The organism is Belliella calami, assembly GCF_022549695.1.
GTDB lineage: Bacteria > Bacteroidota > Bacteroidia > Cytophagales > Cyclobacteriaceae > Belliella > Belliella calami.
The window spans coordinates 1-54,624 of sequence record NZ_JAKZGS010000022.1; the positions used below are offsets into that span (position 1 = coordinate 1).

A 54,624-nucleotide genomic window follows, 5' to 3' on the forward strand; every position below is an offset into this window, starting at 1 on the left:
AAATCTTTAAAATTTAATTTGGCCACAAAGTTCGCAAAGGCTCGCAAAGGATTTTTTTGTTATGTTTCTCTGAGGATCAGACTACTTTCCTTGAAAGCCTTGTTTCTCCCCATTGCCAAAACCGCTATATTTTTTTTTTTAAGATAAAAACCTTTGCGTACCCCTGCGTCCATTGCGGCAAATCTTTAAAATTTAATTTGGCCACAAAGTTCGCAAAGGCTCGCAAAGGATTTTTTTTGTTATGTTTCTCTGAGGATCAGACTACTTTCCTTGAAAGCCTTGTTTCTCCCCATTGCCAAAACCGCTTTATTTTTTTTTAAAATAAAAACCTTCGCGCATCCTAGCGTCCATTGCGGTAAATCTTTAAAATTTAATTTGGCCACAAAGTTCGCAAAGGCTCGCAAAGGATTTTTTTGTTATGTTTCTCTGAGGAGCTGATTGCTTTCCTTGAAAGCTTTGTTTCTCCCCATTGCCAAAACCGCTTTATTTTTTTTAAAATAAAAACCTTCGCGCATCCTAGCGTCCATTGCGGCAAAGCTTTAAAATTTAATTTGGCCACAAAGTTTGAAAAGGATCGCAAAGGATTTTTTTTGTTAAGTTTCTCTGAGGAGCTGATTGCTTTCCTTGAAAGCTTTGTTTCTCCCCATTGCCAAAACCGCTTTACTTTTTTTAAAATAAAAACCTTCGCGCATCCTAGCGTCCATTTCGGCAAAGCTTTAAAATTTAATTTGGCCACAAAGTTCGCAAAGGCTCGCAAAGGATTTTTTTTGTTAAGTTTCTCTGAGGAGCTGATTGCTTTCCTTGAAAGCTTTGTTTCTCCCCATTGCCAAAACCGCTTTATTTTTTTTAAAATAAAAACCTTCGCGCATCCTAGCGTCCATTGCGGCTAAAACTATTTAAATCAATTATAGAAAATCCACGTCTACACTAAAAGGATACTTCATCAAATACTGCAATGCATCTTCGATCAATAAATCTTCAAACAATACTTTGTATAGATTCTCTGTTATTGGGGCTCGCATTCCTGTTCCTTCCACAAACGTTTTCATCAACCTGACCGTATTGATACCTTCGGCAACTTCAGACATGGTATTTTGGATTGTTTCAAGGCTTTCACCCTGGGCAAGTCTATAGCCCACTGTGTAGTTTCGCGACAAGGTGGAATTGCAAGTAGTCACAAGATCACCGATTCCGGCCAATCCGACAAAAGATTTTAAACTTCCCCCCAAGGCGTTGCCAAGATAGATCAATTCTACCATTCCTCGTGAGATCAACAGACCCTTGGCATTTTCACCCAAACCCAAACCAGCTAAGGCACCTGAAGCGATAGCAATGATGTTTTTCAAAACCCCACTTAGCTCCACCCCAATGATGTCAGAGTTTCCATAGACCTGGAATTTATCCGAACGGAGTAGATTTTGTCCTTGATGGATTACTTCATTGTATTTGCTAGCCACCACAGTAGCTGCTGGTTGGCCTTTCGAAAGTTCCTTTGCCAAATTTGGACCAGCAAGACAACCTACCCTAACCACTACTGTCTCTTTCAAAATCACTTCACTCATAGTCAAGATGTTTTCACGACTGATCACTTTCATATCTGAAAGTGATTTCCCGTTTGGCAGGTTGAGGCAAAGTCCCTTCGTACCATGGATGATGATATGGTAAGGATAAAGATATGGAGAAAAAGCTCTAACAACCTCCTGAAATGCACTAGAAGGAACCATGAAGAATAGAATTTCACATGATTTGCAAAGCATTTCTGGATCTTGGGTGGCAATTATATTTTCACTGACAGGCTGCCCATCAATACTATGGTTTTGGTTGATTTCATCCACAAGATCGGCCCTTCTCGCATAAGCAACTACAGGGTTTTTCTCTGCAAGCATTCTCGCTATCGCAGTTCCGAAACTACCTAAACCAACGACACCTACTGTTTTTTCTTCAGAAGAGTTTTTCAAGGTCATATCCGTCTAGTCTGTTATGGTAAAAATACAAAAGACTCATGTCTTCTGTGATGATATTTCCTTCGCTGTTTTTCACCAAAGGTCGTTTTGCATGATACATTCCTACATTGTCTAAGCCGTGGCTTATAATTTCATCAATTCCTCTTCTCAAATGGGGAGCTACATGGATTTTGTTGTTAGCTTTCAATTCAAATATCTGATCGAGTACACGCTGCACTTCCTGTTTGAATTCTTCGTAATCCAAAACGATATCTTCTTCAGGTAGTCTCAATAAATTGAAAAGGTCAAGTTTTTTGTTCTGCTTTTTGATCATCTGGAAGGCTGTGAAAGCAACCAAATGAGAGCTAAACACCCTATTGATGATGTGAAATTCCTCTACGATTCTATTTCCTAATCTGTTGGTGTACTCTTCCTCCCGCTGTGTATCTAGATTTACCTCACCATTGCTGATAAAATAATCTCGGGTTTCGATGGTCCTGCCATTCTTGTCCATGCTATTTCCATCTTTATCAACATAATGACCCAAGACATCCATTGCTTTTCCTACTGATACAGAAATATCAGATCCTTTTGTGAAGAATTTGAAGAGGAATTTTGAAATTTTGTAAGAAGTGGAAAACTCATCCGATTCGGCATAATATCTTTCTTGACCAGTTATGCTGAGGTATTCTTTGATCAGACTTGGTGCTTCCAGTACGAAATGATAGTTGATGGTCACAGGAACGATAAATACCTTTCCACTGATATCATTGATTCCTTTCTGATAATTGGCTCTTTGTGCTTCTATAGCTGTACTTAGAAGTCCTAGTTTGAGTTTGGATTCTATTTTTCCACTTCTGGATCTTGTACCTCCAGGAAAGAAAAGACTATGTACGCCAAACTGTATTGCTTCTGAAGAATATGTCTTCAAAGTTTCTAGGTAGGGAAGGTTCTTTTTTCGTCTATCAACTTTATAAGCACCAAGAGAATTCATGAAATAGGCAAAGATGTCGATATTGAAAAGGTTCAACCCTGCACCATATATAAATGGAGGAAGTCCCAAAACAGAAATGATCCAACCTATCAAGATACTGTCAAGATTGGAGAAATGTGTTGGAACCATAATAATCGTGCCTTTGGAAGCCAAGTCCCTAAGCTGCTCTGTTTCACCAATAGTTTGGATTTTGTCCTGAAGTGAATATTGATTGCTAAAGAGCCTTTTGATACCCTTTACCCGCGCTGCATTCAGCAACCTTGCAAAACCTGAAGTGATGATGCTTCGGGTAAACTTATAATGCGTGTGCTTGAAATTACTTGCTATTTCTTCTGCATAACGCATCGTAATTTCGTCCAAAATGGCGATATACTTCTTTTTTTTCTCAATTTTAGGAGTAGAAATATCGGCACTAAGCTGCAAAAGTGAACCTTTGACATTATTCCAGAACTCATAATCATCATCAGGATCTACAGCCCAAGGGTTTTGCTTGATTCGTAGTTTTTCCCTGTACAAGGTTGTTTCCAACTCTTCTTTGAGGACGGCAACATTTCCCCCGGTAAGTCCCAAAATTCTTTTCTTACTGGCCTCAGCCACACTTTTCACGAATTCTTTCCTGCTTTTGCTGAGTTTGACTACAGGCCATTCATCCTTTTGAGGGAGAATGGGGTCGTATTTATGTTTGATATAGTCGTCGGTCAAGGCTTTCAGGTTTTAGATTAAAAACAAAGATAACAAAAATAAGATTTGACAATTTGTCAATTTAGACAAAGTAAGTCGGTTTTTACCAAACGATTTTGCTTTTGAGTAGTTTCATTATGGAATTATTAAACCAACGGCTTTGTCGAACATGGAATCCGTCGTATTATTGCAGCACCAAAGCGCTATGAAGCCTGACCTCAAACAAATACAACAGCCCATTGCCACTGAAATGGTGGAGTTCGAGAAGAAGTTTAGAGACTTTATGAAAAGTAAGGTCAAACTTCTCGACCATATCACCAGTTACATTGTCAAAAGAAAAGGGAAGCAGATGCGTCCTATGTTTGTATTTCTGACTGCTGGAGTAAGCGGACAGATTACAGAAGCGTCTTATCGTGGAGCAGCCTTGATTGAATTGTTGCATACAGCCACGCTTGTGCATGATGATGTAGTGGATGATGCGAATTATCGTAGAGGATTTTTTTCGATCAATGCCCTTTGGAAAAATAAAATCGCTGTACTTGTTGGAGATTACCTCTTGTCTCGAGGGCTTTTATTGAGTGTTGATAATGGAGATTTTGAATTGCTTCGGATAGTATCACATGCAGTAAGGGAAATGTCGGAGGGAGAATTGCTCCAAATCGCAAAAGCCAGAAAACTTGATATTACAGAAGAAGTCTATTACAAAATCATCAGACAGAAAACCGCTAGTTTGATTGCTTCTTGCTGTGCTGTTGGCGCTGCTACTTCAGGGGCAAATCCTGAATTTGTGGAGAAAATGCGTGATTTTGGAGAGAAAGTGGGGATGGCCTTTCAGATCAAAGATGACCTTTTTGATTATGGTGAAGACGAAATCGGCAAACCTGTGGGGATTGATATCAAGGAGAAGAAAATGACACTTCCTCTGATCTATGCCTTAAATAATGCTTCATGGCTGGATAAGAAAAAAATTATCTACCTGATCCGCAACAAAAACGAAGACAAAAAAGCAGTCAATGAAGTTATAGACTTTGTAAAGAAATCAGGTGGGCTAGATTATGCCAATAAAGTGATGAATACTTATTTTGAAGAATCATTGGCATTACTAAATGAATTTCCTGATTCTGAATACAAGACTTCACTGGAAGGGTTGGTGAGATATACTATTGAGAGAAAGAAGTAATTTCGTTTTTTTTAGCTTTCTTTCAATATCAATTATTTCATTTTATTTCTAAATTGACAGCCAGTTTGGTGCTAGTTTTAAATGTCGATTTTAGTTTTGTTTCCTTAATCCGATTTTATGAAAGAGAATTCCGATGAGTTGGGCTGGTTTAGAAAGTTGCAGAAAAACAGCTGGAATCCAGAAGTCATTATTTCTGGCTTTGCCTTGGCTTTTATCCTTGTTTTCCCAAAAAGTCTATATGAATTTGCTGCAAAGATAATTCAAGATTGGGGAGTTAATTATCTCGGAGGACTTTTAGTGTTGATTTATTCTTCTTTTTTACTTAATGTATTCAAGATATTTTTGATAACTCACCTGGCGCTTAGGTTTGTCTGGACAGGAATGCTTGGTGTAAGTTATGCATTTCCTGAAGGAGTGATCAATGAAAGGCTGCCTTCTTATGTCAAAGGTTTTGAATTTGGAAATCTAAAGGATTACACTTTAAAGCTTGAAAGGATTTGCAGTTTGTTTTTTGGGATCCCTACCTATTTAGCATTTATTTTTATACCAATCACGTTGTATTTGGGTGTTCTGATTACAATTTATAAGCTCCTTGATCTAAGTTTTTTCATGTTTTATATCTTATTTATGGTGTCAATTTTACTTTTTGTAATTTATGGATTAGTCATAAGTAAGCTTAAAAAAAATGTCAAGGCCAAAAATCTCTTTAGTACTCTTGGGGCTGTATATCAGAGCAATTTGGGTAACCTAAGGTTTAATTTTGTTCAGTTGCTTATTTTCCTTGTTACAATCCCTTTTATAATCCATGATACCAGAGATTTTACACTTTTCTTTCATGAAGTTTCTCTTACCGAAGAACAAGTTGACTGGCCCGATAAATCTTGGTATGTAGAGGATCAAAGGGATGCCGATTCAAGGTTTGGAAGAATTTTGATTCCTTCTGAATCCATAGAAGGAGATTTCTTGAAATTGAATATTGCCTATTATGGGGAAGATTTGAATTACCTGAAAGAACTGAATGGGGATTTTAAAATGACCTTAGATACCCTTTCATGGCATAATCTTTCGGTACCAACAGATCTTTATAGAATCAGTATTGACGATTCGGTCTATAATGAACTTGTTTGGAAAAATGTCGTCAAAGCAGGATCTAACCAAAAAGCTTACGAATCATATGTCAACATTGGAGACCTTCAGCCTGGATTGCACACGATCAGACTAGAAAAATTGGCAATGAGAATGGAATTCTTTACTGATTCAGAGCCAAAACTAAGGAAAGATTGGGCAGTGTTTGATTTCTTTAAAAACTAATCTATTTAAAATTTAACTAAAAATTAATTTAAAATTATTTTTATTAGTTGATCTATCAAGATATCTTTAAGGGATATAATTAAGTTGATAAGATATGAAAAAGTATATTAAGATATTAGTGATTTTTATTCTGTTTATAGTTATTTCAAAAGAATCCAAAGCTCAGGTTTATCTAGGTGGGGGCGGAGTGATCAGTCAATTCAGTTCAGCTTCACTTGAAGAGTACAGAGGGATTGGGGCGATTGTTCAGCGGCAGATATATTTGAAAGATAGCAGGTTATCATTGACTCCGACATTGCAAGGGAGTTGGCTGACCGATAAGCAATACAATGAAAATTTTTCTGAGTTTTATACTTCAGTTTCTGCTGGGGTGCATTTGAATTATGACCTGTTATCATTCAATAAATTTAGATTTACCCCATTTGCAGGACCTTCATTTGTTTGGGTTACGGGAACTGATGCAGGCGTTTTGGCTCAGGTTCCGCAAGCAGTGAATTTTTACAGATTGGGTTTGGAGGTTGGTGCTTCCTTGACTTATATCCATTCAGAAAAATTCAGCATCAAATTGATTCCACTCACCTACACATTTAGCAACAAGGAATTTGTACAGGGGAATGTCTTGAGTTTACTCTTTCAGATCATGTAGTTGGGGTTGTCTAAGCGTAGATTGCATCTACGTTTTCATATCTCTAGAATTTGCAATTCCACTTAGAAATTAAATTACCCACATAGTCAAGATTTTTTAGGTGTAGTTGCAAACTACACCTAGTCGGTTAGTAGTTGGTTTTATAGGGGTTCTCAAAAAATAGGAGTGTGCCCTAAGCGTAGATTGCGTCTACGCTTTCATATCCAAGAAATTTGGAGTTCTATACTTTTGTGATTTTCAAAATCACTCATAATATATTATATCACGCTCTTTAATCACTTGTTGAAATATCTCGTCATTTTCTGAAGAAATGAGTTTAAGTTCATTTTTAATCCAATTGCCAACATCATCATAATCATATTTTTTTATTTCAATTGTTTTTTCTTGAGGTTTTTTTAAAATATGTTCTTTTACATTCCCATTGGTGTCAAAAACATAAGATTCGTCTATGCTACGGCTTCCATCGGATTCATAAACGACACGTTCTGTCATATTTGAATTTCTATCAAATTTCCTTGTGACTTTTGAGATCAAGTCTCCATTGGAATTGACTGACTTATAGAATATTTCATTTCCATTTTTGTCATATTCTATGGAGTTGAAAGTGCTTGGTTTTTTAGAATCATGTACGTTTTCTTGGGTCAGATTTTGGTTAGCGTCATAAGTGAGTTCATATGTTATTTCTTGTAATAACTCACCGTTATATTTTTCACCTTTTTTGGAAGTAAGACTTCCGTTTGCGTCATATTCAAAAGTGTTTATAAAGGATTGGTCTATTGCCAAATAATATCCGTTAATTAGTTCATTTAGGTGTCCATTTTCATTAATTGAAGAAGAGCTTTTGGGCATGTACCGCAAGTGTGTCTCTTTAATTATACTATTTTTTTCATCATATTCATACTCCCAAATGAATTCCAATCTTTCTTCAGGGCCCACGAATTTTTCAAACTTGATAAGGTTATTGTTTTTGTCACGCTTCCATGTTTTTTTATAACCAAATGCGTTTGAAAAAGGATACTTCACTTTGACTTCAACCAATTTTGAATCTAGGTAAGTCTCACTCTGCACATAATCAATTTCACCATTTTGTTTGTACACGGTTATTGTTTGATTTCCATCTTCATGGATTTCAAGTTTGTTTTGAAGATATAGTCCTTCATGAGGAAGATATGATTTTTTGGCTTCATGTTCTTCCCATTCTTCCATGGTAGCAAATGAATGATTTTTATAAGTTCGTTTTTCAATTTCTTTACCCTCACTGGAGTAGCTATATAGGATTTTCTTTTCTAGTCTATTTTGAAAATACTCTTTAGTCTCGTTGATTTGTCCTTCCGAATTATAAGTGCTCTCATGTGAGTATCCATCAGAACAAGAACTCATCTGCCCTCCTTGTATGTTAAAAGTATATTTTGAGGTACTAATTTTAGGTTCTTCATTGGGATATTTGACAGTTGAGGTTTCATTTATAGCTTTGACTTTTCCATTTAAATTCAATTTTTCCCAGTCAGTTTTTTCTTGAGTCGCAAAGCTGTCTGAATAAATTATTCCAAAAATCAATAATAGTATTATTTTAAAGATCGAAAACCTTTTAGTCATTGTTATATATTTAATTCCTAAAGTATAAAATTTTGACAATTTTCTGTAATTTTTATCCAAATTTACGAGAATAATTAAACTCAAGTTTAGAACTCCAAAAATTTATAATCTCAATAAATATCATTTTTTGATCGAAAAATTGATTAACCAAAATAAAGAATAAAAAAATTTGAATATTTACTTTGAAAAACAAAGCGCTTTGAATAAATCATGGAAAATCACCAATTATCTAAAGGGATAAAACCCAAAAACCTCCTACTGGCAGCACTATTAGGAGCTTTCTTGCCATTCGCAGTTTTGGTATTAATCATTCTTACCAAAGAAGATGTGTTTGAAACATGGATGCTGTTTCCACTCACCATTATCCCGGCAGGAGGAGCTTTCGGGGGCGTGTTTTTCTACCAAATGGGTTTTCAGTGGTTTTCTGTGGGTGCCAAGAAGTTGATTGCAGTTATCTTTAGCACAGTATTATATTTCGTTTTACTGTGGATGAGTGCTGTACTGGTTTTTGCAATTACCGGGCATTGGGATTAGGAATAGAGGATCTGATCAAAATATATGGAGTTTTGGACTAAAATTGATCATGTGCATCTGACTGTAAAGGAAAATAGATGGCACAAATATTTTTATGTTTTTTGCAGGGTCTCTTTGGCGATAGGTTTTTTTATTGCCGGGATGGTAAAAATTATGGGTGAACGATTTGCGAGTGGACTATCTGATGTACATCCCATGGGGTCATATTTGGAAGCACTTCATCACACAGGTTATTACTATACATTTATTGGAGTTGCCCAAGTGTTGGCAGCCCTGTTAATCTTGTATCATCGGACAGTATTAATAGGAGCACTTTTGTACTTTTCAATTATTGTGAACATTTGGATCCTATCTTGGGCTGTTAGGTTTGATGGGTCTTTGATGTCCTCAACTTTGATGGTTTTGGCAAACCTGTATTTGATTTGTTGGAATTATGATCGATTGAAATACTTGTTCTTACCACCTAAGACCACTGTTTTAGATTTGACAAAAAAGCACAATAAAAATAAGTTTCCTTTAAAGTTTTTTAGTGGAGTCCTACTTGCTATAATTTTGGTCTTTGTCATTACAATCAATGTTTTTGAAATAAGACCAAGAAATACCATTGAGCAATGCAAAAGACAATTTGAAAACACAGAAAATGAAAAAGAAGGCTTTGAGTTTTGTGAATGTGTTCATTCCAAAGGTGATCCTTTGAATTCCTGTCTTGATGCGTTTGAATTAGCTGTCAAATAGCATTTATTTCTAAGCAGTTTGAAATTTTTCGATTTAAATCATGTGATTTTGACAAAGAAAAGTGGTCTCAAAGCAAATTCTTTCTTTAATTGGGTTTTGAATATAAGGAAGATAAGGTTTTGATTATTAATGCGTATGGCCTTGATTTTTTTTGCAAAAAATTCAAACTAAAAATTTGCTTGTTTCCTTCTTTATTGTAAACAGCTTTATTAGTGGAGGCATTTTTAAAGTGATTAAAATCTTATTTTAACCAAAACAAAAATTGTTATGAAAAAAAGAATTTCTTTAATGTTTACAGGTCTATCTTTGATGATAATGATGGGAGTGCCTCTAAAAGCAGATGCTGGCTGGGATTATAAAAGTGATGTGTCTCTCGATAAAATGGACGGAAAATACTATTTAAGGACAGATTGTGGGACATTTATAGGTGATGATTGTACTACTCCAGGATCATCTTCTCGAGTTGATGTTTCCATTGTCATAGATGTAATCAATGCAATCAGTGTGATTAATCCATTTTAATAATCAAATTTATTAAATATGACTAAATTAAAGATGTATGGCTACTTTACAGTAGCCATATTTTTCGTTCTTTTTTCTTGTGAATCAAGCGATGAACTTGAGTACCATCAAAGACAAGAAACCTCCCCAATAGATAGCTTGGATGTGAAGCTCCCTGATAGTTACAATGATTTAAACAAATGGGGTTATTTTTATGAAAATGAAGATGTTTTTCTATATGAATATAGTGCTGGCAAGAATTTTGATTTAGTGATCAATATTTTAGATTTTCAAAAAGGTAAATATGAAGAGACTTTATTGTTCAATAGGGAGGGGCCAAATGGATTCAAATCAACAGGGGTTAACGTCAACATTGTGAATCGAGATTCGGTTTTTATTTTCCCGATGGCATCAGATAAGTTTTATTTATACAACTTTAGCGGTGATATCCTAAGTGAATATCCATATAATTCCGTAGATGGTAGTGTTTTTAATGGGGCAGGAGTTTTTACAGATATAGTTCTTGAGGATAGCAGAGTTATGTTACCCACTGTTAACAAAACAAGGTTTGATGATTGTAGTTTTTTTAAGAAAGTTATTCCAGTTCAATATTATTCACTTAGAAATAAACAGTTTGAAGAATCAATTGCCTACCCCCCCCCATATATGGAAGGGAAGTTTCTATGGAGTAACCTTGCTTCTGCTAAAATCAATAAAATGAGAGATTCTAACATAGTAATTGATTTTCGGTTTTCTGATAGTGTTAGAATTTATAATTCTAAAACCAAAGAATTAGATTTGATTTTTATGGGTTTGAATAATGAGCAAATTGTTCTTGATACACTTCCGTCAAAAAATCAAGAAATGAAATATTTACTTACAGAAAAGGAATATATGTACACATTTTATCACAATCAGAATTTATTTCGACTTTGCTCGCATCTCAAAAATATGAGACAAAAAGATATTCCATTATCGGATTTAATGGAAAATTATTCCAGAGAAATGACCTTAATCAAATTTGATCTTAAAAAGAAAGATTATGAATACTTGAAAATGCCTATTGCCAGATGTTTCTTCCCAATGAACAACAAGCTAATTGTAGGAGGTGTGAAATCTTGGGAAGATGAAAATCAAGATACATGGAGGAGGTTTTATTATTATGCGCTTGATTAGATCAATTAAATTTAAAAAACTTTAGTGGAGAAATATTTAAAAATTTTATTTGTTTCAATAATTTTCCTTAGTTCCTGTCAATCAACAAAGACGAGTATTAGGCAATATTGCAAAGTCTGCCTTGACAAGGAGGATGGTATTATCATCGATGATGTGGCTAGCCCTATGCTTTCCGTCATGCAGAATAATGAGATATGGGATATTATGAAGTTGGTCTTTCAAAAAGAGGGGTTTACCAATGTCTATGATAGATATGAGCTAGATTATGAATTTTTCAATAATAACATCAAAGGAATAGATAGTCTGGAAGACAGAGAACAATTGGCTCTTAAGTTGGGAATTAAGTATATTCTCAAGCCTGCTGTTTTAGATGTAAGGGAATCAGAGGGCTTCATGTATGATGCCATTGATCCTAATGAATCAAAATACCCATTCCCAAGAGAAATACACCCTATTCCCAACAAACCTGCAGAAAACAAATCGATATTACAGTATGAATTGATAGAGACTTCCTCGGGAGAGGTGGTTTACAGGGTAGATTTTATAAGTTCTGATTCAGGGTTTATAAATGATGATGGAGATGATTATAATATTAGTACAGTAATGAAAACTTTACGTTCTGGAACTAGAAAAGGCACTAAATTCACAATTGCAGATTGCAGTTGTCCAAAGAAAAAGTACACCAAGAGGAGGAAGTTTTGGGAGAAATTAGGGCACTGATGATTTTTTGGGGTTATTTGTCTTAGTTTAAAGATGCTCATCTAAGTGTAGATTGCATCTACACTTTCAAATAAAAGAACCCACGCAGTCAAGATATTTAAGGTGTAGTTTCAAACTACACCTAGTCGGTAGGTAGTTGATTTTTAAGTGTTTCTCAAAAAAACAAGGTGTGCCCTAAGTGTAGATTGCATCTACACTTTCATATCCAAGGAATTTGCAAATCCACTTTCAAATAAAAGAACCCACGCAGTCAAGATATTTAAGGTGTAGTTTCAAACTACACCTAGTCGGCTAGTAGTATTTTTTAAGGATGTTTCAAAAAATAGGGTATGCCCTAAGTGTAGATTGCATCTACACTTTCATATCCAAGGAATTTGCAAATCCACTTTCAAATAAAAGAACCCAAGCAGTCAAGATATTTAAGGTGTAGTTGCAAACTACACCTAGTCGGTAGGTAGTTGATTTTTAAGTGTTTCTCAAAAATCAGGAGTGTGCCCTAAGTGTAGATTGTATCTACACTTTCATATCCCTGGAATTTGCAAATCCAATCCAAGAGAATTATATTTAATAATGGGTGATGCTTTTCAAATTAGAGATCAGGAAATGCCTTATTTTTTGACATTCCAAGTTGTCGGATGGGCTGATGTATTTACCAGAAAGAGGTATAGGGATTTTATCTTAGAAAATTTAACGTATTGTAGAAAATCAAAAGGATTGTATCTATTTGGTTATGTAATTATGAGCAATCATATTCATTTGTTGGTTCAACAAAAAGATGGTAGGTTGTCAGATTGGGTTAGGGATTTCAAAAAGTTTACAAGTAAGAAATTGATAAAAATGATTTTAGAGAACCCTGATGAAAGGAGAAAGGAGTGGCTTCAAATGATTTTTGAATATCACGGGAAGTTTAATAAGAGGAATAATGATATTCAGTTCTGGACTCACGAAAACCATGCTGTTGAAATGTATAATGTCGCCATGATAGAAAGTAGAATGAAGTACATTCATGAAAACCCTGTTAGAGCAGCCATAGTTGAATACCCCGAGGATTATTTATACTCCAGCGCAAGGGATTATTCTGGGTTAAAGGGATTGATTGATTTAGATTATTGGTGATTTTGAATAACCCCGTGCCCCCTAAGCATAGATTGCATCTACACTTTCATATCCAAGGAATTTGCAAATCCACTTTCAAATAGAATAACCTACGCATTCAAGATATTTAAGGTGTAGTTGCAAACTACACCTAGTCGGTTAGTAGTTTTTTTAAGGATTTCTCAAAAATCAGGAGTGTGCCCCTAAGTGTAGATTGCATCTACACTTTCATATCCCTGGAATTTTCAATTCCACTTTCAAATAAAAGAACCCACGCAGTCAAAATATTTAAGGTGTAGTTGCAAACTACACCCAGTCGGCTAGTAATATTTTTTAAGGATGTTTCAAAAAATAGGGTATGTCCTAAGTGTAGATTGCATCTACACTTTCATATCCCTTGAATTTGTAATTCCACTTTCAAATAGTAATACTCTTGCCGTCAAAATATTTAAGGTGTAGTTTCAAACTACACCTAGATGGTTTGTTGTGTGTTTTATCACTCTTCCCTCAAAAGCCCACTCACCAATTCTTCATGCTCTTCAATCCATCTGTCGTAAAGTCCGCCTGTCCCAGGACCGTTGAAGCCGGTGTGGATGTGGCGTACTTTGCCATTTTTGCCTATATAGATCAAAGTGGGAAAAGCCACAACACTACTCAAGGCTGGTAATGCTTCGGCAGCTTTCTCTTTGTTGCTTACGCCTGCGATCAGGAATGTATATCCTGCTCCTAGCTTTTCAGCGGACTTCTTCACACGCTGACTTGCATAGTCAAAATCAGGCTTGCTCTCAAAGGCCAAGCCTATGATTTCTATCCCTCGATCCTTGTTCTTCTCATACCATGGAGCAAGAAACTTCGTCTCATCCATGCAGTTGGGGCACCAAGTGCCAAATAACTGGACAAGGACAACCTTGTTTTTGAATTTGTCATCCTTGATACTGACCATGTTCCCTTCTGTGTCAGGAAAGCTAAAATCCAATTCCTCGTACCCATCTTTCAGATAGGTGAGTTCATAGGCGTCTGGCAATTCAAAATCCTCATCTCTCACGGCGATAAATGTCTCTTGATATCTTGGCCCACTTCTGAATCTTCCTTGTATGGAGCCGTCTTCCAACAAATCTGCTGTGAAAAAAAACGCATGACTTCCATCAAATGCACTTAAAAAAAATGTCTCTCCACTGACATTGCCTGCAAGAAATCTATAATCTCCCAGAGCTGTCAAAAAAGTCCCTCGGATCTGAATTCCATTCTGCACAAATTCCCCGATAGCTTCATAGGTCTTTCCATTTGTATCTTGGAATATGGTCTTCCATTTACCCGAAAAGTCAGTCTTTGGTTTTTCGGTAACTTCAAATCTTTCAAATGCTCCTTTTTTCGCTTCAAAAGGAATACCATAATCAGAAGAGGTGTTTTTTACAAATACTCCTTGGAGTAAGCTGTCATTCTTTATTGATGCTTTTATTTCCGAATCGAAAATACCCATTGGAATAAAAATCGAATCATTTTTGACCAAAACTTCATCAAGTTTGAGTTTTTCTTCTCCATTGATGAGATATGCCTCCCACTTTTCCCCACTTTTTTCAAGCTCCAATTCCACGGGAATTACGTCGGGATTGATGTCTAATTCGGCGTGCCACATTCCCTGAAGCTCATGTTTTGAATTTTGACTTTGACTACAGGCAGCTAATAAAAAAATGGAAAATGAAGCTAATAAAACTCTTGTTTTCATGGGTAGATGTGTATTTAAGCTGCAAATATAGATTAAATAATGAATTAAGTCTATCTATTTAATAGGGAAATGTTTTGTGTTTTTTTTCAAATTTTTCAAGGTAGTGGGGAATTCTCCCACTTTTTTCCTTTCTCATTTTCTACATTTGCTCGTCCAAACATGTTCGGTTGAAAGATTTTAAATAAAACCCTCATATTTTACATAATTAAAGCGTTTTTGCCCCAGTCTTCCTGATACTCAAATCCTTGATCCTCAATTAAAAAAAGATTCATTTTTTATAAAATCATTGTGATAGTAGAAACTTTTAGATACTTTTAAGAAAAAGTGGTGAAAAGTGGGGTGAAGTGGTGGATTGTGTAAAAGCTTTTCTTACTTTTGTATTTAAAGTAAACTCAAGATAAGTTCATGGGGATGTTCAATGGTCAATTTGTATGTAAGATCGATGCCAAGGGTCGACTCGCATTGCCTGCCAAACTGAAGGCGGCAATTCCGAGCTCCAATGGCAATGAGCTATATCTGCGTTTTGGCGATGAGGGTTGCCTTGCTCTTTATACAGATCAGGAGTTCAAAAGTTTGTATAACCAAATCAACGGGCTATCAGATAGAAATGAACTTCACAGAAAGATCAAAAGGGCGTTTTTCAATAGCTTGGCCGTTTTGGAAATGGATAGTGCCGGTAGGATTTTGATTCCAAAAAACTTCTTAGAGTATGCAAATATCGACTCAGAAGTCTATATACAAGGCATAGGTAAATTCATTGAGCTTTGGAATCCGAATACTTTCAAAAATGAGATTGAAATGGATCCAAAAGAGTTGTCGGCTTTGTTGGATTCAACTTTAGGAGAATTATGACAAATCAAATCTACCATATTCCTGTAATGCTTCATGAATGTATTGAAGGCTTGGCTATCAATCCAAATGGGGTCTATGTAGATCTGACTTTTGGTGGTGGTGGACATTCGCGGGAGATTTTGAAGAAATTAGATAAGGGTCATTTGTATGGCTTTGATCAGGATTCAGATGCAGAAGCCAATATTCCTGAAAGTGGAAATTTCACTTTTGTGTCGGCAAATTTTAGGGACTTGAAAAAATACCTCCGTCTTTATGGAGTGACGCAAGTAGATGGAATTATCGCTGATTTGGGGATTTCCTCGCATCAGATTGATGAGCCTAGTAGAGGTTTTTCCACAAGGTTTGAAGGTGATTTGGACATGAGGATGAGTTCTTCCATGAGCATGTCAGCCAAAGATGTTCTTAATACCTATGAGGAAGGAAAGCTTCATAAGATTTTCGGAATCTATGGAGAGATAAAAAACGCAAAAACACTTGCTCAAGCGATCGTCTCGCATCGTGCGGCAGAGCCATTTGTGACCATAGAAGGTTTCAAAGCTTTGCTTCAGAAGTTTGCACCAAGAGGCAGGGAATTCAAATATTTTGCACAGGTATTTCAGGCATTGCGAATTGAAGTGAATGATGAGCTGGGGGCTTTGGAAGAAATGCTTCTTCAGACCATAGAGGTGTTGAAGCCAGAAGGAAGGTTGGTTGTGATGAGTTACCATTCATTGGAAGATAGATTGGTGAAGAATTTCATCGCAAAAGGGAAATTTCAAGGTGAGGTAGAAAAGGATTTCTATGGCAACTTAATAAGACCTCTTGAACCAGTTACCAGAAAGGCAGTGACTGCTTCAGCAGAAGAATTAGAATTGAACAATAGGTCTAGAAGTGCCAAGCTAAGGATTGCAAAAAAAGTATAAAAAATGGGTCAGAATACTTTCAAAAAGAAAATCAAGGAAAGTGCTTCTCCGGGAGGTAAAAAGAAAACGCTTTTTACTCTGATCGAAGAGAAGCTCAACGTGACTGGATTTTTGGGGGATGGTATTCCAGTGAAGTTTGGGCCTCCATTTTTCTTTGCCGCATTTTTGGCTATGATATACATCTGGAGTAATCACCGCGCTGACAATATGATCCGAAAGATCGAAAGGATGCAGCAGGAAGTAGAAGATCTTCGTGCAGATGTGACGACTCTGGAAGCTGAATATATGCTAAGCAGCAAGCAATCCGAAGTGGCAAAAAAAATACAGCCATTGGGCATATATGAAATTGACGAACCACCTATTAAGATAAAATATAAAAAGTGAATATAAAACGTTCCATAGTACTGAGAGTAAGAATAGCCTTTATTTTGGTGTTCTTATTTGCTGGGCTGATCTTTTACAGGATCGCCCATTTGCAGTTTGTGGAGGGTGAGAAATGGCAGGCAAAATCCGAGAGTCTTAACTTTCAATTTAGGCAAGTAAGTGCCACACGAGGAAATATCTATGCCACAGATGGAAGCTTGCTATCCACTAGCTTGCCATTTTACAGAGTTGTAATGGATCCTGCTGTAGCCAAAGAGGATGTATTTTCTCAAGGGATAGACTCGTTGTCATATTTGCTTTCATCATATTACAAAGACAGATCTTCTGATTCTTACAAAAGAGCCATCAAGGATGCTAGGGCCAATGGGAAAAGATATTTGATTCTCAATAGAAAACAGATTGGCTATCAAGATATGCAGGCTATGAGCAAATGGCCGATTTTCAGAAATGGAAGGAACCGAGGTGGGGTTATTTTCGAAAAAGTAGAGAAAAGATACCGCCCATTCAATGATTTGGCAAATAGGACTGTAGGATACATTAATGAAGACAAATATGGTGCTGGGATAGAATACAGCTTCAATGAGTTTTTGGAAGGGAAAAATGGAAAAGCCTTATTCCAAAGAATAGCTGGAGGTAGTTGGAAGCCGGTTTTTGATGCTGAAGATATCAAGCCAGATGATGGTTTTGATATTTGGACCACTTTGGATGTAAACATTCAAGATGTAGCAGAATCTGCTTTGCTGAGACAATTGATCAGTAAGGACGCTCAGTTTGGTTCGGTGATAGTGATGGAAGTTGCCACAGGCAAAATCAAAGCAATCTCAAATCTTCAGAAAAACAGTAGCGGAAGAGGGTATGGAGAGAATTACAATTTTGCTATTGGAGATCAAGGTTTGACAGAGCCAGGGTCTACTTTCAAGCTTTTGTCTATGTTGGCACTTTTGGAAGAGGGGAAGATAAATCTTGATGAAGCGATAGATACAGGAAATGGTACTTTCAGATTCTATGACCGGATCATGCGCGATGCCAAGAATGGTGGCTATGGTGTCATTTCTATAAGAGAAGCTTTTGAGAAATCATCCAATGTGGCGATTTCAAAGTTGGTAGAACAGAATTTTGGACATCAACCAAAGAAATTTGTCAGCTATATAGAAAAAGCAGGTTTGGATAAGCCCATCGGTTTTCAGCTCAAAGGTGAAGGCGCTCCTTATTTCAAAACTCCGGGAGATAAATATTGGTACGGAACTACCCTTCCTTGGATGTCCATTGGGTATGAATCTAAGCTTACGCCTATGCATACATTGATGCTTTACAATGCGATAGCGAATGGTGGAAAAATGGTCAAACCAATGATTGTCCAGGCAATTGCAAGGGGAAATCAAATTGAGAAGAACTTCGAGACTGAGGTGGTGAGAAAAAGTATCGCTTCGGAAAAGACCATCAAACAGCTTCAGGGCTTGCTTCAAGGAGTGGTGGATAATGGTACAGCGAAGAACATTCACAACAATGACTATAAAATTGCAGGAAAAACAGGGACTGCTCAAAAATTAATAGACGGAAGGTATACCCAACGGTATTACACATCATTTGCGGGATATTTCCCGGCAGACAATCCTAAGTATTCTGCAATTGTGATTATTGACAGTCCAAAAGGCTTCAATGCTTATGGTGGTGATGTATCTGCACCTGTTTTTAAAGAAATAGCAGATAAGATTTATGCCCAAGATTTGCAGATCAATGTGAAAAATCAACCTAAATTCCAGTTTGCTGATTTTAAAAACGATGAGTTTCCATTTATACAAGCTGGAAAATTCGAAGAGCTGCAGATGCTTTGCAACAAGTTTGGTATCTCCAATCACTATAACAATGAAGGTGGTGAAAATTGGGTGAAGTCCACCGTCAGCAACAAGTCTATTCAGTGGAAATCGAATAAAGTAGAAGCTCCAACCGTACCTGATGTAAGTGGATTGTCTTTAAGAGATGCATTGTATGTTTTGGAAAACAAAGGACTTAGAGTGGTGTACGAAGGGAAAGGAAGAGTAAAAAATCAATCTGTCACTCCGGGCAGCTCACTTCAGCAAAATGCTGTGATAAAATTAGTATTAGGTTAAATGAGGGTTTTAAAAGACATACTGTACAAAGTTTCATTGAACTCCACCATTGGGAATATGGATAAGGAGATCAGTGAGATTGTGTTTGATAGCCGGAAAGTAGTAAAGGACAGTGTCTTTGTTGCCATATCGGGTACAATCGTCGATGGACATGATTTCATTGATACAGCTTTGGAAAAAGGTGCAAGCGTCATTGTCTGCGAAGTATTGCCTGAAAAAGTCGATGCTAACACTACTTATGTTCAGGTGATTAATTCTGCAAGTGCCTTGGGAATCATGGCTGCAAATTACTATGAAAATCCTTCTAGTAAATTGAAGATTGTGGCAGTCACTGGAACCAATGGCAAAACTACCACTGCTACATTGCTTTATCAGCTTTTTGTAGAAATGGGCTATGTAGTCGGGCTTTTGTCAACAGTAGAGAATAAGATTAACGATGAAATTATTCCTGCTACGCATACTACGCCGGACGCATTAAGTATCCAAGCTTTGCTAAGAAAGATGGTGGATGCAGGATGTACTCACTGTTTTATGGAGGCAAGTTCTCATGCAATAGTCCAAGAAAGAACTTCAGGAGTAAGGTTGACAGGTGCGATTTTCACGAATATTTCTCATGATCACTTAGATTATCATGGGACATTTGATGAGTATATCAAAGCCAAGAAAAAGCTTTTTGATGAATTGCCAAAAGATTCATTTGCATTGATCAATGCAGATGACAAAAGAGGGATGGTGATGCTTCAGAATACCAAAGCTACTCGTCAATCTTTTGGATTGAAATATCCAGCTGATTTTAAAGCAAAAATCCTCACCAACGCTTTGGAAGGTTTGGAGCTTGATATCAACGGAAAGCAAGTTTGGTTCAGGATGATTGGTGAATTCAATGCTTATAATATACTTGGTGTGATGGCCACAGCTGTATTGTTGGGAGAAGATGAGGATGAAGTCTTGGTCCAGCTATCCAAAGTACAGGGGGCACAAGGAAGGTTTGATAAAATTTCAATCGCGGGGATCACAGCTATTGTGGATTATGCCCATACACCTGATGCCTTGGAAAATGTGCTGAAGACGATTCAAGGTGTAAGGTCTGGAGGTGAGCAAGTCATTACTGTTGTGGGTTGTGGAGGTAATAGGGATAAAACCAAACGCCCTATCATGGCAAAGATCGCGACACAACTGAGTGACAAAGTCATTTTGACTTCTGACAATCCGAGAAATGAAGAGCCGATGGCAATCTTAAGGGAAATGGAAGCAGGAGTGAATCCTGTAGATTTCAAAAAGACCATGATTATCGAAGATAGAAGAGAGGCTATCAAAACTGCCGGTATCATGGCCAATAAAGGTGATATTATCCTGATAGCAGGCAAAGGACACGAAACTTACCAAGAAATCAAAGGAGTGAAATACCCCTTTGATGATCGTGAAATAGTAAAGGAATTGATAACCCTATTGAATAAGTAAAAGATGTTATACCCGATTTTTGAATATTTCGACCAAGTATTGGATATCCCAGGGACGGGAGTGTTCCGCTATATCTCTTTCAGAGCAGGTATGGCAGCGCTTGTTTCCTTGATTATCACCATCACTTTTGGTCAGAATATCATCAGTTGGATCAGGAATAAGCAGATAGGTGAGGCTGTAAGGGATTTGGGACTCGAAGGTCAAGCTGAGAAAAAAGGTACACCAACTATGGGGGGCTTGATGATCATGGCTGGAATTATTATTCCTACCCTTCTTTTTGCGAATATCAACAACATTTACATTATCCTTTTATTGGCAACCACAGTATGGTTGGGTGGAATTGGGTTTCTGGATGACTATATCAAGGTTTTTAGAAAAAATAAGGACGGTCTTGCGGGTAGATTTAAGATAATTGGTCAAGTGGGAATCGGGATTGTGGTTGGAGCTACGCTTTACTTTCATGAAGGAGTAGTCGTACGAGAGTTCACCAATCCTGTTTCGATAGAAGAAGGGGTAGTTGAAACGCCTGCATTTAGAGATGTGAAGACCATGAAGACAACCATTCCTTTTTTGAAGGACAACGAGTTGAATTATGAAAGGGTATTTGGTTTTCTTGGAGAAGCGGCTACACCGATTTTCTATATTCTTATCGTGATCTTCATCGTGACTGCAGTCTCCAATGGAGCAAACATTACTGATGGTATTGATGGGCTAGCAGCGGGGACCTCGGCTATTATCGGCTTGACGATAGCGATTTTCGCCTACATTTCCGGCAACGCCATATTTTCCCAATACCTGAATGTATTCTTTATTCCAAATTCAGGTGAGCTTGTGATTTTCTGTGCCGCTTTTGTTGGTGCTTGTGTGGGATTCTTATGGTACAATGCCTATCCGGCACAAGTATTTATGGGAGATACAGGAAGTCTGATGCTCGGTGGGGTTATTGCAGTTTTGTCTTTGACTTTGAGAAAAGAACTATTGATACCTATTCTTTGCGGGATTTTCGTGATCGAAAATGCTTCTGTGATCATTCAGGTGTCCTATTTCAAATATACCAAAAAGAAATATGGTGAAGGAAGGAGAGTCTTTTTGATGTCTCCATTGCATCATCATTATCAAAAGAAAAATATTCATGAGGCGAAGATTGTAACAAGGTTTTGGATTCTTGGAATCCTCCTTGCCATCATCACTTTAGCAACATTGAAATTGAGATAAAATGAAGAAGATAGTCATACTTGGAGCCGGAGAAAGTGGTTTGGGAGCAGCATTGCTCGCAAAGCAAAAGGGCTATGCCGTATGGGTATCTGATATGGCGGCAATAAGTGCAGCCAGAAAAACTGCTTTGACTGATGCAGGAATTCCTTTTGAGGAGGGGAAGCATACGGAATCAGAAATCCTGAGTGCTGACGAAATCATCAAAAGCCCAGGTATTCCACCAAAAGCTCCAATCATGAAATTGGTGGCTGAAAAAGGAATCCCGGTAATCGATGAACTGGAGTTTGCTTTTAGATTTTCTGAAGGGAAAGTGATAGCAATCACAGGAACGAATGGGAAAACAACGACTACACTTTTGACTTACCATTTGCTGAAAAGTGCGGGGATCAATGTAGGACTTGCAGGTAATGTGGGCCAGAGTTGGGCAGGACAATTGGTGAATGGAGATAAAGATTGGTGGGTAATTGAAGTGAGCAGCTTTCAGATTGATGGATTTGTGGATTTCAAGCCAGCTGTTGCGGTATTGACAAACATCACACCTGACCATTTGGACAGGTATGATTATAAGTTGGAGAATTATATCGCGTCTAAGATTTCTTTGTTCAGGAATATGGACTCAGATCAATTGGCTATATACCATGCAGATGATTTGAATATTCATAATGGCTTGGTAAAGGATCCTATTAAAGCAACAATAGCTACTATTTCTACTGCGAAACGCCAGAAAAGTGGAGGGTATTTTGATGGAGAAATTATTTTCATCAACTCAAGTGGGACATCGATGGAAATTGCTGCGTGTGAAACTTCATTAAATGGAGTGCATAATATGCAAAATGTAATGTCAGCGACTTTGGCAGCACTTGAAGTGGGTGTAAGTGAGAAAAAAATAAAGTCCGCGCTTAAGGACTTTCAAAACGCACCACATAGAATGGAGCTGGTGGAAGTGATCAAAGGAGTGACTTTTATCAATGACAGCAAAGGCACCAATGTAGATGCTACAGCTTTCGCTCTGGAGAGTTTTGAAGAGCCTTTGGTTTGGATAGCAGGGGGAGTTGATAAGGGAAATGATTATTCGTTATTGTTTCCAGTTGTAGAAGATCAGGTTAAAGTACTGATTTGCCTTGGTGTGGACAATGAAAAATTGAAGTCGGCTTTTGCTGGCAAAGTCCAAAGGATTAAAGAAACAGAAGATATTGCTCAAGCTGTGGCTTGGGGATTGGAATATGGTGAAAGGGGAGATGTGGTATTGCTGTCGCCAGCATGCGCAAGTTTTGACCTATTCAAAAATTATGAAGACAGAGGAGATCAATTCAAATCTGCGGTAAAAGCATTGAAAAAATAAGGGTGTTATGATGAACGCAGCGAAAAAGTTTGTAGATGATAATTTGAAGGGCGACCCAATCATTTGGGGGATCGTGATCATTTTGTCCATCATCAGTATGCTGGTAGTATATTCTGCTACAGGCTCGCTTGCTTATAAATATAGAGGAGGAGATACTGAAAGCTACATCATCAAGCATGGATTTTTGGTTGTAGTCAGCTTTGCAGTGATGTGGGCAGTCCACAAAATTCCTTATAAGACATTTGGGTTGATAGGCCGATTGTTATTGGTTGCTTCTATTCCCTTGTTGATATTCACTTATTTCTTTGGATCCAATATCAACGAGGCAAATAGATGGTTGACAATCCCTTTGATCGATCAGGCATTTCAGCCTTCAGATGTTGCAAAACTTGCTTTGATAGCTACACTTGCGAGTCTTTTGGCAAGAAAACAACAGAATATAAGGGATTTTCAAAATACATTCTTGCCAATCATGATAGCCATAGCGATTGTATGTGGTTTGATTGGAATGGCAAATATGTCCACCGCTGTCTTGCTTTTGATGACATGTCTTTTGCTCATGTTTATAGGCAGGGTTCCGATGAGATTTATAGTCATGGTGGTTTTGATAGGAGGATTGGCATTGACTACATCCCTTTTGTTGGGACAGAGAGGTGGTACTTTCTTTTCTAGAATAGAAAATTTCGTTTCTGGAGAAGAAATTCCTTATCAGGCAGAGCAATCATATATAGCAATTTCCACAGGTGGAATTACAGGAAAAGGACCAGGGAATTCAGAACAAAGAAATTCACTTCCACACCCTTATTCTGATTTCATCTTTGCGATAATCATCGAAGAGTATGGACTTGTAGGAGGGGCGACAGTTTTGTTTCTCTATTTGGCTTTACTCTACCGAGGCATGCGAATAGTAGCATCCTCGACCAAACCTTTTGGAGGATTGCTTTCTGCAGGTTTGAGTTTTGCTCTAGTCCTTCAAGCGATGGTCAATATGGCTGTAGCGGTTGGGCTTGGGCCAATTACAGGTTTGCCACTTCCTCTTTTGAGTATGGGTGGTACTTCATTGATTTTCACAGGATTTTCTTTGGGTATTATCCTCAGCGTTAGCCGTGGAGATCATGAAGATTCTGTAGAACCTATTTCGGAAGGGAAAAATATTCCTAGAAAATCATTACAGGCAGCATAAATAAGACAGCATATCAAAAAGTCAACTACATATAGAATCATGATCAGCGGTGGTGGTACCGGAGGGCATATTTACCCTGCGATAGCGATTGCCAATGCTTGGAAGGAAAAACATCCTGACACAGAATTTCTATTTGTTGGAGCTGAAGGTAAGATGGAAATGCAAAAAGTCCCTGAAGCAGGTTACAAAATCGAAGGCCTCAAAGTAGCTGGCTTGCAAAGGAGTTTGACACTTTCAAATTTGAGCTTTCCATTCAAACTGTTGACAAGTTTAAAAAAAGCTAAAAGTCTAATCAGAGATTTCAAACCAAACGCAGTAGTGGGAGTGGGTGGATATGCAAGTGGGCCATTGCTTTATGCTGCGCAAAATAAAGGAATTCCAACATTGATTCAGGAGCAAAACTCTTATGCAGGCTTGACTAATAAACTGCTTTCAAAGAGGGCTCAAAAAATATGTGTTGCATACCCAAATATGGGTGCTTTTTTTTCGGAAGATAGATTGACTTATACGGGGAATCCAGTGAGAAAAGACATCATGGAGTTGAGTGGAAAAAGAAAAGCAGCAGAAGCACGGTTTGGGTTAAAAGCGGACAAAAAAACGCTTTTGGTTTTAGGCGGCAGCTTGGGGGCAAGAACTATCAATCTTGCAGTCTTGCAGGATATGAAAGCTTTAGAGGAGTCAGGTTATCAGGTTTTGTGGCAAAGTGGTCGCTTTTATTTCGAAGAAATGAATGCAAAAGTTAAAGAATCTGGACTCAATGAAATTCATGTGAATGAATTTATCAGAGAGATGGATTTAGCTTATGCTGCTGCAGATATTGTGGTTTCGAGAGCTGGTGCATTGTCGGTTTCGGAATTGAGCTTGGTAGGAAAACCGGTGATATTTATCCCATCACCAAATGTGGCAGAAGACCATCAGACCAAAAATGCAATGGCCTATGTCAGCCAAGAAGCTGCGATACTTTTGAAAGACTCAGAGGCTATCGGAAGGTTGAAATCCACTGTAGACTCAGTGATGAATGATGAAAATAGAGCTGAGAAATTGGCTTCAAATATAAAAAAACTGGCAAAGCCAAATGCAGCAATTGAAATCATTGAAGCTTTGGAAGGAATAATAAAATGAATGTAAGAAATCTACATAGCGTCCATTTTCTAGGTATCGGTGGTATCGGCATGAGTGCTTTGGCTCGATGGTTCAACCATCTTGGGATCAGAGTGTCAGGCTATGACAAGACACCTTCTCCTTTGACCGAAAAGTTGGAAGAGGAAGGCATGGAGATTTCTTTTGAAGATGCTATTGAAAATGTCCCTTCACAAGTGAAGGACTTCAAAGAAAAGACATTGATCGTATGGACTCCTGCTATGCCAAAAGATTCTGAGCAATTGAATTTCTTCATCAATGAAGGGTTTGAATTGAGAAAAAGAGCGGCAGTGCTAGGGATGATCACAGCAGATCTTCCGACGGTGGCTGTGGCGGGTACTCATGGCAAAACTACAACATCTTCCATGGTTGCGCATTTGCTGAAGCATGGTGGGAAAAATATTGCAGCATTTTTGGGTGGGATTACACAAAACTATCAAAGTAATCTAATTCTCCATGATGAGTCGGGGCAGGACGTAACTGTCGTGGTCGAAGCAGATGAGTTTGACCGTTCGTTTCTCCATTTGCATCCAAATGTAGCTATTTTGACAAGCGTTGACCCGGATCATTTAGATATCTATGGTGACGATCAGGTAATGAAAGCAGGTTTTAGTGATTTCATTGATCTCATAGCTCCAAATGGAAAGCTTTATATCCAATCTAAGGCTTTTGAAAACTTAGCCAAAGGAGATTACAAAGCACTATCTGTGACAAAATATGGAATCGACAAAGGAGCAATTCATGCCTCAAATGTAAAAGCTTTGCCAGGTTACTTCAGCTTTGATTTTGTGAATGAAGCAGAGGAAATAAGAAACTTGGAATTGAGAATGCCTGGATATCACAATGTAGAAAATGTGCTTCCGGCAATAGCCATCGCACTTGATCTTGGAATAGATAAAGAGGCTATTAGAGAAGGATTGAAGACATTCAGAGGAGTCAAAAGGAGATTTGAAACCCACGTTCAAAAGGAAGATAGGGTTTATATAGATGATTATGCGCACCATCCTGAGGAGATCAGGGCTTTTTTGAATTCAGTAAAAGCCATGTATCCTACAAAAAGATTGACAGCTGTATTTCAGCCACATCTTTTTACAAGGACTAGGGATTTTGCGGAAGGTTTTTCCGATAGTTTGTCGCTTGCCGATGAGGTTGTCTTGTTGGATATCTATCCTGCGAGAGAGCAGCCGATAGAAGGTGTGACTGCGGGAATGCTCTTGGCAAATATCAGGTCTGGAATGAAATCCTTGCAAACAAAGGAAAGCTTGTTGACTTATCTCAATGTAAGCAAGCCTGAGGTACTTGTGACGATCGGTGCAGGTGATATTGATAGGTTAGTTGGGCCATTAGCTAAATGGATGCAAGATGAAGTCTAACATGAAAAAATCTATCAGCTTTACCATCATTCTAATAGTATTGGTGGTATTTATCGGGTTCGTTGAGAAGAAGAATTCTGAGAAGACAATGACAAATATTCAGGTGAAAGTTAATGCTATTGCTGATGTTTATTTTGTCGATGAAAAGGAAATATTGGAAAAGCTAAAAACGGAGTTTCCGATCCTGAATGCTGGGATTTTGATGGATGAACTGAATTTCAGCAGGATTGAAAATAAAGTTGAAGACCATCCATTTGTCAAGAATGCGGAGGTTTTTGGAGATCTGAAAGGAAATGTTTGGATAGAAATCGATCAATATAAACCAATGGCAAGAATCGTTAGGCCGATGGCAGCAGATGGATATATTTCTACTGAAGGAATTATCCTACCGACCTCCCCGAATTACACGACGCGGGTTTTGACTTTGGAGGGAGCTTATGCGGAGAGATTGCTGGAATTGGAAGATTTGAGCGAGGAGCATTCAGATTTGTTGAATCTGATTAAATACATTGAAAAAGATGATTTCTGGAAAGCCCAAATTACGGGATTGGAAATAAATAGAAAAGGTAATATCAAGCTCAATCAACAAGTTGGAAAACAAGTGATCGAGTTTGGAGACGCTAAGGATATTGAAGAAAAGTTTAAAAAAATCTCACTTTTCTATGATGAAATCCTTCCGGCAAAAGGATGGAATACATACAGTAGAGTGAATGTAAAATATAAGGATCAAATTATTTGTGAATAATTGAATGGCTATGGAAAATGACAACTTAATCGTAGGACTGGATATCGGAACCACCAAAATCTGCGCAATCATTGGGCGTAAGAATGAATTTGGGAAACTGGAAGTGCTCGGGATGGGCAAAGCTGTCTCTGATGGAGTCATCAGAGGGATCGTGACCAATATCGACAAGACTGTAAATGCAATACAGAAAGCTGTCCAAGACGCTGCTGATATGGCTGATGTGAATATTGGGGAGGTGATCGTGGGGATCGCAGGTCAGCATATCAAAAGTACCGTTCATCATGGTGTGACAATAAGACGTCAAAATCAGGATGAAATTACGATTGAAGATGTTCGTGGACTTTCCAATGATATGGAAAACATCGTTGTGCCTCCAGGCAATTCGATCATCCATGTAATGCCGCAAGATTATACTGTCGATTATGAAGATGGCATCAAAGATCCGGTAGGGATGTCAGGTTCTAGATTGGAAGCCGATTTCCATATCATCACTGCACAGACCACAGCTATCAACAATATCAATAGATGTGTGAAAAGAGCCAATCTGATCTCGCAAGATTTGATATTGGAGCCACTGGCAAGTTCACTTTCTGTATTGGGGGATATTGACAAAGAAGCAGGTGTTTGTTTGGTAGATATTGGAGGAGGAACTACAGATATTGCCATTTTCTACGATAACATTATCCGTCATACAGCGGTCATTCCTTTGGGAGGGAATATCATCACGACTGATATTAAAGAAGGTTGTATGGTGTTGCACCACCAAGCGGAATTATTAAAGACAAAATTTGGGAAAGCCATAGCCGAAGAAGCCAATCCAAATGAAATAGTATCAATCCCAGGTCTAAGAAACAGACCTCCGAAAGAGATTTCTATCAGAAACCTAGCCGCGATCATTCAGGCAAGAATGGAAGAGATTATTGAATATGTCCAAAATGAATTAGTTGCTAGTGGGCATTATAAAAAATTGGCTGCTGGTATTGTATTGACAGGTGGTGGAGCTCAACTTCACGGAGTCGCGCAACTCTTTGAATACATGACTGGACTCGATACGAGAATAGGTTATCCAAATGAACATTTGGGCAAATGCAAAATCGAAGAGGTAAAAAGTCCTATGTATGCGACCACTGTTGGTCTGGTGCTTGCAGGGTTCAAGTCACTAGATGATAGAGAGACTTCTTACAATGAAAGAAATCTAGAATCAGGTGGAGAAATTAAGCAGGGACTCAAAGTGAAGCCTCAAGAAAGAATACCACTTAGCGCTGACAAATTGTTTACCAGAATCGGAAGCCGAATCAAAGATATTATCGGTGGAGATGTGGGAGACGAAGGAGGAAATTACTAGGGCTTATCGAATTGAGGGGAGTTGATAAACCTTGTTTTTCATTTCCCCCTTCTTTAAGTACCTATTAAAATAAACAATAGCATTATCCGAATTGAGACTATAAGGAAAATAAGACAATTGGATCATGCGGATAATCATCGACTGTAGACAGTCGAAAGTAGCTGAATTCAAATTGGTATCTGTTTAAATGTGGGTACTGGAGCGAATACAGATATAAGTAATTGAAAAAAATAGTTCACCAAAATAAATTTTAAAATGTCAGATAACATGAAAGATTACAAATTTGATCTTCCAAAAAATCACAAATCTATCATCAAGGTGATAGGTGTCGGAGGAGGTGGTTCTAATGCGGTGAACCACATGTATAACCAAGGTATCAAGGATGTAGAGTTTGTGGTAGTCAATACCGATGCTCAGGCTTTGAAAAGCAGTCCTGTGCCTTTGAGACTTCAGTTGGGTGCCAACTTGACCGAAGGGCTTGGAGCAGGTGCCAATCCTGAAAAGGGTAGAAATGCAGCTTTAGAAAGCAAAGAAGAAATCAGGGAATTACTCTCTGACAATACCAAAATGGTGTTTATCACTGCTGGTATGGGTGGTGGTACTGGTACAGGTGCAGCACCAGTCATTGCCAAGATCGCCAAGGATTTGGATATCCTGACTGTTGGGATCGTTACAGCTCCTTTTATTTTCGAAGGAAAGAAAAAAATGAATTCAGCCCAAGCCGGTATCGAAGCTCTGAGGGATAATTGTGATACAGTCTTGGTCATCCTTAATGATAAATTGAGGGAAATTTATGGCAATCTTGCTATTAGGTCGGCATTTGCTAAAGCTGATAACATTCTTTCGACGGCTGCTAAATCAATCGCCGAGATCATCACTGTTCACCAAGATGTGAACGTGGATTTTGAAGATGTGAAAACAGTAATGAAGGATGCTGGAGCTGCTGTGATGGGTTCTGCTACCGAAGAAGGAGAAGGAAGAGCTATCAAAGCTGCCGAAAAAGCAATTGCTTCGCCGTTGTTGAACAATGTTGATATCAAAGGTGCTCAGAAAATCTTGTTGTCAATCATGTCTGGTGAGGATGAAGAACTTTCCATGGATGAATTGAGTGAAATCACTGAGTATATCCAAGAAAGAGCTGGTGAAGAAGCTGAAGTTATTTTTGGACAAGGTATCGATACTGATTTGGGTAAAGCTATCAGGGTTACAGTAATTGCTACAGGTTTTGAGATGGATAGGTTGACAGCTCTGGCTACACCAAGTGGAAACAATAACCAAGCTCAAGTTGAGAGTAAGGTTATTGAAGTTACTGAGGAAGTTGAGCAGCCTGTGAAAAAATTGATTCATTTAGAATCTGGAAAAACTTCAAAAATAGAAGAAGATGCTCCAGCTGAATCAGGACAGACTTTTACTTTTACTTTCAATAAGCCTTTGGTGCCAACTGCCACTGAGAGCAAAACTAAAGCAGAAGTATCAAAAGCTCAAGAAATCAAAAAGGTAGAAGCTCCTAAGCAGGTTGAAATACAGGAAGAGGAGGAGGAAGGAGAATTTCAGTTTGTAAAAGCGAACAATTCGGATTCAGAAAAGAAAGTATATACTTTACAAGAAGAAGAGCAGCCTACAGCCAAAGCACCAGTAGAAGAAAAATCTCCAGCTGAAGAGAATGCTTATGGAAACGATTATTATGAGCAATTGAAGCAAAAAGCAATTCAAAGAGCGCACGAGCGTTTTGAAAAGCTGAAAAGTATCAAGAGTTACAATCAGAATCCTGAGGAATTCAAAGACAAATTGGAAACCCCTGCATTTGTAAGAAAGCAAGTGAAATTAAATGATGTGCAGCACAGTTCCGAAAGGAGCATTTCAAGGTTCAATTTGACTGATGACAATGAATTCTTGAAAAACAATAGGTTTTTGCATGACAATGTTGATTAAGTCTTAAAACTTAATCAACATTTCAGCCTGGGTTTGAAGCAATTCCATGTACAGCCTGTTGGTGAGCAGGTTATCTGACATATTGTCCTCGATCTTTGCATACTTAAGCTTGAGGGCGAGTACATGCATACCCAAGTAATGGAAGATGTCGGTAAGGTGGCTCAATGCGATGCCACCTCCGCCTATTCCAGATGAAATTCCTACCATTGCGCATTTTTTGTTTCTAAACGAATTGGGATAGGTCATTCCATCAATGAATGATTTTAGAACCCCCGGGAATGATCCATTGTATTCCGGAACTATAAATACAAACTTGTCACCTTCCATTACTTTGCTGTGAAACTGATTGTATAACACATTTTTTCCGTTGTTTTCATACAAAGCCGAAAATGAAAAATCTACCGGTAAATGCTCCAATTCCAAAACTTCTGTTTGTTCTCCAAGTTCTAAAAGTACGTTTTGATATATGAGTGCTATCTTCTTTGAAATTGAATTTTTTCTATTCGTCCCAACTATAATTTTGATCATCTCGTCGTTTTCCTTTTTTTATGATGATACTACAATTTGTGTAGATATTTAGTTTCGCCAGATTCAATATTAATTTTCCATGTCTCTATCCTGCCAAAGTATCGAATTATCATCCTAAACTTAAATCATTTCCGTATTTTAGTCCAAAATTATAAATTATGAGGCAAGAACCAGAAATTGATTATTTGGAGCAAATAAAACGTGCTAAAGATCATATCAGTAATATTTTTAAAAAGAAAATTGATGTTGGAATTATTTTGGGAACTGGACTGGGGCAGCTAATCAAACAGATCGATATCACCCACGAGATTCCATACAAGGAAATTCCATTTTTCCCTATTTCTACAGTAGAAAGCCACAGCGGTAAGTTTATTATTGGAGAATTGTCTGGCAAAACTGTTGTCGCAATGCAAGGGAGATTCCATTATTATGAAGGTTATTCCATGAAGGAAGTGACTTTTCCTGTGAGAGTCCTGAAAGCTTTAGGAGTGAATAATTTATTTGTATCAAATGCAGCTGGAGGGTTACATCCTGATTATAAGATAGGAGGTTTGATGATCTTGAATGACCACATTGACCTTTTTCCTGAGAATCCACTAAGAGGAAAAAACTTGGATACCTTTGGTGTGAGATTCCCAGATATGAGTGAGCCTTACTGCCCAAAGTTGATAGAGAAAGCAATTGATATAGCTGAAAAAAGTGATGTTGAAGTAAATCAAGGTGTATACGTTGGAGTACAAGGGCCAAACTTGGAAACGAAAGCAGAGTACGTTTACCTTAGGACTATCGGAGCAGATGCCGTGGGAATGAGTACCATCCCAGAAGTGATTGTAGCAAGACAGATGGAAATGAAAGTATTTGCGATCTCAGCCATTACAGACTTGTGTTCCCCAGGAAATGTGAAAAAGATAAGCATCACCGAAGTCCTTGCCGCTGCTGCTATTGCCGAACCAAAGATGTCTTTAATTATCAAAGAGCTGGTGAGGGAAATTTGATAAGCGAAGGATTTCTCGCAGAGGATGAGGTGATACAGAGTTACGCTGAGGTTATTGGTGATATGAGAAGCAAGAGACAAGAAGAGAGAAATAAGCGAGAAGTGATTGAAGAGACACAAGATATAAGAAGCAAGAAACAAGAAAAGACGTGAGAAACCACGGAGTGGTTGAACTTTAAATAGCTCCGGGTCGCAACCCGGGGAGTAATGATGATATATTAAACAACAACCCCGAAGTGGGTTGAACCTCTTCAAATAAAAGAAATATAGAGAAATCAATAATAAAAAAGTCAAGTAATTTCAGGGCATGACAAACCTTGTAACTTTCCAACCTATTAATCCAATAATCTTTCAATTTTCAAATCAAGTAAACTATCCATCAACCTTAAGACTTTTCAAATTCAAACTTTCGAAACCATATGAAATACCTAGAAAAAGCAAAAGCAGCAGCGAAACACATTCAATCTCAAATTTCAAAGGTGGCAGATACTTTAGTGATTTTGGGATCGGGTTTGGGGGGATTCGTGGAGGTTTTGGAAGAAGCTGTTTCCATTCCTTATGGTCAGATTCCATATTTCCCTGTTTCTACAGTTTCTGGTCACTCAGGCGAGTTGATGCTGGGTAAGGTTGGTGAGAAATGGATCTGGGTGATGAATGGGCGGTTTCATTACTATGAAGGATATGAATTGGGTGAGACAGTATTTCCTTTGAGAGTTTTGAGTTTGTTGGGATTAAAAAACTTGGTTGTATCCAATGCTGCGGGTGGCTTGAATCCTGATTTCAAAGTAGGTGACCTGATGCTGATCACAGATCATATCGACAAGTTTCCATCAAATTCACTGAGAGGCAAAGATGCAATAGATTTTGGGGTGAGGTTTCCTGATATGAGTGAGCCTTATGATTTCGTATGGAGAAATTTAGCCAAGGAAAAAGCAAAAACTTTACAGATCAATTTGCGTGAGGGTACATACACTGGAGTGACTGGCCCAAGCTTGGAAACCAAAGCAGAAATCGGATATTACAGAACTTTGGGGGGTGATGCAGTCGGCATGAGTACAGTTCCAGAAGTGATCGCTGCAAATCAAATGGGGATGAAAGTTCTCGGCGTCTCAGTTATCACTAACGAATGTAATCCATCTGACAACAAGCTCTTTGCACATGATGATGTGGTAGAAGTAGCAACAGCAGCAGGGGAGAAGTTGCAGGGGTTGGTGAAATTGGTTTTATTCATCGAAGAAGGAGATAAAAATCAATTTTTCAACTAAGAAGTAGTACAATAAAATTTATATAGAATTAGTTATTTTAGCTTTGTAGAGAGCGTGTGCCCTAGTCAAAATTGACTTTCTTTATAATTTTTAATCTGAAAAATGAAGCTTATGCAATTAGACAAAAACATTGTTTCGCAAATCCAATCTATTATTAATAATGCTCAAGAGCGTGCTATTCGTTCTGTAGATTTTGAGAGAGTATTGATGTATTGGCAAATTGGACAGGTGATTTTTGAAGAAGAACAGAATGGAAAAGATAGAGCCGCGTATGGTACTTTTTTAATTAAATCAATTGCTGAAACATTAAAACCACAATTTGGGAGTGGCTTTTCAAAAAGACAATTGCATTGGTGTGTTCAATTTTATAAAATATTTCCAAATGTGAACGCACTGCGTACACAATTGAACTGGACACAGTATCGCCTTTTAATTCAAATTGATAATGAACAGAAAAGAGAGTTTTATTTGGCTGAAGCTACCAAAAATAACTGGAGTGCTAGGCAGCTAGAAAGGCAGATAAATAGCTTGCTTTTTGAGAGATTGCTCAAAAGCAACAACATTAATGAATTAATAGCAGTTGCAAATTCAGAGAAGACACCAATCAAACCTTTGGAAATCATAAAGGATCCTATGATTTTAGAATTTTTAGGTTTGAAAAAAGAAGCCTCTTATTATGAAAAGGATTTAGAAACGGCAATTATTGATAATTTGCAAGACTTCTTATTAGAATTGGGAAATGGTTTTTCTTTTATAGCACGTCAAAAAAGAATTCATCTCGATGACGATGATTTTTTTATTGATCTAGTATTTTATAATCGGTTACTTCAAAGTTTTGTTTTAATAGAAATAAAGACTGGAAAACTTACACATCAAGATTTAGGTCAGTTACAAATGTACGTAAACTATTACGATCAATTTGAAAAACAAGATTTTGAAAACCCTACAATTGGCATTTTGCTTTGTACAGATAAAAATGATTCTGTGGTAAAAATTTCACTACCTAAGGATAACAAGACAATAATGGCAAGTAAATACCAACTTTATTTACCAAAAGAAGAGGAGTTGCGTAAAGAAATTCAACGTGTATACGAGCAAAAAACAAAAGAGGATTTAGATAAATAAAAAAAATCAACTTATACCTAAAAAAAGTAAAATTTATAAAAATACTAAATAGAAATCCAATATTACATTACCATTGGTATGAGTACTGTGCCAGAAGTCATTGCTGCCAAACAAATTGGCATGAAAGTTCTCGGTATCTCCGTCATCACTAACGAATGTAATCCATCTGACAACAAGCTCTTTGCACATGATGATGTGGTAGAAGTAGCAACAGCAGCAGGGGAGAAGTTGCAGGGGTTGGTGAAATTGGTTTTGTAAACTAAAATTTTTTAACCAAATTGTAAATCAGTCTTTTCGTTTAAACCATAAGAAAAATGAAACGCCACCACTGTAAGAATTCTCATTTAACCATCCCTAGAGATTTTTTTTGCTACTTCCCTACATCTGCGTAACTTCGTCGGATAATTTTCTTATCAATCGACTATGTCCCTGTTCGTTCAGAATCTAACCAAAATCTATGCACAGCAAAAAGCCCTTGATCAAGTTTCTTTTGAAGCTGAAAAAGGGCAGGTTTTGGGTTTTTTGGGGCCCAATGGTGCCGGGAAATCCACCACCATGAAAATTGCCACAGGTTTTCTTCTCCCAGATGAAGGAGATGTGCTGATCAATGGTATTTCGGTTTTAGAATCTCCCAAGTCAGTTTCCAAGTTGATTGGCTATCTTCCTGAACATAATCCTTTGTATTTGGAGATGTATGTGCGAGAGTTTTTGGGATTTATCGCTGGACTGTATGGAATAAAGGGTCAGCAAGCAAAAAAGCGAATCGACGAATTGATTCCGCTTTGTGGCCTGGAAGTAGAGGCACACAAGAAAATCCATCAACTTTCTAAAGGATATAGACAGCGTGTTGGTTTAGCCAAAGCGCTGATACATGATCCAGAAGTGATCATCTTGGATGAACCGACCACAGGACTAGATCCCAATCAATTGGTGGAAATTCGCGCATTGATCAAGAAAATCAGCAAGGAAAAAACCTTGATACTCAGTACTCACATTATGCAGGAGGTAGAAGCCATCTGTGAGAAAGTAGTGATCATCAACAAAGGAAAAATCGTAGCTTCTGACCTTTTATCCAACCTGAAGTCAGAAGCTGGTAAAGTAGCACTTACTTTAGAAACAGAAGAGCCTTTAGAATTGGGTTGGTTTGAAGGTATTGGGAAAGTTGAATTTCTGGATGACAGGCAATCTGTCGTTTCGGTTCTCGTTGTAGATGGCAGTGTCGGGAGGAAAGCCTTGCTTCAAATCGTACAGGAAAAAGAGTTGAATTTGATAAGTATTCAGCAAAAGGAAAAGAATTTGGAATCTATTTTTCAACAAATCACCCAAAGTAAATAATTTGATGCGCGCATTATACTGGAAAGAAATCAACGCATTTTTTGGAAACCTATCTGGGTTTCTGATTTTGGCTGTTTTCTTGATTTCCATTGGTTTGATGGTCTGGGTTTTTCCTGACTCGTCAGTGTTGGCTTATGGTTTCGCGGATTTGGAGCCACTATTTGTCTATACACCTTATGTTTTCACTTTCCTGATTCCTGCGATCACGATGAAAATGATTGCGGAAGAAAGAAAATCAGGGACTTGGGAGATTTTGAGAACGTCTCCGCTTGGAGATTTGGCAATTATCCTAGCAAAATTTATAGCTGCTTTCACGCTGGTTTTTATTGCTGTATTGCCCACTTTGGTCTATTACTACAGTATCGTGCAGCTTGGAGATCCTGTGGGGAATATTGATCATGCTGGATTCTTTGGATCTTGGATTGGACTTTTGCTGATTGGGGCGGTCTTCGCTTCCATTGGGATTTTTGCCAGCGCATTGACAAGCCATCAGATCATCGCATTTATTTGGGGAGTTTTTATGATTTTCCTGCTTTACTTCGGATTGACAGCTTTGGTGCAGCTGCAAGTGATGTCTTCATTTGCGCTTTTGTTGGAAGAATTGAGTTTGAGCTATCATTATGAAAGTATGAGTAGGGGAGTGATCGAAGCGCAAAATGTTGCTTATTTTCTCTCTATTATCATTTTGATGTTGGGTTTGACTGTTATTTTAATCAGAAGGAAATGAAAAATAAGAGTAACAAGCAAATCCTCAAAATACTCGGTGTCATCCTCCTGATCATCGTTGTGATTAATGTGCTTTTTCGTCTGATTAATTTCAGAATTGACTTGACAGAAGAAAAAAGATATTCTCTACATCCTGCAACTATTGAGGTTTTGGAGAATTTGGAAGAGCCTCTTGAAGTAGAAATTTTACTCTCTGGAAATCTGCCTGGAGGAATGCGAAGATTGCAAAGATCCGCAGAGCAAATGGTCAGGACATTCAATTCCTATAGTTCACAAAAGATAAGTTTTTCCTATTTGGATCCCCTTACACTTCCAGCAGCAGCGCAAGAAGATTTTGTTGTAGGGTTGACGGATTATGGAATTCAACCCACCAATCTGTTTGTCACAGAAGATGGGGGACAAAAGACAAAAATGATTTTCCCAGGAGTGCTTGTCAAAGATGCAGCGTATGAAACAGGAGCTTTGATCTTAAGAGGTGAAAAAGGAATGTCACCTGATGAGATTTTGAATAACTCTGTCGAAAACCTTGAATATGAGTTGATCAATGCGATCCGTAAACTTGTCAGCAAGCAACAATTTGCAGTTGGAATGCTAATGGGGAATGGTGAGCTAGAAGGAGATGATGGGTTTGGAATAGTGGAGGCTTTGGTTGAAGATTTTGAAGTATTCAAAATTCCCCTAGAACAAGCCCAGAAAGTAGAAGATTTGGATCCTTTTGATGTTTTGATTATTTCTGGACCAAAAGAAGCCTATGACGAAAGGGAGATTTATCTCGTAGATCAATACTTGATGAAAGGAGGGAATCTTATTGTTTTGCCAAATGCATTGGCTTATGAAATGGATGAAGCTGGTGGGGAAGGAACAGTTGCGATGCCATTCGAAAATGGCTTGGATCAGATGCTCTTTCGGTATGGAATTAGGGTAAACAAGGATTTTGTCCAAGATATGAATTTTGGATATCATCCTGTGATGGCAGGAAATTTTGGTGATCAGCAGCAGTTGGTTCCTTTGCCATGGCCTTTCTATATTTCAGCTGGAAGAATGGCTAAGCATCCTGTGACCAAAGGTTTGGATCAGGTTATTTTTAGGTTTACATCCAGCTTGGATACTGTCAAAGCTGATGGTATTCGAAAAACACCTTTGATCTTTGGTTCCGATTTTGTGAAGAAACTTTCAGCTCCTGTAAGGATTGCTTTTCAGGATATGGAAAATGGTCCAGATTTGGAGTCTTTTGGGCTAAGTAATTTGCCTTTACTTTACTTATTGGATGGAGAGTTCACTTCTTTATTCAAAAATAGATTTTTGCCTGATGGAGTTTCGAAAGAAAGCTTTTTGGAATCAGGAAAAGAAGGAAGGGTTTTAGTTGCCGGAACAGGCGGCCTTTTCGAGAGCTCAATAGATCCTCGCAGTGGGGAACCTTTGCCTTTGGGTATCGACCCTTTCTCAGATGTACAATACGCCAATCGCTTGTTGCTTCAAAACATGATTGCTTACCTCGTCGAGCCAGATGGTATCATTTCCACCAGAACCAAGCAATACCAGATCAGACCGCTAAACAAAGTAAAAGTCAGCCAAGAAAAAGTAAAATGGCAAGTAATCAATGTTGTTTTGCCTGTGGTTTTGATGGGATTACTTTCGTTGTTGTGGATGTTTTCTCGCAAAGGTAGGAGAGGTGCAAAGGGAAAAAGGTGAATTGGTTGTTTTGATTGCCAGATTATAAAATTGAAATATTGAAAAATTTTAAATTGCGCGAGAATGGTAGATTCGTAGAATTTATAGTTGGAGGAATATAAAATATAATTCGGGGAATATAGATTCAATTTGGAATTGAAGTTTTAATTTTCGTACCTACTATTCAACCCCATTCGGGGTTGTCTTTTTCCATCCTAATTGATCCAATACCCTAGGTTTCACCTAGGGCTCGACCATGGCGGACAAGTTATTGAAAAGTTAGAATGCTTCACCGTCGTTAGATATATCGGTTTTTATACGATCCACCGACCACGAAGTGGTCAAACCTCTCAATAACCTCGGGTGAAACCCAAGGAAAACAATGACAAAGACCCCACCAACTTCCGACCCTGAAAGGGTCGAACGCTCATTTACAAAAAGTTTAACCGTTTCAGAGGTATTGATCTCTCCTTCGTGTCACGTCTTGAAAATAGTTGATACTTTTTTCAATTAAAGGATTTCAACCCCTTTCGGGGTTGTGGATTGTCGATAATTTTTTTTCCGTGGGTTTAAAACCCATGGCTATTGAAAAGTTTAACTACTTCGTAGTTTGTTCAATTAGGAATTAATAAGCCTTACACCAAAAATCTTATAGCTAATAAAGCTTTTAAGTTTCAGGTTTATTGTTCTGATGTTTTCTTTCGCATTTTAGTAGCCTATTTTTTACCACTCCTAAAATTCCTCTGCCTTCCTTTGCTCCTTTGAAATCTTCGCGAGAAGCTTTTCCTCCTTCATCCTTTTAAATTCCTCCTTTCCACTACTTTTTTTCAATGAAAATCCAAGTCATTGGCTGTGTTTATGATTTTATTTCTAAATTTACCCTGTTATAATATTTCGACATAAAATAAGCTAATCGATATGAAATTTATTGTTTCTTCTTCTGCGCTTTTAAAGCAGCTTTCAGCGATCAACGGGGTAGTGACTACCAATCCTGTGGTACCTATTTTGGAGAATTTTCTTTTTGAAATCAAAGAAGGGAAATTGACCGTAACTGCCTCTGATCTGCAAACTTCCATGATGACTGAAATTGACGTGGAGGCGAAAGAAGATGGGAACATTGCTGTGCCAGCGAAGATTTTGATTGAAACGCTGAAGAACTTACCTGAGCAACCTGTTACTTTTAGCATTGACCATGATACTTACAGTATTGAGATCAGTTCTGATAATGGTAGGTATAAATTGGCAGGTGAAAACGCCACTGATTTCCCGAAAATCGCAACAGTGAGCAACGCTACGACTGTAGACATGTCCACTGAGGTTCTAAGCAGTGCTATCAGCAATACTATTTTTGCAACAAGTAATGATGAACTGAGACCGGCTATGACGGGTGTTTATATCAACTTAAGCAGCACCAATGCTACTTTTGTTGCTACGGATGGTCACAGATTGATCAGATATAGAAGGGTGGATATCGCTTCCCCAGATGCGGCAAGCATTATCATCCCAAGAAAGGCTCTTAACCTATTGAAATCTACACTTCCTTCCGAAAATGTCCCAGTGACTGTAGAGTTCAACAGCTCCAATGCATATTTCAATTTTGGTAGTATCAAGATGATCTGTAGATTGATTGATGAGCGCTTCCCTGATTATGAAAATGTAATTCCTGTGGATAATCCAAACCACATGACTATCGATAGAATTGAGTTCTTGAGTTCTTTGAGAAGGATTGCTATCTATGCAAACAAAACTACCCATCAGGTAAGGTTGAAATTGGCTGGAAGCGAATTGCAGATTTCTGCTGAAGATTTAGACTTCTCTAACGAAGCAAATGAAAGATTATCTTGCGACCACGATGGTGAAGATATCGAGATTGGATTCAATGCGAAGTTTTTGGTAGAAATGCTCAACAACATTTCTTCTAAGCAAGTTACACTTCAATTCTCAGCTCCAAACAGAGCAGGTTTGATCGTTCCTTCTGATAAATCAGAAAATGAAGACATCTTGATGTTGGTGATGCCAGTGATGTTGAACAATTATGTTTAAAGGATATTGATGGATATTTTGCTTTCGCAGAATTGATATTAGTAGATATTTTTGAACCGCATTATGGTTTTAATAAAAAGCCCTGACAGAGAAGTTAGGGCTTTTTTAATATAGGAAACCGAAAAGATAAAGAGGGATTTTGTTTCCCATTCCATAGATCATTTCATCTGCCGCAATGTAGGAATTTGGAATGTTAGCTATTTGGTCGAAAGTTTTATTTTTCCCGCCTATTTCAAATTCAAACTGATTATTAACTAAAAAATCTCCATTCTTGGCTGTAGTGAGTATGGAGCCACTATTTTCTAGTTGATTATAAAAAAATGTCTGTCTAATATTGCCGGAATTTTGATTTTCTAAAGCGAGAGCGTAAATAAGGTTGGTATTTGATAGGTAAATTTTGTCTGGTTTATTCATCATGCTTATCCCTTTAGAAGAACTTCTCAAACTTTTGATCAGTTTAGAAACTTCCAACATGTGGAGCATTTCGAGTAGTCTTGGTCTTGTTGTGTCTGTTTTTTCAGCAAGCTTGGTTATGTTTGGACTGAATGGTACGGAGGTGGAAATTAGATAGAGAAGTTTTTTCAATTTTGCTCGAGTGCTTGTCGAAATGTCTTTGCCTTCCGGTAGATCATAATCAATGATAACATTGATGAGTTGGTTGATTTTTGAAACATAGTCTCTTTCATCCTCCAAAAAGAAAGGGTATGATCCAATCTTTTTGTAGTTTTCAAAATGTAGCATCACATCTGGAACTGAAGCAAGAATGGGATCGATTAATTTTTGGTGATCTTTTATAATTTGATTGAGGTCGTATTTTTCCAACTCAATCTTCAATTTGAGACTCAAATATTCCCTAAAAGATAATTCAGGTAATTCATAATAAACAAGTCTTCTACTTAAATCCGCTTGTGATTTTTGTAAGGCCAAAATTGAGGATCCAGATATGATTAGCTTGAGATCAGGGTAGAAATCATAGATGTTTTTTACAGCACTTTGCCAATCTTCATATTTATGTACTTCATCCAAAAGTAGATTTTTACCTCCCAATTGATAAAACCTTTCTGCCAAATCTACCAAACTATTTTGTTTGAAATAGAGGTCATCTAAACTCAAATATAGGGATTTGTCCAGTGGCAAGTTTTCTTTAAGGTACTGAAGCATTAATGTAGATTTTCCTGTACCTCTAGCACCCAAAATACAGATTGCTCTGCCATTCCAATTGATTTTATCGTAATGACTTCTTTTAAAATCAGTCTTTACTGACTGCAATAAGTTTCTGTATCTATTGAATAATTCTTCCATCGTATCCTCAAAGATACGTAATATATTTAAATATGTATCTTTGAAGATGCGAATAAATTATAAAAATTGTATTTCTAAAAGTGCAATTGATTCACACCAACTGTATTAAAAGAATTCGGTATTGGAAATTTTGGCTAAAGCCAACTCAAATTATGATCCTTTCTAAGGATGGGCTAAAGCTACATCCCAATTGATAATCTTCCACTTCAATTGTCTCCTGCTTTAGCTGGAGGGAATTAGGTCAATGATTTTATCTAGGCTTTAGCCAAATAATTCGCATTTATGTTTTTAGAATAAATAGAAAAAAGCCCTCCTTAAAGGGCTTTTAAATCTCAACTCAATTAACCAATAACTAAATCACCTTTCAACTTATCTAACCTCCAAAATCCAACTCTCCAAAGGCTCCAAATCTACTCGGACTCTTGCTTGACCTTGATCAACATAAAGTTTAGCATTGACTTTTCCATATAACTTTTCTTCTAATTCATATTCCCCATCCTTCATTCCCCAAGCTGTCACCATACTTGCAGGTAATTGCAAATCAAACCCAAATGAATCATTTTTGTCAAAATTGGTGATGATGATGAGCTTTTGATCCTGTGACCATCTTACATAAGAAAACACCCTATCATTATACCATTCTGTATTTCCTCTGTTGAAGGAATGGATCTCAGCATAGTTTCCAGCCAAGGCAGGACTTTTTACTGTGAAATTGAGCAAACGTTTGTAGAAGTCTCTCAGGTTTTTTTCAGCAGCGCTAAGCTGCCCTCCATCAAATTCCCCATTATTCATCCAACGCTGATGGTGGGGAACACCAATATAATCGAAAATCGATGTCCTACTTGGACTTCCAAAACCAGCATTTTCAGCACCAGGTTCGCCAACCTCCTGACCAAAGTAAATCATCATAGGAGCCTGATCTATTGTAGCAGAAAGCACTGCCGATGGCTTTGCGATTTCTGCTTTGCCAGCAAATTCAGGACTGGCGATCCTTTGCTCGTCATGGTTCTCCAAGAAATGCAACATGTGTTGGCTGATATCTGAAAGTCCTTGTTGAATTTGGATCAAGTTGTCTGTGGAACCTCTGCCTTGCATGATGTTTTTCAAAGTGTCATACAGTTCTACTTTGTCGTAGAGATAATCCATCTTCCCTAGTTGAATATAGTTTCTATACTCTCTTGGATTGTAGATCTCAGCAAGGAGGAAAGCATCAGGGCTTTCCATTTTGATGGCTGAATTCATATAACTCCAGAATTCAACTGGTACCATCTCCGCCATGTCAAATCTAAATCCATCAACACCTTTTTTCGTCCAAAATAAAGCAATGTCTTTGAATTTCTTCCAAGAATCAGGCACCTCTTTGTTTTTCCAAAACTCAAAATGGGCTTTGTAGTCCTCTTCTCTGAAATGAAGTGGCAATTCTTCAAAATCTTTGCTTCCATCTGGTTTGATACCATAATTTATTTTGACAGTTTCGTACCAGTCGTTGAAATCAGGTCTTGCCTCACGAGAACCATTCCCAGTCCATTTAGCAGGATTTTCTTCAAATATTCCATCAGAAAGGGGATGTTTCTCTCCTCCTAAAGGACGATATTCATTCTGAGCAATCGGAACTTCAAATGATTTGCCGGGGATGTAGTAAAAATTATTATCTCTTTTGTACTCGACATTCGTATCGTCATCCGCTCCAAAATCCTTGATGCCTTCTGGGTTGTTTTTCCCCTCGTATCTTCTCGCTACATGATTGGGTACGATATCGATGATGACTTTCAAGTCATTTTGGTGTGTTCTTTGGATCAAAGCTTCAAACTCTTCCATTCTCTTGGAGGGGTCATCTGCCAAATCGGGATTAACGTTATAATAATCCTTTACTGCATAAGGCGAACCTGCACGTCCTTTGACTACATCTGGGTCATCATTGGATATTCCATATGCTGTGTAATCCCTAATTACGGCATGATGCGGAATTCCGGTGTACCAAATGTGTGTTACCCCTAAACCTTTGATCTCCTGAAGTGCGTTATCTGAAAAATCAGAAAATTTGCCAATTCCGTTTTCTTCAAGAGTACCCCAAGGTTTGTTGGTGGTATTTGTGTTTCCAAAAAGACGTGTAAAAACTTGATATACTACTACTTTGTGGTTCTGTTCCATTTGCAATTTCTGTTCCTTTTGTTGGTTTGGTTGATCACAACTTATCATACCGAAAAGTAAGAGTGAAATAATGAAGGGTTTATTGAAGGAAGTTATCATAATCTCAAATATAAAAAATGTTATTAGGCTAAAAACATTAAATTGAAAAATCAGCTTAGCTAATTTCAATAGTATTTTGTTTTATTAAATAGCATTAATATCTTGGATACAAATTCTGCCACCAAAAATTATAGTTCTCAGTTGAATTGTTTTATTTTTAACTAAATTTATTTTATCCATAAACAAAACCAATCAAAATATGAAAGACTGTTTATTTAAGTACTCGTTGGCAATCTTGGTAATTTTTAACCTGATCCTCTTTACCTCCTGTGGAAATGATGATGATCCTGAGATAGCTAGTATTGAAGGGACTTGGAATTACGATGAATTTGATATTGATATCAGAATCAATAATAAGACAGATATTGAGTTCTTTATGCAGGAATATGGACTGACAGCAGCTCAAGCAAATGTTGCTTCTGAAGCATTAAAAAGTGAGTTTTTTGAAGCTAGTGATTTTGAAGGTACTAGGCTGATTTTTTCGGGAAATGGTTCATACGAAATCAGGGTTAATGACCGAATCGATGAGACAGGGACATATGTGGTTAGTCCAAACAACAGTACACTTTCTTTAAACTCTGAAGATGAAGTTGTAGTATTTCAGATCCTGGAGTTGAGTAGAAATAGGCTGTCGATTTCTCTTTCTGAAAGTTTTGAAGAGGATTTGACAGAAGATGGCGTAGATGATGAAATAGAGATTTTACTCACCTTATCATTTGTGAGGTAAAAATATTTTGTCGGAGGGAATTGTTTTTTAATTTCCCCCGACAAAAATATTCTCTCCATCTTTTTGGAGAACAAAGCCCTTCCAAGCAAAAAGCAAATAATCCCCATCACTCCAGTTACCTTCTCCAGTCTTTTTTAATAGAATTCCTGTTTTGGAATTTGGTAGAAAAATTTCTGCATTTTCAGCACCATTATCAAAGTGAAGATAAGCTTGCACGCTATTGTCGATTTCTCCTTCTTCTATTTGATTCAGCTCGAATTCAAGTTCTGAAGGGTTTATACAATTGTTTGTCAATTGCGACTTAATAGCATTTTTCTCAAAAAAACATTCTGACTCCAAAGCATCACAGTCCGTCAAATCGAATGTTAAACCATTGGTGAAACTCAATTTGGAAAGGTCTTTAAGCCTTACTTCATTTTCATCAACAATAATTTCCCCAAAACCTTCAGTAATTTTACCTTCTGTAACCTGAAATGCAACCTGTCTTTTACTTTCCAAACCTTCAGAAGTAAATGAATAATCCCCAATCAGTTTGTCACCTTCAATTTTCCCTACGAATGTTCCAAAGTTTTGGTCTTTTTCTAAAATCGAATAAACAAGTTCTCCTTGAACAGTATCATCAACTTGATTGATTTTGAATCCAGCTACAGAACCATTTGATTCGTAGTAATAGCAACCGGTTTCAATTTTGACTTCATTTGATTCAGTTACTGACTTTTTACTTTGGCCACAGGAGAAAAGTGTAGCTAACAATAATATCAGGAGAGAGCCATTTTTCATGTGTTTATAATTTGTTTTTCAGAGGTCATCCCAATTGGTCGGGACAGGCTATGGAATCTCGCATGGTTGATAATCATCCCAGTGTGTGATGTTCTTCGTCATGCTTGTTTTCATATGCTTGATGTCGGATGGTTAAAGGTGTTTAAATTAAATCATCTATAAATATGCCACTTATTAAAAAAGTAACAATAATTTAAGTTCTTCAACTTCTTCACAATTTTTGCTTCTTATTTTCTTCCAAAGAAATAATTCACACCGAGATTTACTTGCCCTAAGTTTATTTGGAAATTATTTTCTTCTAAGTAGCCGGTATTCCAATTAGATTGGTAAAAAACTTCACCAATGCTGGCATCAAACCCCCATTTTTGATTTGGCATAAATGTAAATGCTGGGCGTAGCGAAAGATAGACTCTTGTACTGCTCTCTTCATACAACGATGAATTCAAGTCTCTATTTATTGTTCCAACCAAACCTTTTCCTTCTAAACTGAAAAAGAACTTTTCTGATATTGAAAAGAATTTTCTCGCAAAAAGGCCACCTGCAAAACCTGAAACTTTCAAATCTTCAAAAAGATTTGTAACAGGATTAATGTTTGGACGATTGGATGAAACAAAATTCACAACCGGTCCTACAGCCCACGATTCATTTATAAAAAAGCCTGTTTGCCCATTAAGGGAAAAGAGAGTGTTAGCAGGATTGTTGGAAGCTGAAAAATTAGTTTTTGTTGAGAAATAAGTCATATTTCCACCAACATATTTCGTTCCTTTTGAGAATTGCCCAAAAGAAGCCATTGGCACAAATGCCAAGAGAATTAGAAGTTTTTTCATTTATTGGATTTTAGAATATTGGTGAAATGTAGTAATAATATTTCTTTTTCAAACGAATTATTTTTTAATAGAAAATTACTCTGTTTTATTTAAGAAAAACACCTTCAAAATAATTGAAATGAATCGTTAAAAACCTAAGCATGCAAATACAAAAACTTCGATAATAAAACTTAAAATGACTGAATCATAGGGAAGATTGACTTTCGTGAATTGAAAAAAATTCTAGAAAACAGTAAAATTTATTATACACAGATAACTTTTACTTTTATACCTATTAGTTACTATACTTTTCTATTAGTTTAAAATCACAAAATCTTAGATATTTCAATTATCTTTTTTTTTGAAAATGGTAGTTAAGCTAATAATTTTTATTTATTCAAATTATTTGAAGTATCTTTTATCATCGTTGTTTTTTGGACAGATATTGAATTTTCTTTAAGGTAAATTTGAAAAGTATTTCTATTTAAATTAACTGGTTTGCCATTGAACCATCGATAATAATCCAATGAAATATCTCTGACCTTTTCTGGATTGTCAATACAATCATTGATACTGCCGGTAGCCAAATCCACTATTGATTTGAGGTCTCTATCTTGATAAAATTTTTTTTCTTTTGAATCGCATTGCAAATATATTCGCTTTGGCTTTGGAATTTTTTGATTTAATAAAAATAGTTCAAGAAATTTAATAGAGTTTTTTTGTTGACTTTCATTGTTTCCAAATCTAGAGTCTTCATCAGAAAGCCATAAGATATTAGTGTTTTTTATCTTGGAAGCCAAGAAAGCATAAACTGAAAAGGTTAAAATCATTTCTGCCAAAATATGTGGTTTCCATTTTCCAAAGCCTTTTGCTTCAAAATGCTCTATTAAAGTGTCTTTAGAAAAATTATTGACAACTTCCTTGTTAATAACTAGTGTAAATAAATACCCTTTCATTTGATCTATTATTTCTAAATAATCAGGTAAAAGACGTTTTCTTTGTTTGTCCTGAAAGACTTTCTTAAAATCAAAAAATGAATTCTCGGGAATTCTATTTAATTCCCGAAATTGATTCAATCTTTCTGAGTGTAATAAAAGTTCATTATCATCTGTTACTAAAAATGAATATACGCTAAAGTTGTTTCTTTTTCCATTTTCTATATAATCTGAAATTATAAAAATATCATTACCAAGAATAGGATTTAGCTCTGTAAGTTCTTTGAAATTATCTTTTATATATAGATCGTCAAGTATTTTCTGAACGTTTATCATTTTACATTTATCACATTTGTTTTTTTAATTCAAAATTGAATGTAAGAATTAATTTGATTTACATATTATTTTTGTAGTAATCGATAAACAAACAAAGTACTTCTTTTGATCAAGTCGGGGTACTGTTTCAAATTTATCGTTTCGGCGGGTGAGTGAGCACCACTTCCAGAAGCTCCAATGCCATCAATGCAATCCAAATAATCAGCCACATAAGAAATATCGCCTGCTCCTCTTGAGCCTGGATCTCCAGCTTTTACTTCACCAAATCCCATCTCAGTACTTACTTTGTTGAGAATGTTGACCAGTGCCATGTTTCCTTCTGTGGGAGGCATTGAAGGAATTCCGTCTTCAAATTCAATTTCAGCTGTAGTGCTATTCAAGTTTTGAGAAACAATTTGTCTCATCTTTTCTCGTGCAGTTTCTTTCTGTTCTTCACCCAAAAATCTTAAATCTCCTGTGACAAAAGCTTCTCTTGATATAATGTTGGTTTTTCCTAGGGCTTCACCTTTTCCGCTTACTGGGTCATAAAGCACGTCTGAGCCCCCAATGATTTGTCCGGGGTTGAATGTCAAATACTGTTCATCTGCCAACTGTACTCTGAAATCATTTAGGATTCTAGAGGCTTCAAAGATTGCTCCATAACCAGCATTACCTCCAAATACTCCAGATGAATGTACTTGTTTGCCAGTAGTCTTCAATGTCCAGCCTGAAGCACCTCTTCGGGCAACTGTAGCTATATTGAATCCTTGAGCAGTTTCATAACCCAATGCAATGTCATGCTGCTTGGCTCTTTCTACAAAATCCAACCTGCTTACCCAACTTGGTTTTCCAGAATTTTCCTCATCTCCTGTGAAGTAGACCGTAATGGTTCGGTCTTCCAATAAACCCATGTCATGCAATGCCTTCAAGCTTGCGAAAATCATCGCATTACCACCTTTCATATCATTTACTCCCTGTCCTTTAGCCGTTTTTTCATCTACGATGGAAAAGGGATAAAATGGCATGTCCTTTTCAAAAACAGTGTCCAAATGGCCAATAAAGAAGAGTTTTTTGCCTTTGTTTCCTTTTCTGCTAGCCACAAAATGTCCAGCTCTCTGAAGTGAATCTGGCAAAGTGATCCATTCTATTTGAAAACCGATTTTAGCAAATTCCCTTTCATAGACTTTGGCAACTTCCCGTACTCCCTTGAGGTTGAATGTCCCAGAGTTAATATTTACTGTTTCCTCTAAAAGTTTGATTGTTTCACTATAATTTTTTTCAATGGCTTCAATAAGTTTTTGTTCTACTTTACTGAGCTGCTGGGCCGAAATCTGAAAAGAAATCAAAAGTAAAAAGACAATAATTAGCTTCTTCATATCTATTTGACCTCAATATTTGTGAACCAAATGAATTTCACTCCTTGATCATTGTAATGCTCTGTAGCGAAAGTGACACCTTCAAAAGTTTGCTCAGTTTCCCAAGTGAATGCCCTTCCTTCTGTTCCATTTCCTTTTCTAAATACCCATTCTCGGATCATAAAAGCTTCGTCTAAATAAAGGTCATAAGCATCTCCTGGTGTATAGCCATCTTCATTGTTGTAAACAATGGTAAGTTTGGTGCCTACTTCTCCAGAAATAGGGGAAGGGACATCTTTGGATTCTTCATAGGTATATCCTGAGTCCCACATCAGTTGGAATGGGTACATCAACCAATACTTGTCATTGATAAACCCTGCATCTGCTTTTGGCAATTTTTCATGTGGAAGATCAAGACTGTAAGTGTAACTTGTGTCAGCATCAGCAAAATAGACAGTACGCTCTTGGATGTTCCATTTCCAATCTCTTGTTCGAACTATATCTCCCGCTTGGACATTCCAAGTGTATGCAATGGAATTGATTTTTTCGAAATTTTCAAATCCATAGGCTTTAGCCACTTTTTGGGGTGTGCTAAGTTCTTCTTTTTGTGTGGAGCAGGCGAGAATAGCTATACAGATTAAAGCGGAAATCAAGAATGTTTGCAGTTTCATAATGAGGAAGATAAGTGATTGAAAGTACAATTTAATCGATTCTACAGTTAAAAAAAGAACCATCAGCAAATAAATGCTGATGGTCATTGTGATTTTGCTATATCATCCTGTCAGATAATATCTTTTTGAGCTTATTCTATCCTTACGATATCTGCTCCAAGTGCATTCAATCGCTGATCTATATATTGGTATCCACGATCGATTTGCTCAATATTATCTATGACAGAAGTTCCTTCTGCAGAAAGTGCAGCGATCAACAATGCTACACCCGCTCTGATGTCAGGAGAAGTCATGCGAATACCCCGCAATGCATATTTTCTGTCAAGGCCAATTACTGTTGCTCTATGTGGATCACAAAGTATGATTTGAGCTCCCATGTCTATCAGTTTATCTACGAAGAAAAGTCGGCTTTCAAACATCTTTTGGTGAACCAAGACGGTTCCTTTAGCTTGTGTCGCAGTTACCAAAATGATGCTCAATAGGTCAGGAGTGAATCCAGGCCAAATAGCATCTGCGACGGTCAGGATGGAGCCATCTATAAATGTGTCGATTTCATAATGCTTTTGCGCAGGAATGTGAATATCATCACCTCGAAATTCCAAATTTATTCCCATCCTTCTGAATGTATCTGGGATTATCCCCAATCTATGGATTTGGGCATCTTTGATGGTGATTTCTGATTGGGTCATAGCAGCAAGGCCGATAAATGATCCAATCTCAATCATATCTGGAAGTAATGTGTGCTCCGTTCCTTTGAGTGACTTCACTCCTTCTATGTTCAATAAGTTAGAACCAATTCCAGAAATCTTAGCTCCCATTCTATTGAGCATTTCACAAAGCTGTTGCAAGTACGGTTCGCATGCAGCATTATAGATGGTAGTTTTTCCCTCCGCCAAAACTGCTGCCATGACGATATTTGCTGTACCTGTTACAGAAGCTTCGTCGAGAAGCATGTATGCCCCTTTGAGGTTTTTGCCGTCGATATGGTAGATTTCCCTTTTATTGTCATATCTGAACTCTGCTCCAAGTTTCTGAAAACCCGTAAAGTGGGTGTCCATCCTTCTTCTTCCGATCTTATCTCCTCCTGGTTTTGAAAGCTTGCCAGTTCCAAATCTTGCCAAAAGTGGCCCTAAAATCATCACAGATCCTCTAAGCGAAGAAGCTTTTTTCAAAAAGTCTTCTGTATCCAAATATTTCAAGTCAATCTGATCAGCTTGGAAAGTGTAAGATTCTGGACCGATTTTTTCCACTTTCACACCCATATCCCCAAGCAATTCTATTAGCTTGTTTACATCGCGGATGTTGGGTATTTTATTGATGGTGATTTTTTCCGGAGAAAGTAAAACTGCGCAAAGAATTTGAAGCGCTTCGTTTTTTGCTCCTTGAGGTGTGATTTCGCCTTTTAGTTTTAATCCACCTTTTACTCTGAATGAAGACATTTATCTACGTTTTTTGGAATGACCGCCGTTATTGTTATTTCTTCTTCTATTGTTTCCGCTGAAGTTTCTGCGGTTGCTTCCTGAATTTTCCGCTTCGATTGGAATCTTAAAGTCCCTTCTTGTATTGGTTTCGAAAAGCCCCATTTCCTTCACCTTTTCCAGGTCTATGTGTAACTTTCCTTTAGAGAGTGTTTTGATATCATCCAAAATGATTTGATCATCAAAGTTGTCTCTGTTCCATGTCGAATGAAAACTTCTCATCAACTGACCAATGTAAATGATGGCAGCTTCCTGTTCTTCATCGTCTTCTATTTCTACAGCTTTTTCGATTAGCTTTTCAATGTTTCTACCGTAGTGCTTAAATTTCACTTCATCAACGGGATAACCGATTGGAAGTGGTTTTTTACCTAGCAATTCTTTCTCAGGCATTGGGTAAGGACCATCTACTTCTAAGGTGAAGTCTGACATGATATACAAATCATCCCAAAGTTTTTGGTCACTTTCCAGCTTGAGGTTGGGGTTCAGTTGCTTGATGATTTCAACAAGCGTGTAGGCACTTTGTGTTCGCCTTTCACGATCCTCAATACCAGTCACATGCATGACTAGCCTTTGGATATTTTTTCCGTATTCTTTCAAAATGACTGTATGTTTATTTTCTTCTAAATTATTCATGACCAGCACCATTCATAATATCGTGATGAAGTTACAAAAAATCTCACAATATCAGGTCTGACTTATTTAATGCTTCTAGCAACTTTATTTGCTGTATTGGACTTGTGTTTAGATGATTTACATCGATTAAGTTTAGATGATTTAATCTCTGTCTTTCAAATCTATAAGAATCATCTGCAATTAAATGATAATAATTGAGAATACACTGAGTTATTCCATTATTCGAAGCTTTGCAAAGCTAAGTAATAAAGTCTTTTCTCCAAAATTCTCGAATTCTATCGTTGCTTTTTTATTGATTCCTTCTACCTCTATCTTCAAAACCTTGCCAAAACCGAATTTCGGATGCTCGACTTTCATACCTTCACCAAGATTGTTGGTGTTTGAGGGTTTGAAGTCTGGGCTTGGTGTATGAACTTTAGCAGTAGTTTGTGGTCGCATGGATGGGTTTTTCTTGATCCCAATGAATCCATTCCTGCCTTCACTCCCTTCATTTCGCAATGCACCTGCCGGTGAAGCTGTCATACGCTTATTCACGCGGATACATGCAGGATCTACTTCTTCAAGAAATCTACTTGGCTCACAGTTCAACAGCCTCCCATAGCGATACCTTGTCAAGGCATACGTAAGGTAAAGCTTGTCCATTGCTCTGGTAGATGCTACATAAAATAGTCGTCTTTCTTCCTCTAAATCCTCACGGCTTTGCATCATCATCTGGGAAGGAAAAAGATCTTCTTCCATTCCTACGACAAATACTTGCTTAAATTCTAGCCCTTTTGAAGCGTGAATACTCATTAATGTAACACAATCTGTGGTGTCCTTGTCCCTATCGTTGTCAGTTAAAAGAGCAATTTCCTGAAGAAAAGCCCCTAAAGATTTATCCTCATTTTCCGGATTGTCCACATATTCTTTGATCGCATTGAGCAATTCTTGGACGTTTTCATACCGATTGAGACCTTCAATAGTCTTATCTTCATATAGATCTCTAAGCAGTCCAGACTGTTTGGAGATAGATGAGGCTGCTTCAAATGCATCTTTCCGTTCGACTTCAATGCTAAAGCTTTTGATCATTGTCGTGAAATCTTCTACAGCGTTGGAAGCTCTTCCAGACAAGAAACTGTTGGCATTTGTCATTACTTCCCAAAGGGGAATGTCATGCTCATAAGCAGCGACAAGCATTTTTTCTACAGAGGTATCACCAATACCCCTTTTTGGATAATTGATGATTCTTTTGAAAGCTTCTTCATCGTCCCTATTGACCACAAAGCGCATGTAAGCCATCAAATCTTTGATCTCTTTTCTTTGGTAGAATGACAAGCCACCGACAATCTTGTAGGTGATGTTCATCTTTCTCAAAGCTTCTTCCATTGACCTAGACTGGGAATTGGTTCGATAAAGGATGGCAAAATCACTGTTGTCCAGTTTCTTGTTGTTTTTCTCCTCAAAAATCGTTGTAGCAACTACTCTTCCTTCTTCACTGTCTGAACTTGCCTTGATGAGTTCGATCATGTCTCCTTCATCATTTTGGGTCCAAACGTTCTTTTTGAGTTGAGCTTTGTTTTTGGCAATGATGCTGTTGGCTGCTTGTACGATGTTTTTGGTCGATCTATAGTTTTGTTCGAGTTTGACTACAAAAAGGTCAGGGTAATCTTTTTCGAAATTTAAGATGTTTTGGATATCCGCACCACGGAAAGCATAGATACTTTGTGCATCATCGCCAACCACACAGATATTTTGGTGAACCGCAGCCAGTTTTTTGGTAATTAGATATTGAGAAAGGTTGGTATCTTGAAACTCATCGACCATCACGTACTTGAAGCGTTGTTGATATTTGTTCAAGACATCAAGATGATCTCTGAAGAGTACGTTTGTGTTGAAAAGCAAATCATCAAAATCCATTGCAGAGGATTTGAAAAGTCGTTTTTGGTAGATTTTGTAAATTTCCCCCATCTTTGGTTTCATTGCTGCATCATCATCTGCCTTGATGTAGGGATCAGTGAGATAAGTTTCCCATGAAATCAACCTGTTTTTGGCGCCTGAAATTCTAGAAAGTACAGTGTTTGCTTTGTAAACCTTATCATCAAGCTTCATTTCTCTTACTATAGAACGGATGAGAGATTTGCTATCATCGGAGTCGTAAATAGTGAAATTGGAAGGGTAGCCGAGTTTTTCGGCTTCGACACGAAGTATTTTGGCAAAAGTAGAGTGAAAAGTTCCCATCCAGGTATTTCGAGCTTCTAAACCTATCAGTCTTTCAATCCGACCCTTCATTTCTGCTGCAGCCTTGTTGGTAAAGGTCAATGAAAGAATGTTGAAAGGGTCAACACCTTTGGCATGGATCAAGTGGGCGATCCGGTAAGTGAGCACCCTTGTTTTGCCCGATCCGGCACCTGCGATGATCATCACAGGCCCATCAGTATGTTCTACAGCTTCTTTTTGTGGGGGGTTTAGTCCTTTAAGGTAATCCATCGTTATTCTTTCCATTCTACAAGTTTCAAAGTTAATGGATTTTTTGGCTTTAATTACCCGCTGATTACGCTGATGTTCGCAGATTTTTATGTTGTGTTTTGGATTTTTTATGTTTTTGTACTTTCTGCGGAAATCTGTGGTATCTGCGGGAGAAGAATTATTGCCCGCTGATTACGCTGATGATCGCAGATTTTTATGTTGTGTTTTGGATTTTTTATGTTTTTGTCCTTTCTGCGTAAATCTGTGGTATCTGCGGGAGAAGAATTATTGCCCGCTGATTACGCTGATGATCGCAGATTTTTATGTTGTGTTTTGGATTTCTTCAAGTTTTTGTCCTTTCTGCGTAAATCTGCGGTATTTGTGGGAGAAAAATTATGGCCCGCTGATTACGCTGAT

Annotated in this window: 48 protein-coding genes; 33 read left to right on the top strand and 15 right to left on the bottom strand. The window is 37.5% G+C overall.

Annotated elements, in window-relative coordinates; translation table 11 throughout:
- The first annotated feature begins 551 nt into the window (after nt 1-551).
- Entirely contained in the window at nt 552-890 is a 339-nt protein-coding gene (locus MM236_RS17805; RefSeq protein ID WP_241276348.1) for a hypothetical protein, read from the top strand.
- Between the two features lie 15 nt (nt 891-905).
- On the opposite strand, the gene MM236_RS17810 is transcribed toward MM236_RS17805, so the two are convergent.
- Nucleotides 906-1,964: an NAD(P)H-dependent glycerol-3-phosphate dehydrogenase gene (locus MM236_RS17810; RefSeq protein WP_241276349.1), complete on the bottom strand. Its 1,059-nt coding sequence runs from the start codon at nt 1,962-1,964 to the stop codon at nt 906-908.
- Complete coding sequence (locus tag MM236_RS17815; RefSeq protein ID WP_241276350.1) at nt 1,942-3,639, bottom strand: 1-acyl-sn-glycerol-3-phosphate acyltransferase; 1,698 nt, start codon at nt 3,637-3,639, stop codon at nt 1,942-1,944. Before MM236_RS17815 ends, MM236_RS17810 begins: the two co-directional genes overlap by 23 nt.
- A 184-nt stretch (nt 3,640-3,823) precedes the next feature.
- Here MM236_RS17815 and MM236_RS17820 point away from each other — a divergent pair, with 184 nt between their 5' ends.
- The 3 genes from MM236_RS17820 (at nt 3,824) to MM236_RS17830 (ending at nt 6,755) form a co-directional block, all read left to right on the top strand.
- Nucleotides 3,824-4,798 (top strand): polyprenyl synthetase family protein, encoded by a 975-nt coding sequence (locus MM236_RS17820; RefSeq protein WP_241276394.1) that lies wholly within the window; start codon nt 3,824-3,826, stop codon nt 4,796-4,798.
- A gap of 117 nt (nt 4,799-4,915) precedes the next feature.
- Nucleotides 4,916-6,109, top strand: coding sequence for a hypothetical protein (locus tag MM236_RS17825; RefSeq protein ID WP_241276351.1), 1,194 nt, complete (start codon nt 4,916-4,918; stop codon nt 6,107-6,109).
- Between the two features lie 94 nt (nt 6,110-6,203).
- Nucleotides 6,204-6,755, top strand: a complete 552-nt coding sequence (locus tag MM236_RS17830) for a hypothetical protein (RefSeq protein ID WP_241276352.1) — start codon at nt 6,204-6,206, stop codon at nt 6,753-6,755.
- Between the two features lie 243 nt (nt 6,756-6,998).
- Here the strand turns inward: MM236_RS17830 and MM236_RS17835 are convergent, their stop codons facing one another.
- Nucleotides 6,999-8,351, bottom strand: coding sequence for an RHS repeat domain-containing protein (locus MM236_RS17835; RefSeq protein WP_241276353.1), 1,353 nt, complete (start codon nt 8,349-8,351; stop codon nt 6,999-7,001).
- A gap of 210 nt (nt 8,352-8,561) precedes the next feature.
- Here MM236_RS17835 and MM236_RS17840 point away from each other — a divergent pair, with 210 nt between their 5' ends.
- The 6 genes from MM236_RS17840 (at nt 8,562) to MM236_RS17865 (ending at nt 13,133) form a co-directional block, all read left to right on the top strand.
- A complete protein-coding gene (locus tag MM236_RS17840) occupies nt 8,562-8,885 on the top strand; it encodes a hypothetical protein (RefSeq protein ID WP_241276354.1) in 324 nt (107 codons plus the stop codon).
- A 153-nt stretch (nt 8,886-9,038) separates the two neighbouring features.
- Entirely contained in the window at nt 9,039-9,620 is a 582-nt protein-coding gene (locus MM236_RS17845; protein WP_241276355.1) for a DoxX family protein, read from the top strand.
- A 267-nt stretch (nt 9,621-9,887) separates the two neighbouring features.
- Nucleotides 9,888-10,142, top strand: a complete 255-nt coding sequence (locus tag MM236_RS17850; protein WP_241276356.1) for a hypothetical protein — start codon at nt 9,888-9,890, stop codon at nt 10,140-10,142.
- Between the two features lie 18 nt (nt 10,143-10,160).
- Nucleotides 10,161-11,297, top strand: a complete 1,137-nt coding sequence (locus MM236_RS17855) for a DUF4221 family protein (protein WP_241276357.1) — start codon at nt 10,161-10,163, stop codon at nt 11,295-11,297.
- A gap of 24 nt (nt 11,298-11,321) precedes the next feature.
- Entirely contained in the window at nt 11,322-12,017 is a 696-nt protein-coding gene (locus MM236_RS17860; RefSeq protein WP_241276358.1) for a hypothetical protein, read from the top strand.
- 570 nt (nt 12,018-12,587) lie between these two features.
- Nucleotides 12,588-13,133 carry an REP-associated tyrosine transposase gene (locus tag MM236_RS17865; RefSeq protein ID WP_241276359.1) on the top strand — a complete coding sequence of 182 codons (546 nt, stop codon included), beginning with the start codon at nt 12,588-12,590 and terminating at the stop codon, nt 13,131-13,133.
- Between the two features lie 475 nt (nt 13,134-13,608).
- Here MM236_RS17865 and MM236_RS17870 read toward each other — a convergent pair whose 3' ends face one another.
- Entirely contained in the window at nt 13,609-14,838 is a 1,230-nt protein-coding gene (locus MM236_RS17870) for a peroxiredoxin family protein (RefSeq protein WP_241276360.1), read from the bottom strand.
- Nucleotides 14,839-15,249: 411 nt separating this feature from the next.
- Between MM236_RS17870 and MM236_RS17875 the strand changes: the two genes are divergently transcribed.
- The 13 genes from MM236_RS17875 to ftsZ all read left to right on the top strand — a co-directional run bounded on the left by MM236_RS17875 (nt 15,250) and on the right by ftsZ (nt 30,823).
- Nucleotides 15,250-15,690: a division/cell wall cluster transcriptional repressor MraZ gene (locus tag MM236_RS17875; protein ID WP_369415219.1), complete on the top strand. Its 441-nt coding sequence runs from the start codon at nt 15,250-15,252 to the stop codon at nt 15,688-15,690.
- A complete protein-coding gene (rsmH, locus tag MM236_RS17880) occupies nt 15,687-16,592 on the top strand; it encodes a 16S rRNA (cytosine(1402)-N(4))-methyltransferase RsmH (RefSeq protein WP_241276362.1) in 906 nt (301 codons plus the stop codon). Before MM236_RS17875 ends, rsmH begins: the two co-directional genes overlap by 4 nt.
- Nucleotides 16,593-16,595: 3 nt before the next feature.
- Nucleotides 16,596-16,976: an FtsL-like putative cell division protein gene (locus MM236_RS17885; RefSeq protein ID WP_241276363.1), complete on the top strand. Its 381-nt coding sequence runs from the start codon at nt 16,596-16,598 to the stop codon at nt 16,974-16,976.
- On the top strand, nt 16,973-19,087 hold the full coding sequence (locus MM236_RS17890; protein WP_241276364.1) for a PASTA domain-containing penicillin-binding protein: 2,115 nt from the start codon (nt 16,973-16,975) through the stop codon (nt 19,085-19,087). The genes MM236_RS17885 and MM236_RS17890 overlap by 4 nt, the downstream gene beginning before the upstream one ends.
- The gene (locus tag MM236_RS17895; RefSeq protein ID WP_241276365.1) at nt 19,088-20,548 is read left to right on the top strand and encodes a UDP-N-acetylmuramoyl-L-alanyl-D-glutamate--2,6-diaminopimelate ligase; all 1,461 of its coding nucleotides are present in this window, start codon (nt 19,088-19,090) and stop codon (nt 20,546-20,548) included.
- 3 nt (nt 20,549-20,551) lie between these two features.
- Nucleotides 20,552-21,763, top strand: a complete 1,212-nt coding sequence (mraY, locus tag MM236_RS17900) for a phospho-N-acetylmuramoyl-pentapeptide-transferase (RefSeq protein WP_241276366.1) — start codon at nt 20,552-20,554, stop codon at nt 21,761-21,763.
- A 1-nt stretch (nt 21,764) separates the two neighbouring features.
- Nucleotides 21,765-23,105, top strand: coding sequence for a UDP-N-acetylmuramoyl-L-alanine--D-glutamate ligase (gene murD, locus MM236_RS17905; RefSeq protein ID WP_241276367.1), 1,341 nt, complete (start codon nt 21,765-21,767; stop codon nt 23,103-23,105).
- A 10-nt stretch (nt 23,106-23,115) separates the two neighbouring features.
- Nucleotides 23,116-24,288, top strand: a complete 1,173-nt coding sequence (locus MM236_RS17910; RefSeq protein ID WP_241276395.1) for an FtsW/RodA/SpoVE family cell cycle protein — start codon at nt 23,116-23,118, stop codon at nt 24,286-24,288.
- 12 nt (nt 24,289-24,300) lie between these two features.
- Nucleotides 24,301-25,410 carry an undecaprenyldiphospho-muramoylpentapeptide beta-N-acetylglucosaminyltransferase gene (gene murG / locus MM236_RS17915; protein WP_369415220.1) on the top strand — a complete coding sequence of 370 codons (1,110 nt, stop codon included), beginning with the start codon at nt 24,301-24,303 and terminating at the stop codon, nt 25,408-25,410.
- Complete coding sequence (murC, locus tag MM236_RS17920; protein WP_241276369.1) at nt 25,407-26,801, top strand: UDP-N-acetylmuramate--L-alanine ligase; 1,395 nt, start codon at nt 25,407-25,409, stop codon at nt 26,799-26,801. Before murG ends, murC begins: the two co-directional genes overlap by 4 nt.
- The gene (locus MM236_RS17925) at nt 26,791-27,546 is read left to right on the top strand and encodes a cell division protein FtsQ/DivIB (RefSeq protein WP_241276370.1); all 756 of its coding nucleotides are present in this window, start codon (nt 26,791-26,793) and stop codon (nt 27,544-27,546) included. Before murC ends, MM236_RS17925 begins: the two co-directional genes overlap by 11 nt.
- A 10-nt stretch (nt 27,547-27,556) precedes the next feature.
- Entirely contained in the window at nt 27,557-28,891 is a 1,335-nt protein-coding gene (gene ftsA, locus MM236_RS17930) for a cell division protein FtsA (protein WP_241276371.1), read from the top strand.
- A 267-nt stretch (nt 28,892-29,158) separates the two neighbouring features.
- A complete protein-coding gene (gene ftsZ, locus MM236_RS17935; RefSeq protein WP_241276372.1) occupies nt 29,159-30,823 on the top strand; it encodes a cell division protein FtsZ in 1,665 nt (554 codons plus the stop codon).
- Between the two features lie 3 nt (nt 30,824-30,826).
- Here the strand turns inward: ftsZ and MM236_RS17940 are convergent, their stop codons facing one another.
- A complete protein-coding gene (locus MM236_RS17940; protein WP_241276373.1) occupies nt 30,827-31,351 on the bottom strand; it encodes an NADPH-dependent FMN reductase in 525 nt (174 codons plus the stop codon).
- Nucleotides 31,352-31,509: 158 nt separating this feature from the next.
- Here MM236_RS17940 and MM236_RS17945 point away from each other — a divergent pair, with 158 nt between their 5' ends.
- The 9 genes from MM236_RS17945 (at nt 31,510) to dnaN (ending at nt 40,510) form a co-directional block, all read left to right on the top strand.
- Nucleotides 31,510-32,346, top strand: coding sequence for a purine-nucleoside phosphorylase (locus MM236_RS17945; protein WP_241276374.1), 837 nt, complete (start codon nt 31,510-31,512; stop codon nt 32,344-32,346).
- Nucleotides 32,343-32,498: a hypothetical protein gene (locus MM236_RS17950; protein WP_241276375.1), complete on the top strand. Its 156-nt coding sequence runs from the start codon at nt 32,343-32,345 to the stop codon at nt 32,496-32,498. Before MM236_RS17945 ends, MM236_RS17950 begins: the two co-directional genes overlap by 4 nt.
- A gap of 266 nt (nt 32,499-32,764) precedes the next feature.
- The gene (locus MM236_RS17955) at nt 32,765-33,610 is read left to right on the top strand and encodes a purine-nucleoside phosphorylase (protein WP_241276376.1); all 846 of its coding nucleotides are present in this window, start codon (nt 32,765-32,767) and stop codon (nt 33,608-33,610) included.
- Between the two features lie 111 nt (nt 33,611-33,721).
- Nucleotides 33,722-34,735, top strand: a complete 1,014-nt coding sequence (locus MM236_RS17960) for a PDDEXK nuclease domain-containing protein (protein WP_241276377.1) — start codon at nt 33,722-33,724, stop codon at nt 34,733-34,735.
- Between the two features lie 78 nt (nt 34,736-34,813).
- The gene (locus MM236_RS17965) at nt 34,814-34,993 is read left to right on the top strand and encodes a phosphorylase family protein (RefSeq protein WP_241276378.1); all 180 of its coding nucleotides are present in this window, start codon (nt 34,814-34,816) and stop codon (nt 34,991-34,993) included.
- Between the two features lie 165 nt (nt 34,994-35,158).
- On the top strand, nt 35,159-36,070 hold the full coding sequence (gene gldA / locus MM236_RS17970; protein ID WP_241276379.1) for a gliding motility-associated ABC transporter ATP-binding subunit GldA: 912 nt from the start codon (nt 35,159-35,161) through the stop codon (nt 36,068-36,070).
- A 4-nt stretch (nt 36,071-36,074) separates the two neighbouring features.
- Nucleotides 36,075-36,797, top strand: a complete 723-nt coding sequence (gene gldF / locus MM236_RS17975; RefSeq protein ID WP_241276380.1) for a gliding motility-associated ABC transporter permease subunit GldF — start codon at nt 36,075-36,077, stop codon at nt 36,795-36,797.
- Nucleotides 36,794-38,488: a gliding motility-associated ABC transporter substrate-binding protein GldG gene (gene gldG, locus MM236_RS17980; protein ID WP_241276381.1), complete on the top strand. Its 1,695-nt coding sequence runs from the start codon at nt 36,794-36,796 to the stop codon at nt 38,486-38,488. The genes gldF and gldG overlap by 4 nt, the downstream gene beginning before the upstream one ends.
- An 897-nt stretch (nt 38,489-39,385) precedes the next feature.
- On the top strand, nt 39,386-40,510 hold the full coding sequence (gene dnaN / locus MM236_RS17985) for a DNA polymerase III subunit beta (RefSeq protein WP_241276382.1): 1,125 nt from the start codon (nt 39,386-39,388) through the stop codon (nt 40,508-40,510).
- A gap of 105 nt (nt 40,511-40,615) precedes the next feature.
- On the opposite strand, the gene MM236_RS17990 is transcribed toward dnaN, so the two are convergent.
- Together MM236_RS17990 and MM236_RS17995 are read right to left on the bottom strand one after the other, a co-directional pair.
- The gene (locus MM236_RS17990) at nt 40,616-41,812 is read right to left on the bottom strand and encodes an ATP-binding protein (RefSeq protein WP_241276383.1); all 1,197 of its coding nucleotides are present in this window, start codon (nt 41,810-41,812) and stop codon (nt 40,616-40,618) included.
- A gap of 369 nt (nt 41,813-42,181) precedes the next feature.
- Nucleotides 42,182-43,963 carry an alpha-amylase family protein gene (locus MM236_RS17995; protein ID WP_241276384.1) on the bottom strand — a complete coding sequence of 594 codons (1,782 nt, stop codon included), beginning with the start codon at nt 43,961-43,963 and terminating at the stop codon, nt 42,182-42,184.
- Nucleotides 43,964-44,261: 298 nt separating this feature from the next.
- Here MM236_RS17995 and MM236_RS18000 point away from each other — a divergent pair, with 298 nt between their 5' ends.
- A complete protein-coding gene (locus tag MM236_RS18000; RefSeq protein WP_241276385.1) occupies nt 44,262-44,789 on the top strand; it encodes a lipocalin family protein in 528 nt (175 codons plus the stop codon).
- Nucleotides 44,790-44,816: 27 nt separating this feature from the next.
- Here the strand turns inward: MM236_RS18000 and MM236_RS18005 are convergent, their stop codons facing one another.
- The 8 genes from MM236_RS18005 to MM236_RS18040 all read right to left on the bottom strand — a co-directional run bounded on the left by MM236_RS18005 (nt 44,817) and on the right by MM236_RS18040 (nt 54,228).
- Nucleotides 44,817-45,569: a hypothetical protein gene (locus MM236_RS18005; protein WP_241276386.1), complete on the bottom strand. Its 753-nt coding sequence runs from the start codon at nt 45,567-45,569 to the stop codon at nt 44,817-44,819.
- A gap of 227 nt (nt 45,570-45,796) precedes the next feature.
- Nucleotides 45,797-46,396 carry a putative outer membrane beta-barrel protein gene (locus MM236_RS18010; protein WP_241276387.1) on the bottom strand — a complete coding sequence of 200 codons (600 nt, stop codon included), beginning with the start codon at nt 46,394-46,396 and terminating at the stop codon, nt 45,797-45,799.
- Between the two features lie 368 nt (nt 46,397-46,764).
- Nucleotides 46,765-47,646 carry a hypothetical protein gene (locus tag MM236_RS18015; protein WP_241276388.1) on the bottom strand — a complete coding sequence of 294 codons (882 nt, stop codon included), beginning with the start codon at nt 47,644-47,646 and terminating at the stop codon, nt 46,765-46,767.
- A 65-nt stretch (nt 47,647-47,711) separates the two neighbouring features.
- Nucleotides 47,712-49,001: a M20/M25/M40 family metallo-hydrolase gene (locus tag MM236_RS18020; RefSeq protein WP_241276389.1), complete on the bottom strand. Its 1,290-nt coding sequence runs from the start codon at nt 48,999-49,001 to the stop codon at nt 47,712-47,714.
- A gap of 2 nt (nt 49,002-49,003) precedes the next feature.
- Nucleotides 49,004-49,651: a hypothetical protein gene (locus tag MM236_RS18025; RefSeq protein WP_241276390.1), complete on the bottom strand. Its 648-nt coding sequence runs from the start codon at nt 49,649-49,651 to the stop codon at nt 49,004-49,006.
- Nucleotides 49,652-49,782: 131 nt separating this feature from the next.
- Nucleotides 49,783-51,090: a UDP-N-acetylglucosamine 1-carboxyvinyltransferase gene (gene murA / locus MM236_RS18030; RefSeq protein ID WP_241276391.1), complete on the bottom strand. Its 1,308-nt coding sequence runs from the start codon at nt 51,088-51,090 to the stop codon at nt 49,783-49,785.
- Nucleotides 51,091-51,762, bottom strand: coding sequence for a DUF4290 domain-containing protein (locus tag MM236_RS18035; protein ID WP_241276392.1), 672 nt, complete (start codon nt 51,760-51,762; stop codon nt 51,091-51,093).
- 210 nt (nt 51,763-51,972) lie between these two features.
- On the bottom strand, nt 51,973-54,228 hold the full coding sequence (locus MM236_RS18040) for an ATP-dependent helicase (protein WP_241276396.1): 2,256 nt from the start codon (nt 54,226-54,228) through the stop codon (nt 51,973-51,975).
- Between the last annotated feature and the right edge of the window lie 396 nt (nt 54,229-54,624).

Bases quoted from the DNA above. Each gene is read 5' to 3' on its own strand.
- MM236_RS17810 (WP_241276349.1), bottom strand. From the start codon at position 1,964: ATGACCTTGAAAAACTCTTCTGAAGAAAAAACAGTAGGTGTCGTTGGT.
- MM236_RS17820 (WP_241276394.1), top strand. From the start codon at position 3,824: ATGAAGCCTGACCTCAAACAAATACAACAGCCCATTGCCACTGAAATG.
- MM236_RS17825 (WP_241276351.1), top strand. From the start codon at position 4,916: ATGAAAGAGAATTCCGATGAGTTGGGCTGGTTTAGAAAGTTGCAGAAA.
- MM236_RS17830 (WP_241276352.1), top strand. From the start codon at position 6,204: ATGAAAAAGTATATTAAGATATTAGTGATTTTTATTCTGTTTATAGTT.
- MM236_RS17835 (WP_241276353.1), bottom strand. From the start codon at position 8,351: ATGACTAAAAGGTTTTCGATCTTTAAAATAATACTATTATTGATTTTT.
- MM236_RS17840 (WP_241276354.1), top strand. From the start codon at position 8,562: ATGGAAAATCACCAATTATCTAAAGGGATAAAACCCAAAAACCTCCTA.
- MM236_RS17845 (WP_241276355.1), top strand. From the start codon at position 9,039: ATGGGTGAACGATTTGCGAGTGGACTATCTGATGTACATCCCATGGGG.
- MM236_RS17850 (WP_241276356.1), top strand. From the start codon at position 9,888: ATGAAAAAAAGAATTTCTTTAATGTTTACAGGTCTATCTTTGATGATA.
- MM236_RS17855 (WP_241276357.1), top strand. From the start codon at position 10,161: ATGACTAAATTAAAGATGTATGGCTACTTTACAGTAGCCATATTTTTC.
- MM236_RS17865 (WP_241276359.1), top strand. From the start codon at position 12,588: ATGGGTGATGCTTTTCAAATTAGAGATCAGGAAATGCCTTATTTTTTG.
- MM236_RS17870 (WP_241276360.1), bottom strand. From the start codon at position 14,838: ATGAAAACAAGAGTTTTATTAGCTTCATTTTCCATTTTTTTATTAGCT.
- MM236_RS17875 (WP_369415219.1), top strand. From the start codon at position 15,250: ATGTTCAATGGTCAATTTGTATGTAAGATCGATGCCAAGGGTCGACTC.
- rsmH (WP_241276362.1), top strand. From the start codon at position 15,687: ATGACAAATCAAATCTACCATATTCCTGTAATGCTTCATGAATGTATT.
- MM236_RS17885 (WP_241276363.1), top strand. From the start codon at position 16,596: ATGGGTCAGAATACTTTCAAAAAGAAAATCAAGGAAAGTGCTTCTCCG.
- MM236_RS17895 (WP_241276365.1), top strand. From the start codon at position 19,088: ATGAGGGTTTTAAAAGACATACTGTACAAAGTTTCATTGAACTCCACC.
- mraY (WP_241276366.1), top strand. From the start codon at position 20,552: ATGTTATACCCGATTTTTGAATATTTCGACCAAGTATTGGATATCCCA.
- murD (WP_241276367.1), top strand. From the start codon at position 21,765: ATGAAGAAGATAGTCATACTTGGAGCCGGAGAAAGTGGTTTGGGAGCA.
- MM236_RS17910 (WP_241276395.1), top strand. From the start codon at position 23,116: ATGAACGCAGCGAAAAAGTTTGTAGATGATAATTTGAAGGGCGACCCA.
- murC (WP_241276369.1), top strand. From the start codon at position 25,407: ATGAATGTAAGAAATCTACATAGCGTCCATTTTCTAGGTATCGGTGGT.
- MM236_RS17925 (WP_241276370.1), top strand. From the start codon at position 26,791: ATGAAGTCTAACATGAAAAAATCTATCAGCTTTACCATCATTCTAATA.
- ftsA (WP_241276371.1), top strand. From the start codon at position 27,557: ATGGAAAATGACAACTTAATCGTAGGACTGGATATCGGAACCACCAAA.
- ftsZ (WP_241276372.1), top strand. From the start codon at position 29,159: ATGAAAGATTACAAATTTGATCTTCCAAAAAATCACAAATCTATCATC.
- MM236_RS17940 (WP_241276373.1), bottom strand. From the start codon at position 31,351: ATGATCAAAATTATAGTTGGGACGAATAGAAAAAATTCAATTTCAAAG.
- MM236_RS17945 (WP_241276374.1), top strand. From the start codon at position 31,510: ATGAGGCAAGAACCAGAAATTGATTATTTGGAGCAAATAAAACGTGCT.
- MM236_RS17955 (WP_241276376.1), top strand. From the start codon at position 32,765: ATGAAATACCTAGAAAAAGCAAAAGCAGCAGCGAAACACATTCAATCT.
- MM236_RS17960 (WP_241276377.1), top strand. From the start codon at position 33,722: ATGCAATTAGACAAAAACATTGTTTCGCAAATCCAATCTATTATTAAT.
- MM236_RS17965 (WP_241276378.1), top strand. From the start codon at position 34,814: ATGAGTACTGTGCCAGAAGTCATTGCTGCCAAACAAATTGGCATGAAA.
- gldA (WP_241276379.1), top strand. From the start codon at position 35,159: ATGTCCCTGTTCGTTCAGAATCTAACCAAAATCTATGCACAGCAAAAA.
- gldF (WP_241276380.1), top strand. From the start codon at position 36,075: ATGCGCGCATTATACTGGAAAGAAATCAACGCATTTTTTGGAAACCTA.
- gldG (WP_241276381.1), top strand. From the start codon at position 36,794: ATGAAAAATAAGAGTAACAAGCAAATCCTCAAAATACTCGGTGTCATC.
- dnaN (WP_241276382.1), top strand. From the start codon at position 39,386: ATGAAATTTATTGTTTCTTCTTCTGCGCTTTTAAAGCAGCTTTCAGCG.
- MM236_RS17990 (WP_241276383.1), bottom strand. From the start codon at position 41,812: ATGGAAGAATTATTCAATAGATACAGAAACTTATTGCAGTCAGTAAAG.
- MM236_RS17995 (WP_241276384.1), bottom strand. From the start codon at position 43,963: ATGGAACAGAACCACAAAGTAGTAGTATATCAAGTTTTTACACGTCTT.
- MM236_RS18000 (WP_241276385.1), top strand. From the start codon at position 44,262: ATGAAAGACTGTTTATTTAAGTACTCGTTGGCAATCTTGGTAATTTTT.
- MM236_RS18005 (WP_241276386.1), bottom strand. From the start codon at position 45,569: ATGAAAAATGGCTCTCTCCTGATATTATTGTTAGCTACACTTTTCTCC.
- MM236_RS18010 (WP_241276387.1), bottom strand. From the start codon at position 46,396: ATGAAAAAACTTCTAATTCTCTTGGCATTTGTGCCAATGGCTTCTTTT.
- MM236_RS18015 (WP_241276388.1), bottom strand. From the start codon at position 47,646: ATGATAAACGTTCAGAAAATACTTGACGATCTATATATAAAAGATAAT.
- MM236_RS18020 (WP_241276389.1), bottom strand. From the start codon at position 49,001: ATGAAGAAGCTAATTATTGTCTTTTTACTTTTGATTTCTTTTCAGATT.
- MM236_RS18025 (WP_241276390.1), bottom strand. From the start codon at position 49,651: ATGAAACTGCAAACATTCTTGATTTCCGCTTTAATCTGTATAGCTATT.
- murA (WP_241276391.1), bottom strand. From the start codon at position 51,090: ATGTCTTCATTCAGAGTAAAAGGTGGATTAAAACTAAAAGGCGAAATC.
- MM236_RS18035 (WP_241276392.1), bottom strand. From the start codon at position 51,762: ATGAATAATTTAGAAGAAAATAAACATACAGTCATTTTGAAAGAATAC.
- MM236_RS18040 (WP_241276396.1), bottom strand. From the start codon at position 54,228: ATGGATTACCTTAAAGGACTAAACCCCCCACAAAAAGAAGCTGTAGAA.